The organism is Pseudomonas gingeri (assembly GCF_013386165.1).
In the GTDB taxonomy this organism is placed as follows: domain Bacteria; phylum Pseudomonadota; class Gammaproteobacteria; order Pseudomonadales; family Pseudomonadaceae; genus Aquipseudomonas; species Aquipseudomonas gingeri_C.
Genome location: NZ_JACAOS010000016.1, coordinates 452,599 through 510,269 on the forward strand (window position 1 = coordinate 452,599; position 57,671 = coordinate 510,269).

Annotated in this window: 47 protein-coding genes and 1 pseudogene (2 of these 48 only partly in view); 33 read left to right on the forward strand and 15 right to left on the reverse strand. The window is 62.2% G+C overall.

What is annotated here, in order from left to right:
* The 7 genes from murG to lpxC all read left to right on the forward strand — a co-directional run.
* Positions 1-1,030, forward strand: the 3' portion of a protein-coding gene (murG, locus tag HX866_RS18400) for an undecaprenyldiphospho-muramoylpentapeptide beta-N-acetylglucosaminyltransferase (protein ID WP_177140204.1). Its footprint begins 41 nt before the window's first position; only the last 1,030 of its 1,071 coding nucleotides appear in the window; its start codon lies off the left edge, out of view; its stop codon occupies positions 1,028-1,030.
* Positions 1,023-2,477 carry a UDP-N-acetylmuramate--L-alanine ligase gene (murC, locus tag HX866_RS18405; RefSeq protein WP_177096258.1) on the forward strand — a complete coding sequence of 485 codons (1,455 nt, stop codon included), beginning with the start codon at positions 1,023-1,025 and terminating at the stop codon, positions 2,475-2,477. The genes murG and murC overlap by 8 nt, the downstream gene beginning before the upstream one ends.
* Entirely contained in the window at positions 2,474-3,430 is a 957-nt protein-coding gene (locus HX866_RS18410; protein ID WP_177103599.1) for a D-alanine--D-alanine ligase, read from the forward strand. The genes murC and HX866_RS18410 overlap by 4 nt, the downstream gene beginning before the upstream one ends.
* 4 nt (positions 3,431-3,434) lie before the next feature.
* Complete coding sequence (locus HX866_RS18415) at positions 3,435-4,304, forward strand: cell division protein FtsQ/DivIB (RefSeq protein WP_177096262.1); 870 nt, start codon at positions 3,435-3,437, stop codon at positions 4,302-4,304.
* A gap of 14 nt (positions 4,305-4,318) precedes the next feature.
* Entirely contained in the window at positions 4,319-5,584 is a 1,266-nt protein-coding gene (ftsA, locus tag HX866_RS18420) for a cell division protein FtsA (RefSeq protein WP_017123612.1), read from the forward strand.
* Between the two features lie 55 nt (positions 5,585-5,639).
* A complete protein-coding gene (ftsZ, locus tag HX866_RS18425; protein WP_177096264.1) occupies positions 5,640-6,833 on the forward strand; it encodes a cell division protein FtsZ in 1,194 nt (397 codons plus the stop codon).
* 112 nt (positions 6,834-6,945) lie between these two features.
* Entirely contained in the window at positions 6,946-7,857 is a 912-nt protein-coding gene (gene lpxC / locus HX866_RS18430) for a UDP-3-O-acyl-N-acetylglucosamine deacetylase (RefSeq protein ID WP_040070738.1), read from the forward strand.
* A 177-nt stretch (positions 7,858-8,034) separates the two neighbouring features.
* Here the strand turns inward: lpxC and HX866_RS18435 are convergent, their stop codons facing one another.
* The 5 genes from HX866_RS18435 to HX866_RS18455 all read right to left on the reverse strand — a co-directional run bounded on the left by HX866_RS18435 (position 8,035) and on the right by HX866_RS18455 (position 16,000).
* A complete protein-coding gene (locus HX866_RS18435) occupies positions 8,035-9,474 on the reverse strand; it encodes a sensor domain-containing diguanylate cyclase (RefSeq protein ID WP_256261415.1) in 1,440 nt (479 codons plus the stop codon).
* A gap of 227 nt (positions 9,475-9,701) precedes the next feature.
* The gene (locus tag HX866_RS18440) at positions 9,702-11,066 is read right to left on the reverse strand and encodes a heavy metal sensor histidine kinase (RefSeq protein ID WP_177096268.1); all 1,365 of its coding nucleotides are present in this window, start codon (positions 11,064-11,066) and stop codon (positions 9,702-9,704) included.
* Complete coding sequence (locus HX866_RS18445) at positions 11,056-11,736, reverse strand: heavy metal response regulator transcription factor (protein WP_100941312.1); 681 nt, start codon at positions 11,734-11,736, stop codon at positions 11,056-11,058. Before HX866_RS18445 ends, HX866_RS18440 begins: the two co-directional genes overlap by 11 nt.
* An 8-nt stretch (positions 11,737-11,744) precedes the next feature.
* Positions 11,745-14,840, reverse strand: a complete 3,096-nt coding sequence (locus HX866_RS18450) for a multidrug efflux RND transporter permease subunit (protein WP_177096270.1) — start codon at positions 14,838-14,840, stop codon at positions 11,745-11,747.
* Entirely contained in the window at positions 14,837-16,000 is a 1,164-nt protein-coding gene (locus tag HX866_RS18455; protein ID WP_177140205.1) for an efflux RND transporter periplasmic adaptor subunit, read from the reverse strand. The genes HX866_RS18450 and HX866_RS18455 overlap by 4 nt, the downstream gene beginning before the upstream one ends.
* A gap of 264 nt (positions 16,001-16,264) precedes the next feature.
* Here HX866_RS18455 and HX866_RS18460 point away from each other — a divergent pair, with 264 nt between their 5' ends.
* The 9 genes and pseudogenes from HX866_RS18460 to HX866_RS18495 all read left to right on the forward strand — a co-directional run bounded on the left by HX866_RS18460 (position 16,265) and on the right by HX866_RS18495 (position 24,985).
* Positions 16,265-16,615: a hypothetical protein gene (locus tag HX866_RS18460; protein WP_177096274.1), complete on the forward strand. Its 351-nt coding sequence runs from the start codon at positions 16,265-16,267 to the stop codon at positions 16,613-16,615.
* A 415-nt stretch (positions 16,616-17,030) separates the two neighbouring features.
* Positions 17,031-17,588, forward strand: coding sequence for a fimbrial protein (locus HX866_RS18465; protein ID WP_177096276.1), 558 nt, complete (start codon positions 17,031-17,033; stop codon positions 17,586-17,588).
* A gap of 63 nt (positions 17,589-17,651) precedes the next feature.
* A complete protein-coding gene (locus HX866_RS18470; RefSeq protein WP_177140206.1) occupies positions 17,652-18,386 on the forward strand; it encodes a fimbrial biogenesis chaperone in 735 nt (244 codons plus the stop codon).
* 241 nt (positions 18,387-18,627) lie between these two features.
* Positions 18,628-21,087 carry a fimbria/pilus outer membrane usher protein gene (locus HX866_RS18475; RefSeq protein WP_256344954.1) on the forward strand — a complete coding sequence of 820 codons (2,460 nt, stop codon included), beginning with the start codon at positions 18,628-18,630 and terminating at the stop codon, positions 21,085-21,087.
* Positions 21,084-21,869, forward strand: a complete 786-nt coding sequence (locus HX866_RS18480; protein ID WP_177096282.1) for a fimbrial biogenesis chaperone — start codon at positions 21,084-21,086, stop codon at positions 21,867-21,869. Before HX866_RS18475 ends, HX866_RS18480 begins: the two co-directional genes overlap by 4 nt.
* Complete coding sequence (locus HX866_RS18485) at positions 21,862-22,842, forward strand: fimbrial protein (RefSeq protein ID WP_177096284.1); 981 nt, start codon at positions 21,862-21,864, stop codon at positions 22,840-22,842. Before HX866_RS18480 ends, HX866_RS18485 begins: the two co-directional genes overlap by 8 nt.
* 87 nt (positions 22,843-22,929) lie before the next feature.
* Positions 22,930-23,172, forward strand: a complete 243-nt coding sequence (locus tag HX866_RS18490; RefSeq protein ID WP_177096286.1) for a hypothetical protein — start codon at positions 22,930-22,932, stop codon at positions 23,170-23,172.
* Positions 23,173-23,401: 229 nt separating this feature from the next.
* Positions 23,402-23,683: pseudogene (locus tag HX866_RS34840) on the forward strand (PAS domain-containing protein); the annotation flags it as partial.
* A 270-nt stretch (positions 23,684-23,953) separates the two neighbouring features.
* Complete coding sequence (locus HX866_RS18495) at positions 23,954-24,985, forward strand: methyl-accepting chemotaxis protein (protein WP_371319269.1); 1,032 nt, start codon at positions 23,954-23,956, stop codon at positions 24,983-24,985.
* A 155-nt stretch (positions 24,986-25,140) separates the two neighbouring features.
* Here the strand turns inward: HX866_RS18495 and HX866_RS18500 are convergent, their stop codons facing one another.
* The 5 genes from HX866_RS18500 to norR all read right to left on the reverse strand — a co-directional run bounded on the left by HX866_RS18500 (position 25,141) and on the right by norR (position 29,418).
* Positions 25,141-25,893, reverse strand: a complete 753-nt coding sequence (locus HX866_RS18500; protein ID WP_177096290.1) for a YkgJ family cysteine cluster protein — start codon at positions 25,891-25,893, stop codon at positions 25,141-25,143.
* Positions 25,894-25,990: 97 nt separating this feature from the next.
* Complete coding sequence (locus tag HX866_RS18505) at positions 25,991-26,314, reverse strand: hypothetical protein (protein WP_177103613.1); 324 nt, start codon at positions 26,312-26,314, stop codon at positions 25,991-25,993.
* Between the two features lie 37 nt (positions 26,315-26,351).
* Positions 26,352-26,843 carry a GNAT family N-acetyltransferase gene (locus HX866_RS18510; RefSeq protein ID WP_177103614.1) on the reverse strand — a complete coding sequence of 164 codons (492 nt, stop codon included), beginning with the start codon at positions 26,841-26,843 and terminating at the stop codon, positions 26,352-26,354.
* Between the two features lies 1 nt (position 26,844).
* Positions 26,845-27,747, reverse strand: coding sequence for a chemotaxis protein CheV (locus HX866_RS18515; protein WP_103494552.1), 903 nt, complete (start codon positions 27,745-27,747; stop codon positions 26,845-26,847).
* A gap of 120 nt (positions 27,748-27,867) precedes the next feature.
* Positions 27,868-29,418, reverse strand: a complete 1,551-nt coding sequence (gene norR, locus HX866_RS18520) for a nitric oxide reductase transcriptional regulator NorR (RefSeq protein WP_177140208.1) — start codon at positions 29,416-29,418, stop codon at positions 27,868-27,870.
* Between the two features lie 154 nt (positions 29,419-29,572).
* On the opposite strand from norR, the gene hmpA reads away from it, so the two are divergent.
* The 7 genes from hmpA (at position 29,573) to cyoE (ending at position 37,208) form a co-directional block, all read left to right on the forward strand.
* Positions 29,573-30,754 (forward strand): NO-inducible flavohemoprotein, encoded by a 1,182-nt coding sequence (hmpA, locus tag HX866_RS18525; protein WP_177126859.1) that lies wholly within the window; start codon positions 29,573-29,575, stop codon positions 30,752-30,754.
* Positions 30,755-31,054: 300 nt separating this feature from the next.
* Complete coding sequence (locus HX866_RS18530; protein WP_177096299.1) at positions 31,055-31,564, forward strand: disulfide bond formation protein B; 510 nt, start codon at positions 31,055-31,057, stop codon at positions 31,562-31,564.
* A gap of 825 nt (positions 31,565-32,389) precedes the next feature.
* Positions 32,390-33,328: a ubiquinol oxidase subunit II gene (cyoA, locus tag HX866_RS18535; RefSeq protein ID WP_177096949.1), complete on the forward strand. Its 939-nt coding sequence runs from the start codon at positions 32,390-32,392 to the stop codon at positions 33,326-33,328.
* A gap of 3 nt (positions 33,329-33,331) precedes the next feature.
* Entirely contained in the window at positions 33,332-35,350 is a 2,019-nt protein-coding gene (gene cyoB, locus HX866_RS18540) for a cytochrome o ubiquinol oxidase subunit I (protein ID WP_177096301.1), read from the forward strand.
* A gap of 3 nt (positions 35,351-35,353) precedes the next feature.
* Positions 35,354-35,980 (forward strand): cytochrome o ubiquinol oxidase subunit III, encoded by a 627-nt coding sequence (cyoC, locus tag HX866_RS18545; protein WP_121134588.1) that lies wholly within the window; start codon positions 35,354-35,356, stop codon positions 35,978-35,980.
* Entirely contained in the window at positions 35,981-36,310 is a 330-nt protein-coding gene (cyoD, locus tag HX866_RS18550) for a cytochrome o ubiquinol oxidase subunit IV (protein ID WP_100941333.1), read from the forward strand.
* Between the two features lie 10 nt (positions 36,311-36,320).
* A complete protein-coding gene (gene cyoE, locus HX866_RS18555; RefSeq protein WP_177096303.1) occupies positions 36,321-37,208 on the forward strand; it encodes a heme o synthase in 888 nt (295 codons plus the stop codon).
* A gap of 56 nt (positions 37,209-37,264) precedes the next feature.
* Here the strand turns inward: cyoE and HX866_RS18560 are convergent, their stop codons facing one another.
* Positions 37,265-38,677 (reverse strand): aminotransferase-like domain-containing protein, encoded by a 1,413-nt coding sequence (locus HX866_RS18560; protein ID WP_177096305.1) that lies wholly within the window; start codon positions 38,675-38,677, stop codon positions 37,265-37,267.
* A gap of 198 nt (positions 38,678-38,875) precedes the next feature.
* Here HX866_RS18560 and HX866_RS18565 point away from each other — a divergent pair, with 198 nt between their 5' ends.
* The 3 genes from HX866_RS18565 to HX866_RS18575 all read left to right on the forward strand — a co-directional run bounded on the left by HX866_RS18565 (position 38,876) and on the right by HX866_RS18575 (position 41,894).
* Positions 38,876-39,568: a hypothetical protein gene (locus tag HX866_RS18565; protein ID WP_177096307.1), complete on the forward strand. Its 693-nt coding sequence runs from the start codon at positions 38,876-38,878 to the stop codon at positions 39,566-39,568.
* Positions 39,569-39,830: 262 nt separating this feature from the next.
* A complete protein-coding gene (locus tag HX866_RS18570; protein WP_177096309.1) occupies positions 39,831-40,136 on the forward strand; it encodes a DUF4124 domain-containing protein in 306 nt (101 codons plus the stop codon).
* Between the two features lie 132 nt (positions 40,137-40,268).
* Positions 40,269-41,894, forward strand: coding sequence for a methyl-accepting chemotaxis protein (locus HX866_RS18575; RefSeq protein WP_177096311.1), 1,626 nt, complete (start codon positions 40,269-40,271; stop codon positions 41,892-41,894).
* Positions 41,895-41,900: 6 nt separating this feature from the next.
* Here the strand turns inward: HX866_RS18575 and HX866_RS18580 are convergent, their stop codons facing one another.
* Both HX866_RS18580 and HX866_RS18585 read right to left on the reverse strand, forming a co-directional pair.
* On the reverse strand, positions 41,901-42,485 hold the full coding sequence (locus HX866_RS18580) for a DedA family protein (protein WP_177096951.1): 585 nt from the start codon (positions 42,483-42,485) through the stop codon (positions 41,901-41,903).
* A gap of 149 nt (positions 42,486-42,634) precedes the next feature.
* Positions 42,635-43,456 carry an AraC family transcriptional regulator gene (locus HX866_RS18585; protein ID WP_177096313.1) on the reverse strand — a complete coding sequence of 274 codons (822 nt, stop codon included), beginning with the start codon at positions 43,454-43,456 and terminating at the stop codon, positions 42,635-42,637.
* 160 nt (positions 43,457-43,616) lie between these two features.
* Here HX866_RS18585 and HX866_RS18590 point away from each other — a divergent pair, with 160 nt between their 5' ends.
* Positions 43,617-44,441 carry an alpha/beta fold hydrolase gene (locus HX866_RS18590; RefSeq protein WP_177096314.1) on the forward strand — a complete coding sequence of 275 codons (825 nt, stop codon included), beginning with the start codon at positions 43,617-43,619 and terminating at the stop codon, positions 44,439-44,441.
* A 20-nt stretch (positions 44,442-44,461) separates the two neighbouring features.
* On the opposite strand, the gene HX866_RS18595 is transcribed toward HX866_RS18590, so the two are convergent.
* Positions 44,462-45,367, reverse strand: a complete 906-nt coding sequence (locus HX866_RS18595) for a LysR family transcriptional regulator (protein WP_177140209.1) — start codon at positions 45,365-45,367, stop codon at positions 44,462-44,464.
* 101 nt (positions 45,368-45,468) lie between these two features.
* On the opposite strand from HX866_RS18595, the gene HX866_RS18600 reads away from it, so the two are divergent.
* The gene (locus HX866_RS18600; RefSeq protein WP_177103623.1) at positions 45,469-46,704 is read left to right on the forward strand and encodes an acetylornithine transaminase; all 1,236 of its coding nucleotides are present in this window, start codon (positions 45,469-45,471) and stop codon (positions 46,702-46,704) included.
* A gap of 236 nt (positions 46,705-46,940) precedes the next feature.
* On the opposite strand, the gene HX866_RS18605 is transcribed toward HX866_RS18600, so the two are convergent.
* Positions 46,941-47,645, reverse strand: a complete 705-nt coding sequence (locus HX866_RS18605) for a hypothetical protein (protein WP_177096319.1) — start codon at positions 47,643-47,645, stop codon at positions 46,941-46,943.
* A gap of 357 nt (positions 47,646-48,002) precedes the next feature.
* On the opposite strand from HX866_RS18605, the gene bcsQ reads away from it, so the two are divergent.
* The 5 genes in view from bcsQ to HX866_RS18630 are tightly spaced (each overlapping or abutting the next) and all read left to right on the forward strand, a layout consistent with a single transcriptional unit that may run on beyond the window.
* Entirely contained in the window at positions 48,003-49,088 is a 1,086-nt protein-coding gene (gene bcsQ, locus HX866_RS18610; protein ID WP_177140210.1) for a cellulose biosynthesis protein BcsQ, read from the forward strand.
* Complete coding sequence (gene bcsA, locus HX866_RS18615) at positions 49,085-51,346, forward strand: UDP-forming cellulose synthase catalytic subunit (protein WP_177096323.1); 2,262 nt, start codon at positions 49,085-49,087, stop codon at positions 51,344-51,346. The genes bcsQ and bcsA overlap by 4 nt, the downstream gene beginning before the upstream one ends.
* A complete protein-coding gene (gene bcsB / locus HX866_RS18620) occupies positions 51,343-53,640 on the forward strand; it encodes a cellulose biosynthesis cyclic di-GMP-binding regulatory protein BcsB (protein WP_177140211.1) in 2,298 nt (765 codons plus the stop codon). Before bcsA ends, bcsB begins: the two co-directional genes overlap by 4 nt.
* Positions 53,637-54,818, forward strand: coding sequence for a cellulose synthase complex periplasmic endoglucanase BcsZ (gene bcsZ / locus HX866_RS18625; protein ID WP_177096327.1), 1,182 nt, complete (start codon positions 53,637-53,639; stop codon positions 54,816-54,818). The genes bcsB and bcsZ overlap by 4 nt, the downstream gene beginning before the upstream one ends.
* Positions 54,800-57,671 carry the 5' portion of a cellulose biosynthesis protein BcsC gene (locus HX866_RS18630; RefSeq protein WP_177140212.1) on the forward strand. 1,022 nt of this gene lie beyond the right edge of the window, so the window shows 2,872 of its 3,894 coding nt (coding positions 1-2,872); the start codon lies at positions 54,800-54,802; its stop codon lies off the right edge, out of view. Before bcsZ ends, HX866_RS18630 begins: the two co-directional genes overlap by 19 nt.

The window sequence follows — 57,671 nt, forward strand, 5'->3', positions numbered from 1 at the left end:
GCACGTGTTCCCGGCGTTGGCCTGTGCGCGCGAGTTCCAGGCGCGCGGCTATGACGTGCACTGGTTGGGCACGCCCCGTGGCATCGAGAACGAGCTGGTGCCCGCTGCCGGTCTGCCGCTGCACCTGATCCAGGTCACGGGCCTGCGGGGCAAGGGCAAGCTGTCGCTGCTCAAGGCGCCGTTTGTCCTGCTCAAGGCGCTGTGGCAGGCGCGCAAGGTCATGCGTGAACTGAAACCGGTGTGTGTACTGGGCTTTGGCGGTTACGTAACCGGCCCCGGCGGTGTTGCTGCGCGGATGGCCGGTATTCCGGTGATCGTTCACGAACAGAACGCCGTGGCGGGTACCGCCAATCGGCTGCTGGTGCCCTTGGCGGCCCGGGTCTGCGAAGCTTTCCCGAATACCTTCGGCACCTCGGGCAAACGTCGGACCACCGGCAATCCGGTGCGTACCGAACTGTTCCTGGAAACCCCGCGCCAGGCCCTGGCCGGACGCCGCGCGCGCTTGCTGATCCTGGGTGGCAGCCTGGGTGCCGAGCCGTTGAACAAGCTGTTGCCCGAAGCCCTGGCGCAAGTGCCGGCCGAATACCGCCCGGAAGTGTTCCACCAGGCCGGGCGCAATCACGACGAAATTACCGCCGAACGCTACAAGGCGGCCGGCGTCGAGGCGCAAGTGGCGCCCTTTATCAAAGACATGGCCCAAGCCTACGGCTGGGCCGACCTGGTGGTCTGCCGCTCCGGCGCCTTGACCGTCAGTGAACTGGCCGCCGCCGGTCTGCCTTCGTTGCTGGTGCCCTTGCCCCATGCGATCGACGATCACCAGACCCGCAATGCCGAATATCTGGCCGGGGAGGGCGCTGCCTTCCTGCTGCCGCAAAGAACGACTGGCGCCGCCGACCTGGCGGCTCGCCTGACAGAGGTTTTGATGCAACCGGAACGACTGAACAGCATGGCGCTCACTGCTCGCCGCCTGGCCAAGCCAGATGCCACCCGCACCGTGGTCGAGATCTGCCTGGAGGTGGCCCATGGTTGAGAGTCAGAAAGCCATGCCGCAACCGGAAATGCGTCGTATCCGTCGTATCCACTTCGTCGGTATCGGTGGCGTGGGCATGTGCGGGATTGCCGAGGTGTTGCTGAACCTGGGTTATGAAGTCTCCGGTTCCGATCTCAAGACATCGCCAGTGACCGAGCGCCTGGAGTCTTTCGGCGCCCATATCTTTATCGGCCACCGTGCCGAGAACGCCGCCGAAGCCGATGTGCTGGTGGTGTCGAGCGCGGTGAACAAGTCCAACCCGGAAGTCGCCACCGCCCTGGAACGCCGTATTCCCGTGGTGCCTCGGGCCGAGATGCTGGCCGAGCTGATGCGCTATCGCCACGGCATTGCCGTTGCCGGTACCCACGGCAAGACCACCACCACCAGCCTGATCGCCTCGGTGTTCGCCGCCGGCGGCCTCGATCCGACTTTTGTCATCGGTGGTCGGCTGAATGCCGCGGGCACCAATGCCCAGCTTGGCACCAGCCGCTATCTGATCGCCGAAGCCGATGAAAGCGACGCCAGCTTCCTGCACTTGCAACCGTTGGTCGCGGTAGTCACCAACATCGACGCCGATCATATGGACACCTATGAAGGCGACTTCAACAAACTGAAGAAAACCTTCGTCGAGTTCCTCCATAACCTGCCGTTCTACGGTCTGGCCGTGGTCTGCCTGGACGATCCGGTGGTGCGTGAGATCCTGCCGCAGATCGCCCGTCCGACCGTGACCTACGGTGTCCATGAAGACGCCGACGTCCGTGCGATCAATATCCGCCAGGCCGGCATGCAGACCCATTTCACCGTACTGCGCCGCGACCGCGAGCCGCTGAACGTGTCGGTGAACATGCCGGGCAACCACAACGTGCTCAACTCCCTGGCAACCATCGCCATCGCCACCGACGAGGGCATCAGCGATGAAGCCATCGTCCAGGGCCTGTCGGGCTTCCAGGGCGTCGGGCGGCGTTTCCAGGTCTACGGCGAGCTGCCGGTGGACGGTGGCAGCGTGATGTTGGTCGACGACTACGGTCACCACCCGACCGAAGTCGCCGCGGTGATCAAGGCCGTCCGGGGTGGTTGGCCGGAGCGCCGCCTGGTGATGGTCTACCAGCCACACCGCTATACCCGCACCCGCGACCTGTACGACGATTTCGTCCAGGTGCTGGCAGACGCCAATGTCCTGCTGTTGATGGAAGTCTATCCGGCCGGTGAAGAACCGATTCCGGGCGCGGACAGCCGCCAGCTGTGCCGCAGCATTCGCCAGCGTGGCCAGCTCGACCCGATCTATATCGAGCGTGGCGTCGAGCTGGCGCCGTTGGTCAAGCCGTTGCTGCTGCCCGGTGACATCCTGCTCTGCCAGGGCGCCGGTGATATCGGTGGCCTTGCTCCGCAGTTGCTCAAGAGCCCGCTGTTCGCCAATGCCGTAGCCAGCGGGGGGAAATCGAAATGACCGCTGCCTACGCCAACCTGTTCTCGACTGTCGAGCCGCAAGCCTTTGGCCGCGTCGCCGTGCTGTTCGGCGGCAAGAGCGCCGAGCGCGAGGTGTCGCTGAAGTCCGGCAACGCGGTGCTCGAAGCGCTGCAAAGCGCCGGTGTCGATGCCTTCGGTATCGATGTGGGCGACGATTTCCTGCAGCGCCTGCTCAATGAAAAAATCGACCGCGCCTTTATCATCCTGCACGGTCGCGGCGGTGAAGACGGCAGCATGCAAGGTTTGCTCGAATGCCTGGGGATTCCCTATACCGGCAGCGGCATCCTCGCCTCGGCCCTGGCCATGGACAAGCTGCGGACCAAGCAGGTCTGGCACAGCCTGGGGATTCCGACACCGCGTCACGCCGTGTTGAGCTCCGCAGCCGACTGTATTTCAGCCGGCGCGGAACTGGGTTTCCCTTTGATCGTCAAACCTGCTCATGAAGGCTCCAGTATTGGGATGGCCAAAGTGACCTGTGCCGACGACTTGATCGCCGCCTGGAAAGCCGCCGCCGCCTACGATTCGCAAGTGTTGGTCGAACAGTGGATTCAAGGTCCGGAGTTCACCATCGCGACCCTGCGCGACCAGATCCTGCCGCCGATTGCCCTCGGCACGCCTCATTCTTTCTACGACTACGACGCCAAGTACCTGGCTTCCGATACTCAATATCGGATTCCCTGCGGCCTCGATAGCACCAAGGAAAAAGAATTGATGGACCTCACGGCCAAGGCCTGCGAGGCGCTCGGTATCGCCGGTTGGGGCCGGGCCGACGTGATGCAGGACGCCGACGGGCAGTTCTGGTTTCTGGAAGTCAACACCGCACCGGGCATGACCGACCACAGTCTGGTCCCCATGGCGGCGCGGGCAGCCGGTCTGGATTTCCAGCAATTGGTGCTGGCGATCCTGGCGGCAAGTGTCGAGGCACGAGGTTAAGACCATGCAAGGCGCATCGATTCGTCATCAGTCACCCGCTCCCGGCCGCAACAAGCCGGTGCCGCGGGGTGCCAGCCGGATGGTGGCTCAAGAGCCGATGTCGGTGCGCCTGCCGAAAGCCAATTTCAGCATCTTCAAGCGCCTGATGTGGCCGGTGCTGCTGGTGGCCCTGGGCTTCGGCACCTACGAGGGTGCCCAGCGCCTGTTGCCCTATGCGGATCGACCGATCAGCAAGATCAACGTGCAGGGCGACTTGAGTTACATCAGCCAGCAGGCGGTGCAGCAGCGGATCGCGCCGTACGTCGCGTCGAGCTTCTTCACCATCGACCTGGCGAGCATGCGCACGGAGCTGGAAACCATGCCGTGGATCGCCCACGCCGAGGTCCGGCGTGTGTGGCCGGACCAGGTGGTGATCCGCCTGGAAGAGCAATTGCCGGTGGCCCGTTGGGGCGACGGGGCGTTGTTGAACAACCAGGGCCAGGCGTTCGCGCCACGGGAGCTGGCGAACTACGAACATCTGCCGCAGTTGTTCGGTCCCCAGCGGGCCCAGCAACAGGTGATGCAGCAGTATCAGGTGTTGAGCCAGATGCTGCGCCCGCTGGGTTTCTCGATTGTCCGGCTGGAGCTGCGTGAACGTGGCAGCTGGTTCCTGACCACCGGCGCGGGTAGCGCGGGGCCGGGGATCGAGCTGTTGTTGGGCCGCGACCATCTGGTCGAGAAGATGCGCCGTTTTATTGCCATTTATGAAAAAACGCTGAAAGAACAGATTACGAACATTGCCAGCATCGATCTGCGTTATTCCAACGGCCTGGCCGTCGGATGGCGGGAACCTGTGGCGCCCGTGACGGCCAAACCCGCCGTTGCGAAGAATTAAGAAGAGGCAGGACCATGGCAAACGTGCAAAGCGGCAAAATGATCGTCGGACTGGATATCGGTACCTCCAAGGTGGTGGCGCTGGTGGGCGAGGTCGCGGCCGATGGCACGCTGGAAATCGTCGGTATCGGCACCCACCCTTCCCGCGGCCTGAAGAAGGGCGTGGTGGTGAATATCGAGTCCACCGTGCAGTCGATCCAGCGCGCGGTAGAGGAAGCGCAACTGATGGCCGGTTGCCGGATCCACTCGGCGTTCGTCGGCGTGGCGGGTAATCACATCCGCAGCCTGAACTCCCACGGGATTGTCGCGATCCGTGATCGCGAAGTCAGCTCGGCGGATCTGGAGCGCGTGCTCGATGCGGCCCAGGCCGTAGCGATCCCGGCCGACCAGCGGGTCCTGCACACCCTGCCGCAGGATTACGTGATCGACAACCAGGAAGGCGTTCGCGAGCCCCTGGGGATGTCCGGCGTACGTCTGGAAGCCAAGGTCCACGTGGTCACCTGCGCGGTGAACGCGGCACAGAACATCGAGAAGTGCGTGCGTCGCTGCGGTCTGGAAATCGACGACATCATCCTCGAACAACTGGCCTCCGCGTACTCGGTACTGACCGACGACGAGAAAGAGCTGGGCGTGTGCCTGGTGGACATCGGCGGCGGCACCACCGACATCGCGATCTTCACCGAAGGCGCGATCCGCCACACCGCGGTGATCCCGATTGCTGGCGATCAGGTGACCAACGACATCGCCATGGCGTTGCGCACCCCGACCCAGTACGCCGAAGAGATCAAGATCCGCTACGCCTGTGCCCTGGCGAAACTGGCCGGTGCCGGTGAAACCATCAAGGTGCCGAGCGTCGGCGACCGTCCACCGCGTGAACTGTCGCGCCAGGCCCTGGCCGAGGTGGTCGAGCCGCGTTACGACGAGCTGTTCACCCTGATCCAGGCCGAGCTGCGTCGCAGCGGCTACGAAGACCTGATTCCGGCCGGCATCGTGCTGACCGGCGGTACTTCGAAGATGGAAGGCGCGGTCGAACTGGCCGAAGAGATTTTCCACATGCCGGTGCGCCTGGGCGTCCCGCACACCGTCAAAGGGCTTTCGGACGTGGTCCGCAACCCGATCTATTCAACTGGGGTAGGGCTGTTGCTGTACGGGCTGCAAAAGCAGTCGGACGGCATTTCCCTGTCCGGCTACAACGGCGGCAACAGAAACGACTATCGCGATGAAGAACAGAAAGCACCTGTGCTGGAGCGCTTGAAGCGCTGGGTACAGGGCAACTTTTAAAGTTTCAAAGCAGTAGAAGTAGGCGAAAAAACTAGAGAATGAAAGGAGAGGGAACATGTTCGAACTCGTAGACAACGTCCCACAAAGTCCGGTAATCAAGGTTATCGGCGTAGGCGGCGGCGGCGGCAACGCCGTTAACCACATGGTCAAGAGCAACATTGAAGGCGTCGAGTTCATCTGCGCCAACACTGATGCCCAAGCGCTGAAGAACATTGGCGCGCGGACTATCCTGCAACTGGGTACCGGCGTGACCAAGGGCCTGGGTGCTGGCGCCAATCCGGAGGTCGGTCGTCAGGCCGCTCTGGAAGATCGCGAGCGCATCGCCGAAGTGCTGCAGGGCACCAACATGGTGTTCATCACCACCGGCATGGGCGGCGGTACCGGTACCGGTGCAGCCCCGATCATTGCCGAAGTGGCCAAGGAAATGGGCATCCTCACCGTTGCGGTGGTGACTCGTCCGTTCCCGTTCGAAGGTCGCAAACGCATGCAGATCGCCGATGAAGGCATCCGCGCGCTGAGCGAAAGCGTCGACTCGTTGATCACCATTCCCAACGAGAAGCTGCTGACCATCCTGGGTAAAGACGCCAGCCTGCTGTCGGCTTTTGCCAAGGCAGACGATGTACTGGCCGGTGCCGTTCGCGGTATCTCCGACATCATCAAGCGCCCGGGCATGATCAACGTCGACTTCGCCGACGTGCGTACCGTGATGAGCGAAATGGGCATGGCGATGATGGGCACTGGCTGCGCCAGCGGTCCTAACCGTGCACGTGAAGCCACCGAAGCGGCGATTCGCAACCCGCTGCTCGAAGACGTCAACCTGCAAGGTGCACGCGGCATCCTGGTGAACATCACCGCCGGTCCTGACCTGTCCCTGGGTGAGTACTCCGACGTGGGTAGCATCATCGAAGCCTTCGCGTCCGAGCACGCCATGGTCAAGGTCGGTACCGTTATCGATCCGGACATGCGCGACGAGCTGCACGTGACCGTGGTTGCCACCGGTCTGGGTGCGCGTATCGAGAAGCCTGTGAAGGTCATCGACAATACGCTGCAAACCAGCCAATCGGCTGTCACCCAGACGCAAGCACCCTCGCGTCAGGAACTGCCGTCGGTGAACTACCGTGACCTGGATCGTCCGACCGTCATGCGCAACCAGGCTCAGGCCGGTGCTGCGACTGCCGCGAAGATGAACCCGCAAGATGACCTGGACTATCTGGATATCCCGGCTTTCCTGCGTCGTCAGGCCGATTGATGGAATGTATCAGGAGTATTAGGGTGATTGGTGTTCAGCAAAGGCCTGGTCTGCTATCATCGCCAGCCTTTGTTGATACCTGTTCGCAATTTGCGCTGAAGCGGCCCATGCCATGATTAAACAACGCACCCTGAAAAATATTATCCGTGCTACAGGTGTCGGCCTGCACTCCGGTGAGAAGGTCTACCTGACCCTCAAGCCAGCGCCTGTGGACACCGGTATCGTGTTTTGTCGTGCCGACCTCGACCCTGTGGTGCAGATCCCTGCTCGCGCGGAAAATGTTGGCGAAACCACGATGTCGACCACGTTGGTCAACGGTGACGTCAAGGTGGACACGGTTGAGCACTTGCTCTCGGCCATGGCCGGCCTGGGCATCGATAACGCCTACGTCGAGCTCTCCGCGTCCGAAGTCCCGATCATGGATGGTAGCGCTGGACCCTTCGTATTCCTGATTCAATCTGCCGGCCTGGAAGAACAGGACGCAGCCAAGAAGTTCATCCGCATCCTGCGTGAAGTCACAGTGGAAGACGGCGACAAGCGCGCCACTTTCGTGCCTTTCGAAGGTTTCAAGGTGAGCTTTGAGATCGATTTCGATCACCCGGTGTTCCGTGACCGCATCCAGAGTGCCAGCGTGGATTTTTCCAGTACTTCGTTCGTAAAAGAAGTCAGCCGCGCCCGGACCTTTGGTTTCATGAGTGATATCGAGTACCTGCGCAAGCACAACCTCGCACTCGGCGGTAGCGTGGAAAACGCCATCGTGGTCGATTCGGACGGTGTACTGAACGAAGACGGCCTTCGTTACGAAGACGAATTCGTCAAACACAAGATCCTCGACGCTATTGGTGATCTCTACCTGCTGGGCAATAGCCTGATTGGTGAGTTCAAAGGCTTCAAGTCCGGTCACGCCCTGAACAACCAGCTTCTGCGTAAGCTCATCGAGCAGAAAGATGCCTGGGAAGTGGTGACCTTCGAAGACGCCAGCACCGCGCCGATCTCTTACATGCGTCCCGTTGCGGCCGTGTAACGACTCTCTCCTTTTGTTGTATTTGAAAGCCGCCCTCGGGCGGCTTTTTTTATCGCGGCGTTTTTATGCCAGGGTAAGCGCCGGTTTGCCGACAGGTTGCGGTGAGACGCCGATATTGTGGGAGCCGGCTTGCTGGCGATAGGGCACGCGAGGACGCCATCGCCAGCAAGCCGGCTCCTACAGGGCGGTGTGCACTTGGGTCTTGGTATGCACGACTTGGTCGCGGCCATTGTCCTTGGCCTGGTACAGCGCCTGGTCGGCTTCACGCAGCAGTTGCTCCACCGTGCCTTCTGCGGGCGGGGAGAGGGTGCTGGCACCGATGCTGACGGTGATCGCCAGGCGGTCGCCCTTGAAAGGTGCCTGTGCGGTCATGGCCGTCCTGATCTTCTGCGCGAGGACCCATGCACCTTGTGCGTCGGTCTCCGGCAACACCACGGCAAACTCTTCGCCGCCATAACGTGCCGCCATGTCGCCTGGGCGCCGGATGCTGGCGTCAATCACCTGGGCCAACTGTCGCAGGGCCTGATCACCGACCGGATGACCATGGCGGTCGTTGAAGGCCTTGAAGTGATCGGCATCGATCATCAGCAGTGACAGCGGCTTGCCGGAGCGCTGCGCCCGCGCCCACTCCTGTGCCAGGACCTGGTCCAGCGCCCGGCGATTGGCCAAGCCGGTCAACGAGTCGGTGGCGGCCAGTTGCGCCAGTTCCTGCTCGGCCCGTTGCCGCAGGCGCAGCTCCCGCGCCAACAGCCAAGTGAGCCAGAGCAGGCCGAGGCAGAGCACGCCGGTGGCCAGACCGATCAGGCGCGTGATGCGTTTCCAGGCGCCATAGACGTCGTCCGCGGACTGCGACACCACTACGATCAGGGGCAGTGTCCCCACCTGGGAAAAGGTATAGAGCCGTTCGCGGCCATCGATCCCGGAGGTCGAGGTGAAGCTGCCGTTGCCTTGTTTCAGGATCCGGATGAAGTTGGGGTAGTTGCTGAAGTCCTTGCCGATCAGTTCGCTGGGCAGTGGCGTTTGCCGGGACAGCAGGGTGCCGTCGGTGCTGACCAGGCTGATGGAGCCGCCTTTGCCGACACTCAGGTTCATGAACAGCTCGTCGAAGTAGTCCAGGCGCATCCCGGCGGCGGCCACGCCAAGAAATTCGCCTTCGGCGGAAGTCACCCGGCGGCTGAAACTGATCAGCCAGGGGTAAGGGGCCCGGCGGGACCTGAACGGGTGGCTGATCATCAGGCTCGGGTCTGGATCGCTCTCGTGGGACTGGAAATACTCGCGATCGGCAAAGTTTTCGGTCCTCGGGATGAGCGACTGAGAGTCGGCGAGCACATTGCCCAGTCGGTCCAGCAACAGGATGTTGCCCTGGTGCGAGGTGCTTGCGGAACGATCGAAGAACGCGAGGTGCCGGACTTCGACGGGCACCGCGAGCAGGTCCTGGCGTTGCGAGGCCTGGATCAGTCCCTGTAGCGCCAGGTCGTAGAGCTCGATGTTACGCAATACATCGGCGTCGATCAGTTGCACGATATTGCTTGCCGAGCGCGCGGCGGCTTCGGTGGCGCTGCCGCGCTCACGGATCAGCAGGAAGATCACGATGGCAAGAATGGCGACCACCGTCATCCCGCTGACCAGCATCAGCAGGATTTGCGGCTTGGTGGACTTGGCCAGGGGGTGAGAAATGGCTGCACACTCGATTGCATGGATTTATTGGCGCATGTATACGGTCCACGCAAGAAAAAGGCCAGTCTCAAGCGACGGGCAAACATTCAATCAAGGTCTTGATGGGTGGGAAAAGGCGCGGGTGGGGGTAATGACCGTTACCAATCCGGTAACAGTGGCCCCACAGTTCAGGCCGGCAGATAGATCCCGAAGGTATTGATCCCTTGCGCGCTGCGCACGAACACATCGCCGCCATGCATCAGTGCGATGGCCTTGACGATTGCCAGCCCCAGTCCATGGTTGGCGCCACTGTTGCTGCGCGAGGCGTCGACCCGGTAAAAACGTTCGAACAGCCGCGGAAGGTGTTCGGCGGCAATGGCGTCGCCAGGGTTGGACACGGCAATCGCCACCTGCTCGCCCTGGCGTTCGATGCGCACCATGATCGCCTGCCCCGGCGCGGTGTGCTGCACCGCATTGCTCAGCAGGTTGATCAGTGCGCGGCGCAGGTGGGCGATTTCGATGCAGACCTGGGCATCACCGCTGACCCGCACCTGGACCTGGGCGTCTTCGAGGATGAAATCCAGGTAGTCCAGGGTGGTCGCGACCTCACCGGCCAGCGATGTGCTGATCAGCTTGGTGGCCTTGCTGCCCTGGTCGGCACTGGCCAGGAACAGCATGTCGTTGATGATCGAACGCAGGCGTTCGAGCTCTTCGAGGTTCGATTGCAGGACCTCGAAATAATGCTCGGCCGAGCGACCGCGGGTCAAAGCCACCTGGGTCTGGCCGATCAGGTTGGTCAGCGGCGAACGCAATTCATGGGCGACGTCGGCGTTGAACGACTCCAGGCGCGAGTAGGCATGCTCGACGCGTTCCAGGGTCGAGTTGAAGGAGTTGACGAACTGACTCAGCTCCGGTGGCAGCGGTGATAACTGCAGGCGTCCGGAGAGCCTTGGCGGGGCCAGTTTCTGCGCCTCCTCGGAGAGCTTGATCAGGGGTTTCAGGCCGATCCGCGTCACCCAGTAACCCAGGGCGGAGGCCAGGGCGATGCCGATGATGGCCAGGCCGATAAGGGCGATCAGCAGGTGATGCTGGGTCTGTCGGAAGGTTTCCGTGTCGATGGCAATCAGAAATTGCAGCGGCGGCCGCGGTCCCTTGGCCGGCAGGGCATTGGCCAGCACCTTGAACGGGTAGGCGTGCCCCGGCAAGCGCAGGTCGCGCATGCCTTGCGGGCCTTCGGCGAAGGCGCGGATCAGGGCGTCGGGGGCGCCGTATTCGTAGTGGGCGTCGCCGCTGACCACCCAGAAACGAATGCGCTTGTCCTCTTCGCCCAACTGCTTGAGCTTGGCGCTGACCTTGGCCCAATGGTCCAGGGTGCTGTCGCGGTTGAGCGAGGACGACAGGACGCTGTAGCGTGCCTCCAGTTCGGCTTCCGGCAGCAGGCCGAGGCCTTCGCCTACCTGCTGGTAAAGGGCCCAGCCGATCAACAGGAATACCAGCAGCGCCACGCCGCTGAACAGGCCGCTCAGGCGCAGGGCGATGCTGTTAGTGGGCACCGCGGCTCTCCAGCACGTAACCCATGCCGCGAATGGTGTGCAGTAGTTTCTGTTCGAAGGGGCCGTCGAGTTTGGCTCGCAGGCGCTTGATCGCCACTTCGACGACGTTCGCGTCGCTGTCGAAATTGATGTCCCAGACCATCTCGGCAATCGAGGTCTTGGAGAGGATCTCGCCCTGGCGCCGGGCCAGCACGCTGAGCAACGAGAACTCCTTGGCGGTCAGGTCCAGGCGCACGCCGGCGCGGCTCGCCTTGCGGCTGATCAGGTCGACCCAGAGGTCGGCGACACTGATCTGTACCGGCTCGTGGCCGCCGCCGCTGCGTCGGGTCAGGGCTTGCAGGCGGGCCACCAGTTCGAGGAAGGAAAAAGGTTTGCCGAGGTAATCGTCGGCGCCCTCGCGCAGGCCGCGAATCCGGTCTTCGACGCGCTCGCGGGCGGTGAGCATGATCACCGGCGTCTGCTTGCGTGCGCGCAGCGCCTTGAGCACGCCGAAGCCATCCAGCTCCGGCAGCATCACATCGAGGATGATCACCGCATAGTCGCTTTCCAGCGCCAGGTGCAGGCCGCCGACGCCATCCCGGGCCAGGTCCACGGTGTAGCCCTGCTCGGTCAGGCCGCGGTGCAGGTAGTCGGCGGTTTTTTCTTCGTCTTCGATAATCAGGACACGCATGGGCCGCCTCAAAGAGTGATCGCCGGCGCTGGCGCCGGTGTCGGCCGATGGAAGAGCCGCTCAAGCCACAAGTATATGACGGGGGTGGTAAATAGCGTCAGTGCTTGACTCACCAGCAGGCCACCGACCACGGCGATCCCCAGGGGTTGGCGCAACTCGGCACCGGTGCCGTGGCCGAGCATCAGCGGCAGGGCGCCGAGCAGGGCGGCCAGGGTGGTCATGATGATCGGTCGGAACCGGGTGATACAGGCCTTGTAGATCGCTTCCTCCGGGGACAGCCCGCCACGCTGGGCCTCAAGGGCGAAGTCGATCATCAGGATGCCGTTCTTCTTCACGATGCCGATCAGCAGCACCAGGCCGATCAGCGCCATGATCGAGAAGTCCTGGCCCAGCAGCCAGAGCATGATCAGCGCACCGAGGCCGGCGGATGGCAGGGTCGAGATGATCGTCAGCGGGTGCACGAAACTTTCGTAGAGCACCCCGAGGATGATGTACACCGCCACCAGCGCCGCGAGGATCAGCCATGGCTGGCTGGCCAGGGAACTCTGGAAGGCCTGGGCCGCGCCCTGGAAGTAACCGTTCACCGAAGCCGGCATGCCGATCTCGTTCTTCGCCTGGTTGAGCAGCAGCACCGCGTCACCCAGGGCCACGCCGGGGGCCAGGTTGAATGACAGGTTGGCGGCCGGGAACATGCCGTCATGGCTGATGGACAACGGGCCGCTGGTGGGGACGTCGAAACGCGCCAGGGCCGAGAGCGGGACCATCTCGCCGGTGAGGGGTGAGCGCAGGTAGAAGTAGTTCAGGCTCTCGGCCTTGCCACGCTGGGCGGCATCCAGTTCGAGGATCACGTTGTACTGGTTGATCTCGGTCTGGTACTCGTTGATCTGTCGTTGGCCGAAGGCGTCGTAGAGGGCCTCGTCGACGTCACTGGTGGTCAGGCCGAAACGCGCGGCGGCGCTGCGGTCGATGTTGATATGGGTGATGCTGCCGCCCAGTTGCAGATCGTTGGACAGGTCACGAAACGCCGGGATAGTCCGCAGTTTTTCCGTCAGGCGCTGGGTCCAGGTGTTGAGGGTATCGCCGTCATTGCTCTTGAGCACGTACTGGTACTGGGCCCGGCTCGGGCCGGAACTGAGGTTGATGTCCTGGCCGGCGCGCAGGTAAAGCACGATGCCGGGAATTTTCATCAGTTGCGGGCGAATCCGGTCGATGAACGCGCTGGCCGAGACATCCCGCTGGTCCTGGGGCTTGAGGGCGATCCAGAAACGGCCGTTGGCGATGGTTTGGTTGCTGCCGGAAACGCCCACAGAATGGGAGAACGCCTGCACGGCCGGGTCGGCCGCGACGATCTCGGCCAGGGCCTTGTGCTTGGCCACCATATCGGCGAAGGATACGTCGGCGGCAGCCTCGGTGGTGCCGAGGACAAAGCCGGTGTCCTGGATCGGGAAGAAGCCCTTGGGAATGAACACGTAGCCGGCGATGGCCAGGCAGAGGGTCACGCAGAACAGCCCGAACATGGTTTTCTGGTGCGCCAGGGCACGACGCAGGTTTCGCTCATAGACCGCCAGCAGGCGTTCGCCGAAACCCGGTTTGGCGTTTTCGTGATGCACGGGCGCGCGCATGAACAAGGCGGCCAGGGTCGGTGCCAGGGTCAGCGAAACCACCACCGAAATCAGGATGGTCGAGGTGGCCGTCAGGGCGAATTCCTTGAACAACCGGCCGACCACGCCGCCCATGAACAGCAGCGGAATAAAGGCGGCAATCAGCGAGAAGCTGATGGAAACCACGGTAAAACCGATTTCCCCGGCCCCCTTGATCGCCGCTTCGCGCATGCCGTCGCCGGCCTCGAGATGGCGGTGGATGTTTTCCACCACGACAATCGCGTCGTCCACCACAAAACCCACGGCGATGACGATCGCCACCAGGGTCAGGTTGTTCAGGCTGAAGCCCATCACGTACATCAGGGCAAAGCTGGCCACCAGGGACACGCCGAGCACCGAGGAGACGATCAGGGTCGCCGACAACTGGCGCAGGAACAGCGCCATCACCGCCACCACCAGCAGGATGGCGATCAGCAGGGTCATTTCCACTTCATGCAGCGAGGCGCGGATGGTCTGGGTCCGGTCGATCAGCACCTTGACCTGCACCGAGGCCGGGAGCATGGCTTCCAGTCCCGGCAGGGCGGCCTGGATACGGTCCACGGTCTCGACGATGTTGGCCCCCGGCTGACGGGAAATCACCAGGTTGACCCCCGGTTCGTCACCGGACCAGGCCTGCACGTAGGCGTCCTCGGAGCCACGGATGACCCGGGCGACATCCTTGAGCTGGACCGGCGCGCCATCCTTGTAGGAAACGATCAACTGGTCGTATTCCTCGGGCTGGAACAACTGGTCGTTGGTCGACAGGGTGGAGATGCTCGACTTGCCGTACAGCGCGCCCTTGGCCAGGTTGAGGCTGGTTTGCTGGATCGCCTGGCGCACGTCCGCCAGGGTCAGGCCGATGGCCGCCAGCTTGTCCGCCGAGGCCTGGACCCGGATGGCCGGGCGCTGCTGGCCGGTGATGTTGATCTGGCCGACGCCATCGATCTGGCTGAGCTGGCGGGCCAACAGGGTTTCGGCGTAGTCACTGAGTTCGGTGCCGGGCATCTGGCTGGAGCTGACACTGAGGATCAGCACCGGACTATCGGCCGGGTTGACTTTGCGCCAGGTCGGCAGGGTCGGCATGTCCTTGGGCAGCTTGCCCGAGGCGGTGTTGATCGCCGCCTGGACTTCCTGGGCGGCGGTGTCGATGCTTTTGCTGAGGGTGAACTGCAACGTCAGGGTGGTGGTGCCCAGGGCGCTGCTGGAGGTCATCTGGGTCATGCCGGGGATGGCGCTGAATTGCACCTCCAACGGCGTGGCGACCGAAGACGCCATGGTTTGCGGGCTGGCGCCGGGGAGCTGGGCGGACACCTGGATGGTCGGGAACTCGGCTTCCGGCAGCGGCGCCAGGGGCAGGCGCGGGAAGGCGATCAAACCGAGCAGCACCAGGGCGAAGGTCAGCAGGATGGTCGCGACCGGATGGTCAATGCACCAGGCCGAAACGCCGCGACTTTCCTTGATCATGGCTTGGACTCCACGGCGGCCTGGCGATCAGCCATTTTCGGCTGGCCCTGCACTTCGATCCGCGAGGTCGGCTTGAGTCGCGACTGGCCGTCGCTGACCAGCACATCGCCGGCCTGTACACCGGTGATGATGTTCAGGTCGCTGTCCTGGTAGGCCATCTGCACCGGCACCACTTCCACGCCGCTGCCTTTGACCCGGTAGACGAAGTAGTTGTCCAGGCCGCGCTGGACTACCACGGGCGGCACCACCAGGGCACCGCGTTCGAGGGTGGTCTGGATCTTGATGTTCACCAGTTGGCCCGGCCAGAGTTTCTGGCCCTTGTTGCTGAATTCGGCCTTGGCCTTGATGGTCCCGGTGCCCGCCGCGACCTGGTTGTCGATCAGCGTCAGGTGACCTTCGCCGAGCAGCATGCCGCTATGTCCGTCGTCTCCGAGGAAGGCCCTGACCGGCGCCGACGGAGTGGTGTTGAGCAAGCCTTGCAGCGTTGGCAGCATTTGCTGGGGCAGGGAGAACTCCACGGCGATCGGGTCGATCTGGGTCACCGAGAACAGGCCCTGGGCATCGCTCATGCGCAGGAAGTTACCTTCGTCCACGGCACGAATACCGACTCGGCCGGTGACCGGTGAATGGATCTGGGTATAAGACAGTTGCACCTGCGCTGCGGCAATCGCCGCCTGGTTGCCTTGCGCGGTGGCCTTCAACTGATTGACCAGGGCCTGTTGCTGGTCATAGGTCTGCTTGGAAATGCCATCGTCAACGGTCAGCAACTTGTAGCGCTTGAGATCGACTTCCGCCACCTGCAACTGCGCCTGGCTTTGCGCCAGCTGGGCCTTGGCCTGCGCCAGGCTGGCCTGGATCGAACGGTCGTCGAGGGTCGCCAGCAGGTCGCCTTCCTTGACCAGTTGGCCCTCCTTGACCAGCAGCTTGGTGAGGATGCCGTCGATCTGCGGGCGGATCACCACGCTGTGCAACGACAGCACCGAACCGATACCGCTGACATAGCGTGGTACGTCCTGCTGGATCACGTTGACCACCGTAACCGGCACGGCGGGATTGGCGCTGGGCTTGGCCTTGGACGGTCGGGTCAGCGTCCAGGTCGCGGCAGCGGCCACGATGACCACCAGGCCAAGGATCAACGCGGTTTTCTTCGGGATACGCATGCTGTCAGGACGCCGGAACAAAGGGATAGGAAGGTGAATGCTGGCAGAACAGTAGCTCCTTTATAACCCCCCAACCGGGTCAGCAAGGTGACGGCTACCTGTCAGGGCTGTCAGAAAACCGTCCGTTTTATAACACGCCTGATTGTTAAAGCCGCTATCACCTTGGCCGATAAGGTTAAAGAGTCTCTGTTGCATAAAAACACCCATCCTATGTCCTACGGAAAGTTCTTTGGTTTCTGGTGCGCTGGCCTGCAGTGAACTTTAATGACTAATACCAGCCCGGTTTTGGGAGTGTTGGAAATGAACGGAAAGAGAGCAAGTCTTGGTGTGCTGTTGCTGATCGTGTGCAGTGTCAACGTGCAGGCGGCGAACAACGGCGGTCAGATCAGGTTTTCCGGACAGGTCGTCGAGGCTGCTTGTGATGTCGGCAGGCAGATTCCTGGCGATGTCGCGTCAGGTAGTCGACCGCTCAAAGTGTCCTCGGTAGTGAGTTTGAATGTTGATACCCAGGCCAATGCCTGCCGTGAGGGGCGGATGCCGTTCAGCACGAGCTATCAGCCCCTGGCGACCCGGCAGACGACGGCGCAAGGCACGGTCATCATCACGTACAACTGAGCTGTACGTGAGCTCAAGCACCAGCGGCTATCGGCTGCGTGTATAGACGGGCTGCCGGAAAGGTAAAAATCCGGCGGCCTGGTTGAGTCAGTCAGGCAGGTCTCCGGCGACCTCGAGCAAACACTGCCGTTGGCAACTCTTTGATAGGGTATCAACTCAATATCAATGGGGCCAATAGTTATGTTTTAACGATAAGGTGTTTCGTTGAAATAACTTGAATGTTAAACAGTTGTTGTTCTTTTTTCTTGAGGTTTTAAATGACGCCGGGCTCTGACAGTCCTGGCGTTCTTCTTTATAAGCGAGATCTTAGTGGGTCAGGCGGGAAGGGCTTACAGCGTATTGAATTCTTCGGGTCTATAGTGCTCGCCACCCAAGTGATGGGTGCAAACGAATTAACTCGAAGGATTGTGTTCGCATGAAAAATATCTCGAAGACCCTGGCTTTATTGGCGGCGACTCTGGGGGCAGTCACGACCACGCACGCAGCCAACAACGGCACACTGAACTTTACCGGTGCCTTGACCAATACCAGTTGTGAAGTCTCTTCCGGGGGCGGTTCGGCCGATAACATCCCGGTCGACCTGGGCCGTGTGTCCTTTGCCGATATCGGTAATCGCAGCGACTCGCGGCTGGGCACGGCGAAAGACATCGACCTGGTGGTGACCTGCCTGCAACCGGCGGCGGAGAACACTGTGCACATGTCATTCCGGCCTTCGCAAACCGACACCAACGATCCTTACCTGTTGACCACCGCCGGCGCCGCCAAGGGCGTCGGCATCGGCCTGGTACGCCGCGACAGCGACACCTTCCTCAATATCCAGGACCCCACCGACACCCTTGACGGTGTCCTTGAAGCCAGCGGCACCGGTTCGCGTGGCGAACTGGCCCTGAGGGCGGTGTTCGTCAAGAACGGGGTGGCGACGGTACCGGGTGCCGCGACTGGCACCGTGCCCTTTGTCCTGACTTATAACTAAGTGGTTTCTTGAACGGAGCTTTGCACGGCTCCGTTCTTTTTTTCATTGGAATGGGTAGTTCGCATGCGGAACGTTTTTGCTCCGGTGATCGGCATTGTCCTGGCAATGTCGATAGGGGCCGATGCGCGGGCGGGTATTGTGTTGAATACGACACGGGTGGTTTATCCGGCGCAAGACAAGGAAGCGGTACTCAGTGTACTGAACAATAATTCCACGAGCATATTGCTGCAGTCCTGGCTCGAAGCCGAGAACGAGGCTGGCCGGGAGTTGCCCTTCGTGGTGGTCCCGCCGCTGGTGCAATTGCCTTCGGGCGGGCGCCAGACGGTTCGCATCATCCACTCCGGGGCCGCGATGCCGGCGGACCGCGAGTCGCTGTTCTGGTTGAACGTGCAGGAAATCCCCCAGGCCAGCGAGCGGGAAAATGTCCTGCAGATCGGCATCCGCCAGCGCATCAAGCTGTTCTACCGGCCTGGCCGGCTCGATGGGGATGTCGAGCAGGCGCCGGGGAAACTGCGCTGGAGCCTGCCCCGTGGCGGCGTGCTGAATGTGCTCAACACCGGACCCTATTACGTGACGCTGGTGGACATTCAACTGCAGTCCGGCGGGCATCGGCTGCTGGCTCGGAAGAACTCGATGCTGGCTCCGGGGCAGTCCCTCGATTATGACCTGCACGGACATGTGCAGACGCAGAACACCCAGTTGAATTTCAGCGTCATCAATGACCACGGGGCGCTGGTGCCCTATCGCTTGTCCGCGGCTGACTGGAGCAAGGGCCAGGCGCAGCCGCTGGAGAGTTAGCGTCCTCGATCGTTAGCCGTTTTTTCGATGCCGGGCCCCGCGCGCAGGTCAGGGCGTAGTGCGGGCGGGAAAGGAGCCCGTCTGGAACACACTTCAAGCACTCGTATTGTGAAGGTTGCACATGGACTGGCTTTATCAGCGAACAAAGGAAGTTCTCGCGTTATCACATCATCGCCGCGTCGGCGGTTGGGTACGTTCCCTGCTTGAGAAAGCACGAGGCCCCTGGGGCTTCAAATGGTCATTGGGGGTGGCGCTGATTGCGCCGGGCACTGCCTTTTCCGAGCCGCCGGGTGATGAAAACGGGCAGGGCGCGCGCTTCAATACCGCGTTCATTCACGGCGGTGAACAACCGGCGGACCTGAAGGCGTTTCTCGAAGGCAACAGCGTACTGCCGGGCACCTACCGGGTAGATATCTACCTCAACCGCAACCTCAGTGCGCGCCGGGACCTGGTCTTTTCCCGCAACGCCGCGACCGGCCAGGTCGAGCCTTGCCTGACGTTGCCGGTGCTCGACGACCTCGGCCTGGATCTGCCGCGCCTGCGCAGCCTCGGGGTGTTGAGCGAGAGCGCGGCGCCCGACCAGTGCTTTGACTGGCGCCGCCTGGACCAGGCCCGCGTCGACTACCAACCCAACAGCCTGCAACTGAACATCAGCGTGCCGCAGATCGCCTTGCGCCGCAGCGCCCGTGGCTACATCTCGCCACAGTTGTGGGATCGCGGCGTGAACAGCGGCTTTATCGACTACAGCTTTATCGGTAACCGGCGCGAGGTGACGGGAATTCGTAACGACAGTTACTACCTGGGCCTGAACAATGGCTTGAACCTCGGCGACTGGCGCTTGCGCAACCAGTCCTCGCTGTTGCAGGGCACCGATCAATCGGCGAGTTGGAGCAGCAACAGCACCTTCGCCCAGCGCGACCTGACGGCCTGGAAGAGTCAATTGACACTGGGTGAGACCTACACCGACTCGCGGGTTTTCGACAGCGTGCGTTTTCGCGGCGTCCAGGTGGCCACCGACGACGGCATGTTGCCGGACAGCGAGCGAGTCTACGCCCCGACCATCCGTGGCGTCGCCGAGAGCAACGCGACGGTGGAAATTCGCCAGAACGGCTACCTGTTGTACAGCGCCAACGTGGCGCCCGGACCCTTCGAAATCCGCGACTTCTACCCCAGCGGCTCGAATGGCGATCTGCTGGTGACGGTGATCGAGGCCGACGGTCGGCGCCGCACCTTTACCCAGGCGTTCGCCTCCCTGCCGGTCATGGTGCCCGAGGGGACCTTCAGCTACAGCGTCGAAGCCGGGCAATACGACAGCAACAGCAGCGGTTACCAGACCCCCAGTTTTGCCAGCACCACCCTGATCTACGGCCTGACCGAACATCTGACCGGTTATGGTGGCCTGCAACTGTCCGGGGACTATCAGGCCAGCAACCTGGGGGCGGGGTTCAATACCGGGCTGGGGGCGATTTCGGCGGACCTGACGCATTCGGTCAGTCACCAGACCGCCGCCGACTTCGGCGGGCAGAGCGTGCGCTTGCGCTACGCGAATACCTTGAATACCACCAGCACCAGCTTTGCCATCGCCGGTTATCGTTATTCCAGCGAGCAATACCGCACCTTCGACCAGCATGTGCAGGAACGCAGCCAGCCCGGATTGATTCTGCCGGGACGGGCCAGGGACCGCCTCGACCTCAACCTCAGCCAACCGGTGGGTACCGGGACCCTCAGCGTTTCGGCCATGGAGCAGCGTTTCTGGGACCTGCCCGGTACTTCCCGGCAGTACAACGTGACCTACGGTGGCTATTGGCGCGACCTCAATTACAGCCTGTCGCTGGACCGCGCCGAAGTCACGGATATCAACGGCCAGGCCGGTACCGACCATCAATTGACCCTGAGCCTCTCGATGCCGTTCGGCAGTCGTGAGCGAGCGACCAGCGCCTCGTTTACCGGGGTACGCGACAGCGAGGGCGGTTCCAGCGCCCTGGCCGGTTTGACCGGGCGGTTGCCGGAGAGTCGCGATACCTTCTATTCGGTACTGGCCGGCAACGACGGCACCGGCGCCGGAGCAGGTTCGGCGAGTTTGAACAGCACCACGTCCATGGGGCGTTTCGAGGCCGGCTACAGTCACGGGCGCGATTACAACAGCTGGAACCTCGGGGCCCGGGGCTCGCTGGTGGCCCATGGCGGCGGGGTCAACCTCGGCCAGTCCCTGGGCGATACCTTTGTGCTGGCGCAGGTGCCAGGTGTCAGCGGTGCGCATTTCAACAACTTCAGCGGTGTCGAAACCGGCGCCAACGGTTATGCCGTGGTGCCTTATGCGCAACCTTACCGGGCCAACTGGATCAGCCTGGATACCCGCGACCTGGGGGCCGATGTCGAGGTGGATAACGCCATTGCGCAGGTGGTTCCACGGCGTGGTGCGGTGGTGCTGGCGACCTTCAAGGCCAATGCCGGGCGGCGTGTGCAGTTCGAGTTGAGCCAGGCCGATGGCAGCCCGATTCCCCTCGGTGCGAGCGTCCAGGACGGCGCCGGCCGGACATTGGCGGTGGTCGACCCGAGCAGTCGCGCGTTGGTCCTCAGTGAACAGGAGCAAGGCGTGCTGAGCGTCAATTGGTCGGACCGGCGCTGCCAGTTTTCCTTCACGCTGCCGCCCAAGGACCCGCAGCGGACCTACGAACGGATTCGTGGAGTGTGCCAGTGAAGGGACTGAAGGTGCTGGCGTTGCTGCTCGGCTTGCTCGCGGGCGGCCCGTTGCAGGCTGCGGTGTCCCTCAGTGGTACGCGGCTGGTGTTCGATGGGCGCTTTCGCGAGGTAAGCATCGAAGCCCGCAACCGTGGTTCGCAGGAGGTCCTGTTGCAGGCCTGGCTGAGCGACGGGGGCGAGGAGTCGTCGCCGTCGGCGAATCTGCCCTTTGTGCTGACGCCGCCGCTGTCGCGGTTGGCGTCGGAGGGGCGCCAGGTCTTGCGCCTGATGTATGAGGGGCTGGGCATGCCGACGGACCGTGAGTCGCTGCTGCACTTGTATGTGCTGGAGATTCCCCGCACCCGCGCGGGCGACGGGGTCCTGAATATCGCGATCCGCCAGCGGATCAATGTGCTGTTTCGCCCGCCGGGGTTGCCGGGCGATCCGGCGGCCACCCCGCAGCGCCTGAACTGGACGCTGGTGCGCGACGCCAGTGGCGTGCATCGGCTGCGGGTGGAGAACCCGACGGTGTTCCACGCCGCCCTGCTGAATATTCAAATCGAGGAGGCGCCACGTCAGCGCGGCCCCCAGCGCCAGGGGGACGACTTGCTGGTGCCGCCGGGAGAACGCCGGGAACTGATCCTCGCCAGTTCCCCGGCGCAGCACCTGCAATTCAAGGCGCTGACCGACTACGGCGGCCAGCGTGCCTATCACGCACGGCTGGCCTTCGGTACGCCGTTCAACGCGTCACTGAGTGACGACACCGCCCATTCCGAACAGAAGGTTTCATCCCATGACTAAGCTTGCCTGTCGTGCCTGGCTACGTCCGTTGTTGTGTCTCGGGCTCTTGAGTCCGGCCAGCGCATTTGCCCTGACCTGCACCGTGCAGGGCACTGGCGCCACCCTCGTCAACGCCGACCTGGGCAGCACGGTCGCGATACCGGCTTCGTCGCCCAATGGCAGCGTGATCTGGCGCTCGGAACCGCTCAACCTGGCGATCGATTGCGTCAGGGACAACCCCCAGGGCGGCGACGAAGATGTGTTTATCTACCTCAACCCGGCCGGCCAGGTCATTGGCCAGGGCATTCGTGCCGGCCTGACCCTTGACGGCGTCGATCATCGCCAGAGCAGCGGGCGCATCGCCACCGGGCGGAGGGTGCCGGGATGCCTCGCAGGGACATGTCCACCGCTGAGTTTCAATCTGGCCTTCTCGGTGTTTATCGAGAAATTCGGGCCGACGCCGCCTTCGGGAGTGGCCAGCAACCTGCTGGACTATCGCTTGTTCCAGTTGGACGGGAGCGCGGGTGCGGGGGCGGGTGGGCGCTCGCTCAACTATGTGATCAATAACCTGGCCGGCCTGCGCTTCGTCGCCTGTGACGCCGAGTTGCAGGTGATTCCCGAGACCGTCGATTTCGGCCGGGTCGCCATTGAGCGGGTGGTCATGGGCCAGGTCGCCGCGCGCCGGCCGTTTGCCCTGCACACCAGTCGCACCTGTGACACCGCGTTCAGCCTGGACGCGCGCTTGAAACCGGTGGCCGGCAGTGTCTCCGGGGATTTGCTGATTCCCCAGGGCAATGACGGTGTGGGCATCCGGGTTGTCCGGGCGGACGGTGGCATGGGCGTTCCCTACAACCGCTCCTTTCACCTGGCGGACCTGCTGGGTGAGACCCGGGCAGCCATGGCTCGTTTCGACGCCGAACTGGTGTGGAACAGTGACCGGCCCAAGGCCGGGCCGTTTTCGGCCGGGGTGGTGATCGATTTGTTTTATAAATGACGGTTGGCGGCGGCGCGGGCAGGGTGCTCGCAGGTATACTGCGATCTTTCGGTTCGACCTGATCCGTCCCGCCCTTTCGGAGCTTCCATGACTTCCCCTGAACAACCGTCCGTTTCCGCCAACCCGGGTGAAGAGCCTGTGGTCGAGGCTGAACTCGCGGTCGGCGAAAAGCCCGCCGTCCCGGCCTTCAGCTTTCCGTTCAAACCCGCTGAATTCGCCGCGGCGAAAAAGGCCGGCCAGACCTGGTACCAGAAAGGTGGCAAGGACGGGCATCACGAGAGACCGGGCCGCGCGCCGAATGGCACCCGTCGGTCGATGGGCAAGCGCTGAGCCAGGGAACCCTGTGGGAGTGCAGCTTGCCCGCGAAGGCTGGTGGCTGAGCCAGGCAAGACTCAGGGGTTGATTGTCGTCAAGTTGGCGTCAAAAAACAGGGGAATGTCTCTGAATTGTCAGGGTCATGGCTAAATGCCAAGATCATGAGCTGGATCAGTATTTTGCTTTTCCGTGCGCTTAGAGTCGACGCCCTGTCGACTCCTCCCACTCTCTGAGCGCGCTTTCCATGAAGATCAATCTCCCGATTACCGGGCGAAATCTAGACGTCGCCTTTGACGCCAATATCCTTTCGACCACCGATCTGGACAGCACGATTACCTACGCCAATCCTGATTTCATCAGGATCAGCGGCTACAGCCGCGAGGAGTTGCTGGGTTCGCCGCACAACCTGTTACGCCATCCGGACATGCCCGCGCAGGCGTTCGCGCACATGTGGCAAACCCTCAAGGCTGGGCGCTCGTGGATGGGGCTGGTGAAAAATCGCTGCAAGAATGGCGATCACTACTGGGTCAGTGCCTACGCCACACCGGTGACCCGCGACGGCCAGACGGTGGAGTATCAGTCGGTGCGGACCCGGCCCGACGCGGCGCAGGTCGAGGCCGCCGAGCGCTGGTACGGCTGGTTGCGCAGCGGGCGTTTGCCCTGGCGCCAGCGCCTGCCAAGCCTGGGTTTGCACAACCGACTCTGGGCTCAGGCCAGCGCGGCCTTTGCCATTGTCCTGGCGCTGGGGCATGGCTATGCCGGGTTGCCGCTGGCGGTGGAACTGGGGCTCTGGGCCCTGGGCAGCGTGCTGGTCGGTGCGTTGACCCACTGGGCGCTGCGGCCATTTGCCGAACTGACGGCGCGCGCCCGGAAGATCGCCGACAACCCCTTGAGCCAGGCGATCTACACCGGCCGTAGTGATGAGTTCGGCCAGATCGGTTTTGCCCTGAATATGCTGGAGGCCCAGGTCGGTGCGGTGGCAGGGCGTATTGGCGATGCTTCGTTGCGCTTGTCCGGACATGCCCAGGCGCTGGTCCGGCATATTCAAAGCAGCCATGGCAGCACCCTGGATCAACAGGCCGAAACCGACCAGGTGGCGGCGGCCATTCAGCAGATGAGTGCCAGCGTGGCCCAGGTTGCGAGCAATGCCCAGCAAGCCTCCGAAGTAGCCGAACAGGTGGGCAGCGAAACCCGCGAAGGCCATCAACTGGTGGGGGAAAGCCGCAGCGCGGTGTTGCGCCTGGCCAATGAGCTGACGCGAGCGACCGAGGTGATCCTGCACCTGGAAAGCCACAGCACCGAGATCTCCACGGTGTTGGAGGTGATCCGTGGGATCGCCGACCAGACCAACTTGCTGGCGCTCAATGCCGCCATCGAGGCCGCCCGTGCCGGGGAACAGGGCCGCGGTTTCGCGGTGGTGGCCGACGAAGTACGCGGGCTGGCCCAACGCACGCAGCAGTCGACCAACGAAATCCAGCGCATGATCAGCAATCTGCAGGACGGTGCGCGCAATGCGGTCGAGGTGATGCAGCACAGCAGCCAGCAGGCCGAGGACAGCGTGCAACAGGTCCAGCAGGCGGCCGATGCCCTGGCGGGGATCAGCCAGCGGGTCAGCCGGATTACCGCGATGAGCCAGCAGATCGCTTCGGCGGTGGAGGAGCAGAGCACGGTCAGCGAGGACATCAACCGCAATATTGTCAGCATCCGCAATGCCTGCGAAGCGCTGGTCACTGTCGGCCAGCAGAGTCATCACAGTTCGGGCGATGTGGCGGGGCTGGCGGACGACCTGCGCTCACTGGCCCAGGAGTTCTGGCGCAAGCGCTGTTGAAGGTAGATACCGTCATCCCCAACCACCCTGTAGGAGCGAGCTTGCTCGCGATGGACGTTAACGATAACGCGGGGCATCTGGAACACCGCGGCGCCCTTGCGTTTATCGCGAGCAAGCTCGCTCCTACAGGGGGCGGGGTTTGTTTCAGAGAGGGCTCAAGTCGGCTGCAAGGCGATAAAGGCATAGGTGGTCGCCGCTTCGCTCACCACTCGGGCCCCTTGCGCCTGCAACTGCCCGGCGATGGCCGGGCCCGAGACATGAAAGCTCCACTCGCTCGCCGCCGGCCAGTGCGTCAACGCCTGCACCTGGTCAATCGCCGTGGCGAATGCCGACATCAGCGGCAGGTAAGCGGTAAAACCATCACCCTTGAGCGCCGTGGTGTGAATCCCCAGGCGCGCGCAGATCACTTCCTTGGCCTGGATATCATCGCGGTCGGCCTGGCGCGAGGCTTCGATCAGCCGCACCAGTTCCGGGTCCTGCAATTGCTCGCCGACGATCAGCAACGGCTGGGTGTCCAACCAGGATTCCGGTGGGCAATCCTTGGCTTCGGGGCGTAGCGGAATATGCGGATTGATTTCCATCGGGTAGATCCGGCACACCAGTGGCCGCCGTTGGTAGATCCGGCAGAGCTGGTCCTCGTCAAGATTCCGGCAGGGCCCTACGTTGTAGGCGGCAAAGGTGATGGCGACGCGGGCTTCGGCGTGACCGCTGGGCACGCCCCAGGAACGGCGCAGCACATGATCGCGTTGCTGTTCCGGCTGGCCCAGGCCATCGGCCAGAAAAGCTTCGACCAGAACGATCACCTGGCCGCCGTCCGCCGCCCACTGCCGGGCCTCGGTCAGGGTCAGGGGAACATGGTGATCGGTACAGCATTTACCGCAACCGACGCAGGAAAAGTGGGTGCTCATGGGTGAATCGACCGAAGGACAAGGGCTGGGACGGTGACGTAATTCCGTTTTGTTTCGCCGTACGAGCTTGGGTCAAAGCAAGTTATGCGCCAGCCACTCAGTTGCTGCGGGCGGGCATGACCGAGTCCCATTCGGTGACGACGGCGGTCTTGGTCTTCTTGTTGTACAGGCACAATTCGGTACCCGGCTGATTCTTCATGTGCGCCTGTGGATAGCGTCCGTGCAGAAGCAGGGCGGTGTAGCCGACCTTGTCGTCGAATTGCGCGGGGTTGCCCACGGGTTTTACGCTTTTCAGTTTGCTGGCCTTGGTGCAGCTGGCAACCACGGCCTTGCGGTAACTCGCCCAGGCGTCGGGGCTGGCGGCCTGGGCCTGGCTGGCCAGGGTAATGAGGCTGATGAAGAGCAGGGTGGCGGCTTTCATGACAGGTCTCCTTCCAGGGGTGGCGGGCAAGGGACGATTATGCCTGAGCCGGGCTGACTTCATAACGTTCGATAAAACGCATGCCGGCACGCTCGTAGAGGCGCCGGGCAGTGGAATTGTTCTCCATGACCTTGAGGTCGACGAAGGCTTCGCCGCGGCTGGCGAATACCTTGAACGCCTGTTGCAGCAAGGCCTGGCCCAGGCCTTGGGCACGGCGCCGTGGATGCACCACGAGGTCCTTGATATAGGCGCTGGTCCAGCACAGGGCAACACCCGCCACGCCCTGCTCGTCGAGAGCGACCAGGCACAGTGAAGTGTCGAACTCGGCATCGCTGGTGAAGCGTTGGCACCACTCGGAGAACTCTTCGACACTGCCGCCGCCACCCCGGTAACCGCGCTTGAGCAAGGCATGCACCGGCTCCATCAGCTCTGCGCGCAATACGCCGACGCGAATACCGGCGGGCCAATGGGGAATGTCCAGCAAGTCGTCAAGGTCCTTGCGCAGCAACTGGCAGTGACGGTCGGGCATTTCAGATCCCTTGTTCCGCGACGGTCCGGGCGGCCTGGATCAGGCAGCGGGTCAGTTCCGGCGAGGAGAACTTGGTCAGCACCGCATTGGCCCCGGCCAGTCGTGCCTTTTCACTGTTCATCGCGCTGTCCAGCGAGGTGTGCAGGAGGATATAGAGGTCCTGGAAGTCCGGGGTCTCACGGACCGTGCGGGTGAAGGCGTAGCCGTCCATCTCGGACATCTCGATGTCGGAAACCACCACGTTGATCTGCTCGGCGGTGCCTTGCAGGTCGAGCAGGCAACCGATGGCATCCTTGGCGCTGCGGGCTGTGTGGCAGGTCAGGCCGAGGGTGCGCAGGGTGAGCACCGATTGCTGCAGGGCCACCTGGCTATCGTCGACCACCAGGATGCGTGCATGGCCGAGGATTTCCGCTTCCTCCATGGTCAGTTCGCTGGGCGTGACTTCAATTTGCGTCGGCGAGATGCCGTGGATGACCTTCTCGATATCCAGCACCTGGACCAGGGTCCCGTCGACCTGGGTCACTCCGGTGATAAAGGCCTTGGGCCCGCCGGAACCGTACGGCGGCGGGCGGATATCGGTGGTCAGGCAATGGACGATCTTGCTCACGGCCTGAACATGCAGGCCCTGTTTGGAGCGGCTGACATCGGTGACGATCAGGCAACCGCCGTCCGGGTCCACCAGCGGGCGTTCGCCGATGGCGCGGCTCAGGTCGATCACCGACAGCGAGGCGCCGCGCAGCGTGGCGATGCCTTTGACGTGGGGATGGGACTCCGGCAGCTTGGTCAGCGGCGGGCAGGGAATGATTTCACTGACTTTCAGCAGGTTGATCGCCATCAGCTTGCCGCTGCGCAAGGTAAAAAGCAGAAGGGACAGCGAGTCTGCGCGGGCTTTGTTGGAGGACATAAAAACCTTCTGTGGAAAAAGGTGGTTCAGGACAGATTAACCCTGAACGGCTATCGATGACGGGTTATCGACCCGATGGGGGCCGGCTTTAGGTGTAATACACAACTCCCCGTTAAGTGTTTACTTCAAGCCGAGGCGTTTGGCCATCCGTCCCAGGTTGGCCCGGTCCAGGCCCAGCTCCCGGGCAGCGCTCGCCCAATTGTGCTGGTGTCGCTCCAGGCATTCGCTGATCAGTTGCCGCTGGTAGTTTTCCGTGGCCTGGCGCAGATCGACGCCGCTCTCGAGCGGCGGCGGGGTCGGGGAGGGTATTTCCGGGGCCTCGGGGGGGGTCGTTGGCAAGTCGAGGTCGGCCGCGCTCAGGCTGAGGATCTTCGGCCGCTCGTGGTAATTGCCCAGGGCCTTCAAGGCGCTGCGCCCGATCAGGTGCTCCAGTTCGCGGACATTCCCCGGCCAGTGGTAAGCCAGCAACGCCGCCTGTGCATCCGGGCCCAGGCGCAAGCTGCCCAGGCCGAGGCGCGAGCGGTTCTGTTCCAGAAAAAAACCGCTCAGGAGCAAGACATCGCGGCCGCGCTCGCGCAGGGCCGGGACTTGCAGCGGATAGACACTCAGGCGGTGGTAGAAGTCGGCCCGATAGCGCCCGCTGCGCACTTCTTCGGCGAGGTCGCGGTTGGTGGCGGCGATCAGCCGCACATCCACCCGATGTTCGCGGTCCGAGCCGAGGCGCTGTAGCTGGCCGCTTTGCAGCACCCGGAGCAATTTGGCCTGGACGCTCAGCGACAGTTCGCCGACCTCATCGAGAAACAGCGTACCGCCGTTGGCCAGTTCGAACTTGCCGCGGCGATCGCTGACGGCTCCGGTGAAGGCGCCGCGCACATGGCCGAACAGTTCGCTTTCTACCAGGGTGTCCGGCAGGGCGGCGCAGTTGAGGCTGATGATGGGTTTTTCCGCACGCGGCGACGCGGCATGGATCGCCTGGGCCACCAGTTCCTTGCCGACCCCGGTTTCTCCGGTGATCAGTACCGTCAGGTCGCTGCCACCCACCAGCTTGATCTCTTCCACCAGGCGCTTGTGGGCTTTGCCCTGGCCAATCATTTCGCGATTCTGCGGGCCATTGGCCTGGCGATACAGCTCGGCGCGCTGGTGCTCGTCCTCCGCGCGCAAGGCCAGGCGTTCGATCCTTTCGGCGGCGTTCACCGTGGCCGCCGCCAGGCTGGCAAAGGCCTGCAGGGCATCGAGCTCGATCCGTTCGAAGCGCTGCGGGTCGAGGGCGTCGAGGGTCAACAGGCCCCAGGGGTGTTCGTCGATAAACAGTGGGCAACCCAGGCAGTCATGGACCTCCAGATGCTCGGTCAAGCCTTCCACCAGGCCGTCGTAAGGGTCCGGCAGGTCGGTGCCACTGTCGAAACGGGTCGGTCCGTGGCTGCCGAGCAGGATCTGGAAGCGCGGATGCTCGCTGACCTTGAAGCGCCGCCCGAGGGTGTCGGGGCTCAGGCCATCGACGGCCAAGGGCACCAGCCACTCGCCGTCCAGGCGCAGCAATGCGGCGGCATCACAGGGCAGCAGGGCGCGCATGGCTTCGAGCAGGCGCCGATAACGTTCGCTTTCGGGCAGCTCCCTTGAGAGATCCGAAACCAGTGGCAGCAGGGTGGTCAGCAGGAGTTTTGCAGTCATATTGACTCCGGTGGTGTCGAATTGACTATAAAGTGCTTGTTGTCTTTATGACTAATAATATTTTAAATAATTGATTTATAAGGATTTTAATCTTGGCATGAAGTGTGATGAGTAAAGGTTAATTCAGATAAGCCTCACCCTCAGGAGTTGACCCATGCTTAGTGTTCAAGACCGTGCCATCGTCAAATCGACTGTTCCGCTGCTGGAAAGCGGCGGCGAGGCGTTGATCACTCACTTCTATCGGATGATGTTGTCCGAGTATCCAGAGGTGCGCCCGCTGTTCAACCAGGCCCACCAGTCCAGCGGCGACCAGCCCCGGGCCCTGGCCAACGGTGTGCTGATGTACGCCCGGCATATCGACCAGCTCGACCAGTTGGGTGATCTGGTGGCCAAGATTATCAACAAGCATGTTGCCCTGCAGATCCTTCCGGAGCATTACCCGATTGTCGGCGCTTGCCTACTGCGGGCCATTCACGAAGTGCTCGGCGAGGAGATCGCCACGCCCGAGGTCATGAGTGCCTGGGGCGCGGCCTATAACCAGTTGGCCGATATCCTGATCGGTGCCGAAGCGGCGATTTACGACGAGAAGGCCCTGGCGCCCGGTGGCTGGCGCGGTGCCCGGTTGTTCAAGGTGGCGGCCAGGGTCGAGGAAAGCCTGGAAATCACCTCGTTCTACTTCGAACCGGTGGATGGCCAGCCGGTCCTGGCGTTCACTCCGGGGCAGTACATCGGCATGAAGCTGCTGATTGACGGCGAAGAAGTGCGGCGCAACTACTCGCTCTCGGCGCTGGCGAAGGCCGGGCAGTATCGGATCAGCGTCAAGCGTGAGGCCGGGGGCAAGGTTTCGAACTACCTGCATGACCAACTGGCTGTCGGCGCCACCCTGGAGCTGTTCCCGCCAGCGGGTGAGTTCACCCTGGCGGCCAGCGACAAACCCTTGGTTTTGATCAGCGGCGGGGTCGGGATCACGCCGACCTTGCCGATGCTCGAAGCGGCGTTGGCCGGCGAGCGTCCGGTGCACTTTATCCACTGCGCGCGCAACGGCCAGGTACATGCCTTCCGCGACTGGGTCGATGGCCTGGCCGAGCGTCATCCGCAACTCAAGCGCTTCTACTGTTATGCCGAGGACGACGGCATCAGCCCGGCGGCGGACAAGGTTGGCTGGCTGAGCCAGGAGCAGTTGGGCGAGTGGTTGCCGCAGGAACGGGACCTGGATGCTTACTTCCTTGGGCCCAAGGGGTTCATGGGCGCGATCAAGCGTCATTTGAAAGCCCTCGGGGTGCCGGAACAGCAGAGCCGCTATGAGTTCTTCGGGCCGGCTTCAGCCCTGGAATAACCTGCGATTGAGGGGGAATCCCTCGGTGCGTTAATCCCGGTTTAATCGGTTTGTCGTTAATTCGCCAATCATTGTCGGCGATCCTGTGGTGGTTCATCCGTACCTCCACAGGCACCGACCTCCCGTGTTCAATACGCTCAAAGGTCATGGTCAGCGTGTAGACTTCCGGGCAACACATGTTCACCGGGTTGAAACGAGCGGATTGCGACCTATGGGTCTATGGGATACAACCTCGGTTTGATGCCGCAGCACGCTGCGCGGCCCTCCGGCCGATCCAACAACGAGTCAAAGGGAAACAGGATGACTGACGAAATGATGCGGCTGGGACGGGAAAAACGCTTCCTGGTCCTGCTGGGAGTGATCTGCCTCGCCTTGATCGGCGGTGCGTTGTACATGCAGGTGGTGTTGGGTGAAATGCCTTGCCCGTTGTGCATCTTGCAGCGCTACGCCTTGCTGTTCATCGCGCTCTTCGCCTTTATCGGCGCGGGCATGCGCACCCGGCGCAGCCTCACGGTGCTGGAAGTGCTGGTGTGGTTGAGTGCTTTGGGCGGCATCATTGCGGCGGGCCGCCACGTCTATATCCAGGCCAACCCGGCGGTCAGCTGCGGCATCGACGTGCTGCAACCGATCGTCGACGGCCTGCCCCTGGCATCGATCTTCCCGTTGGGTTTCCAGGTCGAGGGTTTTTGCGAAACCCCGTACCCGCCGCTGTTGGGCTTATCCCTGGCGCAATGGGCGCTGGCAGCCTTTGTGCTGACGGTGTTGCTGGTGCCGCTGGGTATCGTGCGCAATCGTCGGAAAAACCGCTGATTCCCAGGGCTGGTCTTTGCGGCTGCCCTGCGTTTAATCTTTGGAAAGCGCCCCGATCTTTCATGTAAGATTGGGGCGTTTTTATGTCCGCTAACCGGGGTAATTCCCCCCTGATATCCGGCAATAAAAGGCGCGAAAAAACTGCGACATATTGTCACGTCGCAGCGGTCGCACTCGCTGTTTTTGACCGCGATGTCATCTTCCGATTGACAACCATTCTCGAAAAAGTTCCCTGACCCACCCTGGGTTTCATCTCCGTGCAGGCATCGTCCAGCACCCCCCTGGAGACCTGCTCAATGCCCCGTCATGCTTGGGCCAGAGCCTCTTTAAAGACCTGCGCGAGGGCGATTTCGGGGCGGATCAGTTGTCGGACAAAAGAGCGGTTCATGGCTTTTTATTGAGAATGGAAAGCGATACGATTCAGGATCGTTGCAAAATCGGTTAATGATTGTTGCGTGAATTGATAAAAAATATTTCAGGATGAGACGTGGTTTATAAAACGCGACCTCACTACAATCGCCGCACTGAATGTCCGGCGCCGCTCTGCCTGAGCGCAATAGGGCGGTCGAAGGGCGCAAGGGCGCTATGCGACCCCTGGTGCTGGCGACCTTTCCAAGTATCCGCACCAAATGGAATTGGTCTGTAACAAGGCCTATGACCTACGAAATCGAATAAGAACTCACGCCCGTTCCAGAGGTGCCGATCAGCGATCGGTGCGACGGACAGGCCCTTATTCAATCGGAAAAAATTGCCAACCCTTGGCAGGGTGAAGTGTTGGCTATCGAAACCCAACTGCATTGCGCAAGCTGCTTTAGAGGTCGTGAGATGAGTAAAACAAGGTATCCCAGATTCTTAGGCTTATTGCCACTGCTCGGCACGTTGTTGCTGGGAGGGTGCAACATGACCTTGCTCGACCCGAAGGGTCAGGTCGCCCTGGACGAACGTAACCTGATCATCACCGCTACGCTGCTGATGCTGTTGGTTGTGGTGCCGGTCATCCTGATGACCTTTGCCTTCGCCTGGAAATACCGTGCGTCGAACAAGGACGCCACCTACGCGCCGAAATGGAACCACTCCACCAAGATCGAAATCGTGATCTGGGCAGTGCCTGCCATCATCATCCTGTTCCTGGGCATCGTTACCTACAAGTCGACCCACGCCCTGGACCCGTATCGTCCGCTGGAATCCGACGTCAAGCCGATCACCGTTGAAGTGGTTGCCCTGGACTGGAAATGGCTGTTCATCTATCCGGAACAAGGCATCGCCACCGTCAACAAGCTGGTCTTCCCGGCCAAGACTCCGATCAACTTCAAGATCACTTCCGATAGCGTGATGAACTCGTTCTTCATCCCGGGGCTGGGCGGTCAGATCTACGCCATGGCCGGTATGCAGACCAAGCTGCACCTGATCTCCAACGAGAATCATGAGTACGAAGGGATTTCCGCCAACTACAGCGGCGCCGGCTTCACCGGTATGAAATTCAAAGCGACCGCAACCAGCCAGGCGGATTTCGATGCCTGGGTAGCTGAGGTCAAGAAGGCACCTAAACAGCTTGAACAAGCTGAATACGCGGACCTTGCCAAGCCAAGCCAGGACAATCCGGTCGCGCTTTATTCTTCCTTCACACCGAACCTGTTCCAGAACATCGTCGACAAGTACGAAGGGATGAAAGCAGGCAAGCCGGTCGAGCACGAGAAGAAAGAAGTGGCCGCATCGGAAGGAATGGACGTGAGTTCGCATTCAGCTGCCGGGGCAGAGGAGTAAACGATGTTTGGTAAATTAAGTTGGGAAGCGGTCCCGTTCCACGAGCCGATTGTCATGGTGACCATTGCCATGATCGCGCTCGGTGGTCTGGCGTTGTTCGCGGCGATCACTTACTTCAAGAAGTGGACCTACCTGTGGACCGAGTGGCTGACTTCGGTCGACCACAAGAAAATCGGTGTCATGTACATCGTCGTGGCCATGGTCATGCTGCTGCGCGGTTTCTCCGACGCCATCATGATGCGGACCCAGTTGGCCATGGCCACCGAGGGTTCCCCTGGCTACCTGCCGCCTCACCACTATGACCAGATCTTCACCGCCCACGGTGTGATCATGATCATCTTCATGGCGATGCCTTTCTTCACCGGCCTGATGAACATCGTCGTGCCGTTGCAGATCGGTGCGCGTGACGTTGCCTACCCGTTCCTGAACTCCCTGAGCTTCTGGCTGCTGGTTTCCGGCGTGGTGCTGATCAACGTTTCCCTGGGTGTCGGCGAATTCGCCAAGACCGGTTGGGTTGCCTATCCGCCGCTGTCGGGCCTGCAATACAGTCCGGGCGTGGGGGTGGATTACTACATCTGGGCGCTACAGCTATCAGGACTGGGTACAACGCTGACCGGGGTGAACTTCCTGGCCACCGTGCTGAAAATGCGTACCCCTGGCCTGAAGCTGATGGACATGCCGATCTTCACCTGGACCTGTACCTGGGCCAACGTGCTGATCGTCGCTTCGTTCCCGATCCTCACCGCTACACTGGCTTTGCTGACGCTTGACCGCTACATGGATTTCCACATTTTCACCAATGAACTGGGTGGAAATCCGATGATGTACGTCAACCTGTTCTGGGCCTGGGGTCACCCCGAGGTGTACATCCTGATCTTGCCGGCGTTCGGGGTTTTCTCCGAAGTCATCTCGACCTTCTCCGGCAAGCGCCTGTTCGGCCACCACTCGATGATCTACGCCTCGGGCGCGATCTCGGTGCTGGGCTTCATGGTTTGGCTGCACCACTTCTTCACCATGGGTTCGGGTGCCAACGTCAACGCCTTCTTCGGCCTGGCGACCATGCTGATCTCGATCCCGACGGGGGTGAAGCTATTCAACTGGCTATTCACCATCTACCGTGGCCGTCTGCGCATGACCAGCCAGGTTCTCTGGACCCTGGGCTTCATGGTGACCTTCGCCATCGGCGGCATGACCGGCGTACTGCTGGCCATCCCGGGTGCTGACTTCGTCCTGCACAACAGCCTGTTCGTGATCGCGCACTTCCACAACGTGATCATCGGCGGTGCGGTATTCGGTTACATCGCCGGCTTCAGCTTCTGGTTCCCGAAAGCGTTCGGCTTCAAGCTGCACGAAGGTTGGGGCAAGGCAGCGTTCTGGTTCTGGATCTCCGGCTTCTTCGTCGCGTTCATGCCGCTCTATGCACTGGGCTTCATGGGCATGACCCGTCGTTTGAACTCCAGCACCAACCCTGAGTGGGTGCCTTACCTGTACGTGGCCCTGTTCGGCGCGGTCCTGATCGCCTTCGGTATCGCTTCGCAGCTGATCCAGATCTACGTCAGTGTCCGTGATCGCAAGCAGAACATGGACGTGACCGGCGACCCATGGAATGGCCACACCCTGGAGTGGTCGACTTCTTCGCCTCCGCCGTTCTACAACTTCGCCGAATTGCCGAAAGCCGATGTGGTTGACGCCTTCACCGAAGCCAAGGAAGACGGTACCGCGTACTCGGTGCCCAAGCGCTACCAGCCGATCCACATGCCAAACAACACCGCGACCGGCCTGATCATGGGTGCTCTGCTGACCGTGTTCGGTTTCGCGATGATCTGGCATATCTGGTGGATGGCGATCGCTGGCCTGGCCGGTACCGTGATCTACTTCATCATCCACATCTCGCGTGATGATCAGGGTTACATGGTGCCAGTCGACGTCATCGAACGTATCGAAGCTGAGCAGCACAAGGTGCTGGCGGCAGCGAAAGTGACTCCTGCCACCCGTGTTGAATCTTCGCTGGAACAGGCTTAAACCATGTCGAACTTAGTGACCAATGCTGGACACGCCCATGGTCATGACCATGGGCACGATGACCACCACCACGATACGAGCGAGATGACCGTCTTCGGTTTCTGGCTCTACCTGATGACCGACTGCATCCTGTTTGCGTCGATCTTCGCAGCGTACGCGGTGCTGGTTAACAACGTAGCGGGTGGCCCGTCGGGCCACGACATCTTCGAACTGCCTTACGTGCTGGGTGAAACCGCCTGCCTGTTGCTCAGTTCGATCACCTACGGCTTCGCCATGCTGGCGTTGTTCAAGGGCAAGAAAAGTCAGGTACTGGTCTGGTTGGCAATCACCTTCCTGTTCGGCCTGGGCTTCATCGGCATGGAAATCAACGAATTCCACAAGCTGATCGAAGAAGGTTTCGGCCCTAACCGCAGCGGCTTCCTGTCCGGGTTCTTCACCCTGGTCGGGACTCACGGTGTGCACGTCACCAGCGGCCTGATCTGGATGGCCGTGATGATGTACCAGGTCTGGAAAAACGGCCTGACGCCAAGCAACATCACCCGCCTGAGCTGCCTGAGCCTGTTCTGGCACTTCCTGGACGTCGTGTGGATCTGCGTATTCACCGTTGTTTACCTGATGGGGACTCTGTAAATGGCTAATGCACAGCATTCCAGTGATGCCAACCACGGCAGCGTGAAGTCCTACATGGTCGGCTTTGTACTGTCGATCATCCTGACTATCATTCCGTTCGGCCTGGTGATGTACCCATCGCTGCCCAAGGCTGCCACCCTGTGGATCGTTCTGGTCTTCGCGGTGATCCAGGTGCTGGTGCACCTGGTGTACTTCCTGCACCTGGACCGTTCTGCGGCACAGCGTAACAACGTGGTGGCGTTTATCTTCGCGGCACTGGTGATTGTCCTGCTGGTGGGTCTGTCGCTGTGGATCATGTTCAGCATCCACACCGTCATGATGGCGAAGTGAGGTAAACCCGATGTCGCTCAAGCACTTTATCCAAATCACCAAACCGGGGATCATTTTCGGTAACGTGCTTTCTGTGGCGGGTGGTTTCTTCCTGGCCTCGAAGGGGCATGTCGATCTGGCCATCTTCCTGGCGGCCATGATCGGTACTTCGCTGGTGGTGGCGTCCGGTTGTGTGTTCAACAACTGCATCGACCGTGACATCGACCTGAAGATGGAGCGCACCAAGAACCGGGTGCTGGTCCAGGGGCTGATTTCCCTGAAACTGGCCCTGGTCTATGCCACTGTCCTCGGGATCGCCGGCGTGGCCCTGCTGTACCGCGTCGCCAACCCGTTGGCGGCGTTGTTCGCGGTGATCGGCTTTGTCATCTACGTCGGTTTCTACAGCCTGTACTTCAAGCGCAAGTCGGTTCACGGCACGCTGATCGGCAGTCTGTCGGGCGCGATGCCTCCGGTGATCGGCTACGTCGCGGTGAGCAACAGCTTCGACATGGCGGCCATGACGCTGCTGGTGATGTTCAGCCTGTGGCAGATGCCGCATTCCTATGCGATCGCGATCTTCCGCTTCAACGATTACCTGGCGGCATCGATTCCGGTGTTGCCGGTGAAGCGCGGGATCCTGGTGGCCAAGAAGCACATCCTGCTCTACATCCTGGCCTTCCTCGGTGCGACGTTGATGCTGACGTTCAGCGGTTATGCCGGCATGAGCTACCTCGCCGTGGCCGCAGCCATGGGCATGTACTGGTTGTACATGGCCTGGACCGGCTACAAGGCTGTGGATGACACGGTCTGGGCCCGCAAGCTGTTCGTGTTCTCGATCTTCACCATCACTGCCCTGAGCGTGATGATGTCGCTGGATTTCAAGGTGCCGAGTGAGTTGTTGCTGACTTACGCACACTGAGTCCACTGCGTGATGAAAAAGCCCCGCCTTCGGAAGAAGCGCGGGGCTTTTTTTGTCTAGCCCTCGAGCAAACGCAGAAACCGCTCGCGCACCCGTTCGTCGTCACTGTGGGCAACGTTGAAGCGCAGGAAGCTCGAGGCCTGCGCACCAGAGCTGAGCAAGGTGCCGGGGGCCAGCACGAGATCATTTTCCAGGCCCTTGCGGGCCAGGGTCTCGGCGTCGATCCCGGCCGGCAGGCGGGCCCAGATGAACAGGCCTTCGCCCGGGCAGGAGGCCACCGAACAACCGGCCTGGGCCAACCACAGGGCTACCCGGTTATTGGACTCATACAATCGATCGACCATGCGCCGGGCATGCCGGGTGTAGCTGCCGTCGCTGAGCATCCGATAGATGATCTGCTCCACCAGCTCCGAGGTCACGCTGCCGCTCGCCATCTTCAGATCGACCATCCGGGCTGCCAGCTCTGGCCGTAGGACCAGGTAGCTGACCCGGCTGTTGGCGCTCAGCATCTTGGTGAACCCCGAGACATAGCTGATGTTCTCCAGGCCACCGGCCGCGGCGAGGCGAGGCGTTTGCCTCTGCTGGATATCGCCATACAGGTCGTCTTCGATGATCTGGAGGCCGTAGCGATGGCTCAGTTCCAGCAGGCGATAGACCTGCGCCGGGGAAAAGGAATGGCCGGTGGGATTGTGCAGTGTGCTGTTGGTCAGGTAGAGCACCGGACGATGTTTGTCCAGCAGCTGTTCGAGGTGACTGAAGTCGATTCCATCGCAACTGCGGGGGATGCTGACGATCCGGGCACCGTGCAGCACCAGGTTCGCCCGCAGGTTGAAATAGCACGGATCGTCCAGCAGTACCGTGTCACCGGGCTTGATCAACAGGCGCATGAGCATGTCGATGCCCTGGAGGGTGTTGGCCGTGGTGATGATCTGGTCCACCGGGACGTCGATGTCCAGGGTCGACAGCTTCACCCGCAGTGCCTGGCGCAGCGGCGGGTAGCCGGCGGGCACGCCGACTTCGCCCATGCGCAGGGTGGTGTCGCGCAGGGTGCCGCGTGCAGCCTTGAGCAATTCCTCGCTGGGCAGCCAGGACGAAGGCAGGAAACCACAACCGGGGCGCAAGGCGCCGTTGTCCAGCAGCAGGCCGCGGCGCACCACGCTCAGGGTGTCTTGCGGCACCAGTTCACGCCCTATCCCGGCCTGCACCGCCGCGCTGAGGCGTGAGACGTAGTGCCCCGAGCCTTGTCGCGAGGTGATCAGACCCTTGGCCCGCAGCCGGTCCAGCGCTTCGACCACCGTCGATTTGCCCACCCCCATGAGCTCGGAGAGTTCGCGAATCGGCGGCAACTTGGCCCCGTGCTGCAAAGTGCCATGGTTGATGGCTGCCGAGAAGCGGTCGACGATCTGTTGTACCAGCGGCTCGCCCGGAAGGAACTCAATGGCGGCGATCACGGCTCTCTGGACCTGCATTTTACTGGTCGCTCGAGCAATAAAGTCCGGACGATTCTAGTCGAACTTGCCCTGATCAAGAAGGTGTCTGCTCGCTAGTATCAAGAGGCCATTTTCCCTGCATACCCTGCTGATTGAAGAGGTTCTGCCTACGTGTTGAAACTGCCCAATCGAAAAACCGATGTGCCTGCGCATGACTGAGTCCGCCAGGAGAATGATATGAACGCAGAACCCTGTGTAATCCTGGCCGCTGAGCCTGGCGAGCGAAAGGATGACATCCAGGCATTGGGCGAACTGTGCCGCGGGTTGTATCAGGCCTCACTGATCTTTCTGGTGGAGAAGGTCCAGCCCGGAGATGACGACGTGACGGGTCATCTCTGGGCGCCCTCCCTGGCGATTGAAAACGTCGACGCGGCACTGAAGGCCCTCTGCCTTTACCTGGCAAGCGGCGACTGGAAAGTGCTGGAGCTGCCGCTGTCCGCCACCTACTTGCGTTTGCAGGCACTGTGCGCCGAGCTTCACCATGGCTGGCAACGCGATCTGGCGACTGTCACCTTTGCGCTGGTGGCGCACATCAGCCTCGATGTTCATCTCAGCCCGCCTGCCGATGCTCTACAGAGCCAGCCCCGCCATCGCCATCGCCGTGGCGCGGCGTCGCCCAGCCGCGACGAGCGCACCCGGAGCAAGATGCTCGCCGAAGTGGCGAAGGTGATGTACCAGGGGCTGGATACCGATAAACAGCTGTTCTTCACGCGGATCCTGCCCAAGGCGCTCCACGGGTTTGCCGCTGAAGAGCGTTCCAGGTGGGAGGCCATTCTCATGCAACTGGGGATTCTGGAGGGCGATGCGCTGCTCAACGACATGCTTGAAGCCAGTCGTGGGCGGAAAATGGTGCGCCTCCTGAGATCCTGAGCGGCGTTGCGTCTGCTCCTGAGGATTGGATCCATCTATGGCGAAAGGCTTACATGCGGTGACACCTATCTCCTCTGTTGCTCGTTCATCGCCGGGCTTAATCTTTACCCATCGCTGCTACGCAAGGATGTGTGCAGGATCAAGGATGATCAAACAAGGCCATGGAGGCTGCCGACAGGATGTCGGAGTGCTTTGAAGAAAACCCGCTTCGGCGGGTTTTCTTTTATCTGTGGATGACCCTCACGTACAGGGATTTACACACATGGGCAGATGCCTGGTCCTGGTTCTCCTTTTCGGCGTCTCCTGCTCGGCCTTCAGTGCCGATGCCTACAAGTGCGTGGGCCATGATGGCAAGGTCAGTTTCGCCGCGCAGCCCTGCGCGCCGGACCAGGGTGTTTCCACCTGGGAAGCCCGCACCCAGCGCACGCAGTTGCACAGCGTCTCGGCCGATGAGGGCAAGGCCGACGCCATTAATCAGCGCGCCACGAAGATCCTCCAGGCGGGCTACCACACGCGCATCATCTACAAGGTCAATATTATTCCCAGCGCGGGACAGACCACGCCCTGAGTCATTTTTCTCGCGCGAGAAAATTGTCGGGCAATTCCTTCAAGTTGTCATACAACATGCCGATAGCCTGCCAACTCTGTAGCTAAGGGTTGGGGTCGCTGACCTCAGTCCATAACAAGAAAGGCGGTCGTCATGTTTCTTCGTCAACTGAATATCGCACCTCGCGCCGCGCTGGGTTTTGCCTTGATCGCCTTGCTGGTGGCCTGGCTCGGGGTGTTCGCCCTGGGCCAGATGTCGAACATCCGCGAAGGCGAAGTGGCGGTTGAAACCCAATGGTTACCGAGCATTCGCGGGGGCGACGAGATCCGCGAGATCATGTTGCGCATCCGCACCATTTCCCTGCGCATGGCCCTCGACCAGGACCCGAAGAACATTGCGGTGTACCGCGGCCAGATGGATGTCCGTGACAAGGAACTGAGCGAGCGGATCGTTGCCTACGACAAGCTGGTTACCACGCCAGAGACCCGGGTGTTGTATGACCAGTTCAAGACAACCTTCGCCGCCTACCGCGCCGGTATCGCCCAATCCTTCACCCTGGCCGAGCAGGGCCGCCGCGACGAGCTGATCAAACTGCTGCTGGTGGACATGAAGACCGTGGTGGACGGTTCCGGCAAGCAACTCACCGACCTGGCCGACCTCTTTACCAAACAGGTGGCGGCCGAGAGCCAGAAGTCCGAGGAGCATTACAGTCGCTCGCGGATGATCGTGATCCTGTTCATTGTCTTCGCGGCCCTGGCCACCGTGGGCCTGGCGATGTTGTTGACGCGCAGCATCGTCAAACCCCTGGGGCAAGCCCTGAGTGCGGCGCAGAATGTGGCGCGCGGCGACCTGACCCAGCGGATCGAAAGCCATGGCGACGATGAGGTCAGCCATCTGCTCGAAGCCCTGGCCACCATGCAGCAGACCTTGCGTGACACCTTGCAGGGCATCAGCGGCTCGGCGACCACCCTGGCCACGGCGGCGGACGAACTGAGTGCAGTGACCCAAGGCAGCACCGAAGGCCTGCAACAGCAGAATCATGAAATCGAACAGGCCGCCACGGCGGTCAACGAAATGACCACGGCGGTGGAAGAGGTGGCGCGCAATGCCGTGTCCACCTCCGACGCGACACGCCAATCCAGCGAATCGGCGCGACTCGGCCAGGAGCGGGTGAGCGAAACCGTCAGTGCCATCAGCGCCCTGTCCGGGGATGTCGAGCGCACCGGCGAACTGGTGCGCTCACTGGCCGATCAGTCACAAGGCATCGGCAAGGTGCTGGAAGTGATCCGGGCGATTGCCGAGCAGACCAATCTGCTGGCGCTCAATGCCGCCATCGAGGCGGCCCGGGCCGGGGAGAGCGGACGAGGGTTTGCCGTGGTCGCCGATGAAGTGCGGGCCCTGGCCCACCGCACGCAGCAGTCGACCCAGGAGATCGAACAGATGGTGTCCGGCATGCGCAGCGGCTCGACCCTGGCCCTGGAGTCGATGCACACCAGCACCGCCCGTGCCGCCAGCACCCTGGCGCTGGCCGAGCGGGCCGGTGAAGCGCTGCTGACCATCACCGCTTCGGTGCATGAAATCCACGAGCGCAACCTGGTGATCGCCAGCGCGGCGGAAGAACAGGCCCAGGTGGCCCGGGAAGTCGACCGCAACCTGGTGAACATCCGCGACCTGTCGATACGTTCGGCGACAGGGGCTGATCAGACCAGCGCCGCCAGCCACGAATTGTCGCGGCTGGCGAACTCGCTGCAGGGGATGGTCGGGCGCTTCCAGGTCTGAGTCCTTTCAGGCCTTTTGACGTTCCCGCGCCTTGGCCCGCAGATGGCGGACCAGGGCGATCCCGCCGACGACGATCACCACCCCGATGACGATGGGCAGGCGATAGGGTTTGAGATTGCCCAGCAGGCTTTCGAGAAACTCGCCGGCCCAGTAGCCGGCGCTGGCAAACAGCGTCGCCCAGACCGCAGCCCCGAGTAGGTTCATCAGGCTGAAGCGCAGCGGTGACAGGCGGCTGGCGCCGATCACCAGCGGGCCCATCAGGCGCATGCCGTAGAGGAAACGCACGGCAAAGATCGAGGTCAGCGGATGGCGTTGGATCAGCCCCGTGACCCGATCGATGGCGGCTTGCTGGCGGTGCAGGCGGGGCAGCAGGCGGGCGCCGAAGTAACGTCCGATCCAGAACAGCGCCTGGTCGCCGAGCATCCCGCCCAGGCTGGCCCAGAAGATCACCAGCGGCAGGTGCAGGATCTGCTGGTGCGCCGCTACCCCGCCGAGGATCAGGATGGTTTCCCCTTCCAGCAGACAGCCGATGAGGATGGCCCAATAGCCATAGGTGGCGAGCAGGTAATTGAAGTCGATGTGTTCGAACATAGCGGGGTACTGATCCTTGTATCGGTCCATGGACTGGATGGCCGGCGCACCCGGCAGCAGGCGACGGTGTTCTTGGGTCTGATCGACGGGCCGGGCGAAAGTGCCCTGGCGTATCGGGCTCAATACGGGTTGAGTGCGCTTGTTCGGGTTCAGGCCGACTGGCGCGCCAGCCACTCCCGCGGGCTTTCTCCTATCTTGCGGCGAAAGGCCCGCGCCAACGCCGACGGGCTTTCATAACCGACCTCATCGGCGATCAGCGCAATCGGCCGGCCCTCGCGCAAACGCTTCTGGGCCAGGCTGACGCGCCAACTGAGCACATAGTCTGCCGGAGTCTGGCCGACCACTTTGTGAAAGTGCGCAGCGAAACTGGCCCGGGACATATTCGACTCCTGTGCCAGATCGGCCACGGTCCAGGGCCGCTCGGGCTGATTGTGCATCATGGTCATGGCCCGGGCCAGGCGCAGGTCTGCCAAGCCCGACATCATCCCGGTGGTCATGCTGTGGTAGGCCATCATGTGCCGCAGGAACTGGATCACCATCAACTCGAACAGGCGGTTCATCACCGCTTCCCGGCCACAGTGTTCGGCGAAGGCTTCGGCGAACAGCCAGTCGAGGGTGTCTTCCAGCATGGGCACCGCGGCGAGGGGCATCACGATGGTGTCGGACAAGGCCACGGACAAGGGGTTGTCGATACCGCCATCGAAACGCAACGACGCGCAGACCAACTCGGCGGCGTCGGCCTTGCTGGCGATCAGGCGGTGGGGCAGGGGGCGGGGAATCAGGATCAGGCTCGGTTCTTCGATGCGCAGCACCTTGCCGGCGGTCTCCAGGTTCACCCGACCGCTTTTCAGCAGGTGCACATGCCCGCGTGGCTCCAGGCCGGTGACATCGGCCTTGCCGCGCATCAGGCCGCTGTGAAAGGTGTCGGCAGCAATACCGAAGTGAGTCAGCAAGGTCGACAGGCGATCCATTCTTTTCCTCTCGTTGGCGGCGGAATTAGACGATCTGGCGCATATCATCGACAAGAAGGCGCCATTCGTAAAGCTGTTTTGCCCATCATGGCACCACGTTCAGCGACCTGAACGCCGCCGCTTGTGGCGGGTCAGCCATTTCATGCGAGAGGAAATACCGATGCAAACGCCCCGTTTTTCTGGTGTATCCAAACTGTTCGCCGCGCTCGCCATCGCTGCTGGAGCCTTGTCGATCGGCTGGGCAGGTTCGGCCGTCGCGGCGGCGCAACCGGGCCAGAAAGCCACCGTGGTCCTGGTCCACGGCGCCTTTGCCGAGTCTGCCAGCTGGAATGGGGTGATTGCCCGCCTGCAGGCCAAGGGTTATCCGGTGATTGCCGTCGCCAACCCGCTGCACGGCGTGAAGAGTGATTCGGACTACGTGGCCGATATTATCGAGCACACACCGGGCCCGGTGATCCTGGTCGGGCATTCCTATGGTGGTTCGGTGATTTCCAACGCGGTCCATGGTCGTTCCAACGTCAAGGCTCTGGTCTACGTCGCGGCCTTCGCCCCGGAAAAAGGCGAGACCGCGCTTGAGCTCTCCGGTCGTTTTCCCGGCAGCACCCTGGGGCCGACCCTGGCGCCGCCGGTGCCGTTGAAAGATGGCACGGTGGACCTGTTTATCCAGCAGGATAAATTCGCCGCACAGTTCGCCGCCGATGTCGCGCCCAAGGACGCCGCGTTGATGGCCGCGACCCAGCGCCCGGTTGCCGAGGCCGCATTGAAGGAGGGTTCCGGTGATCCGGCCTGGAAAACCACGCCGTCCTGGTTCATCTACGGTTCGGCGGACAAGAACATCCCCGAGGCGGCCCTGAAGTTCATGGCCGAGCGTGCCGGTTCCAAGGAGACCGTGGATATCAAAGGGGCGTCCCATGTGGTGATGGTGTCCCATCCGGACAAGGTGGCGGCGATCATTGAAGACGCGGCCAAGGCCACGGCGAAATAGGCTTGATCCTGTGGCAAGCCCTAGGGCTTGCCCCACTTCTCCAGCGCGAACTCGACGAAGCTGCGCAGTTTCGGCAGTCGGTAGCGGTCTTGCGCATAAAGCAGGTTCATCGGCCGGCAGGGCAGTTTGTAGGTGCCCAGCAATGACACCAGTCGGCCTTCGCGCAAATCGTCGCGCAGCAACGCATCCGGCAGCATCACGATGCCCATCCCGGAGAGCCCCGCCTGATACAACGCCGCGGAACTGTTGATGGTGATCGGACCACTGACCGGCACCAGGATTTCCCCCTCCGACCCGCTCAGGCTCCATTGTTTTTCCACCGCCCGCCAATCGTCTCCCGCCGGGTAGGTGAAGGCCAGGCAATCGTGATGTTCGAGGTCCTGGGGAATACGCGGTGTGCCCCGACGTTTCAGATACGACGGCGCGGCACAGATGGTCAGCGCATAGTCCTCCAGCGGTCGGGCAATCAGTGCCGAAGGTTCGGGTGCACCGAGGCGGATTGCCACATCAAACCCGCTGTCGATCAGGTCTTCGCGCTGGTTGCTGAGCATCACCTCCAGCTTGATCTGGGGATAACGCAGTACGAATTCGCTCAGGGCCGGGGTCAGGCGCTCGGAGCCGAACGTCAGCGGCGCGGTGATCCGCAGGGTGCCGCTCGGCTCGCCCTGGGCCTGTTCTGCCAGGCGCTCGGAATCCGCCACCAGCCCCAACACCTCAAGGCAGCGCTGATAGTAGGTCGAACCGAATTCAGTCAGGCGCTGACGCCGGGTCGTACGGCTGAGCAGGCTCACCCCGAGTCGCTGTTCCAGTGCCCGCAGGTGGTTGCCGACCATGGTGGTGGACAGGCCGCACTCCAGGGCCGCCGCGGTCATGCTGCCGCTCTCCACGACCTTCACATACACCTGCATTGCCTGGAACAGGTCCATTATCAATCCCAGCTTTAAAATCATTGAAGTAACTTGGAGTTTATCCAGTTCAGGTGGCTAACGATACTGCGCGTACCCCCTCGTACCTGGAGCTCGACGCCATGACCGCCGCTAGCCTGATGACTACTTACCAACCGCTGGACCTGGGTTTCGTCAAAGGGCTGGGCACCCGCCTGTGGGACCGTGAAGGTCGCGAATACCTGGATGCCGTGGCCGGCGTGGCGGTGAGCAATATCGGGCATTCCCACCCGCGCCTGGTGGCGGCTATCCGCGAGCAGGCCGGTCTGCTGCTGCACACCTCCAACCTCTACAGCATCGACTGGCAGCAACGGTTGGCCGAGCGTTTGACCCGGCTGGCGGGCATGGACCGGGTGTTCTTCAACAACTCCGGCGCCGAGGCCAATGAAACGGCGCTGAAACTGGCGCGCCTGCATGCCTGGCACAAAGGTATCGAGAAACCCTTGGTGGTGGTCATGGAGAACGCCTTCCACGGCCGTACCCTGGGCACCTTGTCCGCCAGCGATGGCCCGGCGGTGCGTCTGGGGTTCCATGACTTGCCGGGGGATTTCATCAAGGTCCCCTACGGCGACCTGGCGCTGCTGCACAGCATCGCCCGCAGCCACGGCAAGCGGATCTGCGCCGTATTGATGGAACCGATCCAGGGCGAAAGTGGTGTGCAACTGCCACCACCGGGCTACCTGAAAGCAGTGCGCGACCTGTGCAAACGGCGCTCCTGGTTGTTGATGCTTGACGAAATCCAGACCGGCATCGGCCGCACCGGCCAGTGGTTTGCCTTCCAGCACGAGGGCATCGTCCCGGATGTGATGACCCTGGCCAAGGGCCTGGGCAATGGCATTCCCATCGGCGCTTGCCTGGCGCGGGGTCGGGCTGCCGAGCTGTTCACCCCGGGCAGCCACGGCAGTACCTTTGGCGGTAATCCGCTGGCCTGTCGGGCCGCTTGCACGGTGCTCGACATCATCGAGGAGCAGGGACTGGTCGCCAATGCCCGGCAGCAGGGCGAACTTTTGCTGGCCCGCTTGCACGCCGAACTGGGTGACTGCCCGCAGGTCCTGGCGATACGCGGGCAAGGCTTGATGATCGGCATCGAATTGCGCGAGCCGGTGCGTGACCTGATGCTGATCGCGGCCCGAGACCAGGGCTTGTTGATCAACGTGACGCGGGGCAGGACCATTCGCCTGCTGCCACCGCTGATTATCGATGAGCAGGAGGTCGAGATGATTGTGAAAGGGGTGTGTGGTGTATTGCGCTGGGAAAAAACCACGGCAATGGCGAAAGGCTTACACGCCGCGCCCGCAATCGCCTCTATGAGCGTTTGAGCGCCTGCCCTATTCTGGATCCATCACTGCTGCGCAAGGATGTGCACAGGATCAAGGAAGATCGACCATCGCCAGGACGGCAGCCGACAGGACGTTGGAATGGTCAAAAGAAAACCCCGCTTCGGCGGGGTTTTTTGTGTGGGCAGGAAAAGTGGGATTTGTACCCTCACCGCGATGGACCTCGAAATGCACCTGCCTCTTTTTATTCGCCGCCGTTCCCATTCAGCGGCGAATCGTCATTGCTGTACGACGCTATACCCGGCAAACGCCGTCTGCTGCTGAATCGCCGTGACGATGTTCTGGCGGGTGGCCGGCTGTTCGTTGCCCTCGTTGTCCACAAAGGTTTCGCTCAGCAATTCAGCCAGGTCGCCGTGGCCGGCAAAGGCAAAGCCGAGGAATTCGAAGGCTTCGCGGTCGGCATTGGCCTTGGTGCGCGGCGTACGCAATGGCAAGGTGACGCTGACGTCCTCCTTGCTGATGACGAACACCGGCGCTTCTTTTTTGACGCGTGCCGCTTTACCCTTGCCGGCGCCAGGGTTGCTGACCGCCTGGTGAGTCTGGTTCAGTACCTTGAGCGCCAAGCCATAGACCAGTTCCTGGAACGCCGGGTCGTCCTTGTAGCTGGAGAGGATCCGGCTGATCGGGAATTTCGTGCTCAGGTCTTCGAGGGCCGCGATATCGGCCGCTTCGGCGTCCTTGAGTTGCTTGAGCTGGCCCATGAGTTCGTAGGCTTTGTCGTCGTCGAAACGATCATGGGCCTGGCGGATCGCCAGGCGCAGTTGACGAATCTGGTCGCTCTCTTTCGAGGTGTGAAAGGCGTCGAGGACCATCTCGCTGATGCTCTTGGCCTGGGGCACATGCTGGGAAAGATGGATGGCGTTTTCGTATTCGCGTTTGGCGGACAAGGAGGTTACGGCTTCATCGGTATGGGAATCAGGCATCGAAATTTCGCTATTTCAGTGTCGTTTAACTGGGGTGAGGCTCGAAATGCCGGAGCATTTCAGGGCGCCTAATCTATTGGACCCACGCGCCATTGTCACGACTCAAGCGGTCGACGGTCGGGGATGGCGGAAATTTACCCGTTAAATGAAGGATTTGAATGTTTTCGTCAAATTATTGGCTGTCGTGGTTTTTTATTTGATAAAAATCTATTGGACATCAAAATAATGACACCATCAAAATGACATCGCTTGGGGAAGGAGCAATCCGGGAATAATGGTCAATGGAATGTGCAGCTAGGCGTGTGCTTGTCCCCCTTTACATTTGAGTTGAACCTATTTGTACCAAGGGATATCCGTATGCACCGTTCAGATGACATTGCGAATCTGTTCCATCGATTCGGGGGGAGTGTCGAGAGCTATCGGGAAATCGAACCCAGCTACGACTACACCGAAGAAGTGGCGCCGCCAGCGCCCGAAGTCCTGGTGTCTGAACCACTGGCGGCCAGCCTCGATCCCTTGCCAATTGAACCTGTGAGCGTCATCCCGTCGCCTTCCCAGGCACACGTCGGTTCCACGCCGCTGAGCCGGCTGCTGGTGGAGATTGAACAGCAGCGCGCGGGTATGTCTTTCGAAAGTTGCGCTGAACCGGCGACGCCAAGGCTCAAGGCCAAGGTGATTGTCGTGGTTTCGGCCAAGGGCGGGGTGGGCAAGAGCACCCTGGCCGCCGCCTTGGCCTGTGCAATCAAACGCTCCGGCGGACGCACGCTCGCGCTCGACCTGGACCCGCAAAACGCCTTGTGCCTGCACCTGGGGGGCAGCGAAGACTGGCCGGGTATCGCCCAGTCCGCCAGCACCGAGGAAAATTGGCAGCCACTGATCCGCACCGGTTTTTCCGCTAGCCGTTGCCTGACCTATGGCGTGGTCGGCGAACCGCTGCGCCGGGCCCTGGAACAGCGTCTGGAAGACGACCGGCTGTGGCTGGCCCGCCATCTGGCCCACCTGCACCTCGATGATCAGGATACGGTGATCATCGATACACCGCCGGGGGCAACGGTCTATCTGGCCCAGGCGCTGGAAATCGCCGATGTGGTGCTGGCGGTAACTCTGGCCGATGCGGCCGCCTACACCAGTCTCAACCAGTTGGACCGTCTGCTCGCGCCCTACCTGCAACGGGAAAACCCCGCGCAATACAAAGTTGTGATCAACCAGTTGGACACCTCCCGCCAGTTCAGCCTCGACCTTTGTGAAGTGCTGAAAAAAAGAACAGGACAGCAGTTGTTGGGCGTGATCCGTCAGGATCATTTCATCAGCGAAGCCTTGGCGTACGACCGTAATCCGCTGGCGCATACCCCAAGCACCCGAGGCTGTCAGGACGTCCTCGACCTCACAGGTTCGCTGTGCGAACTGCTCACGTACGGTACGCAAGAGTCCTCTTTGTCATGACCCGCGATCCCAACCTCACGCCCCGCCTTCCGGGGCGCTCGGAACTGCGTCTCAACGCTTGGCTGGAGCGCTTCAGCCAATGGCCGGGAGCGTTGCGCAAGGTGTTGATCCTGGGTATTTCGCTGCTTGGCGGGCTGCTGCTGATCAGCATCGTCAGCGCACCGCTGGACCTTTACAGCCAATGCCTGTTTGCCGCGCTGTGCTTCGGCCTGGCCTTGCTGGTCAAGCGCATGCCGGGGCGTTGGCCGATCCTGTTGCTGGTCGTGCTCTCCCTGGTCGCTTCGCTGCGCTACGTATACTGGCGCCTGACCGAAACCCTGGGTTTCGAAGGCTGGCTGGATAGCGCCTTCGGCTATGGCCTGGTGCTGGCGGAGATATACGCCCTGGTGGTGCTGGTCTTCGGTTATGTGCAGACCGCCTGGCCCCTGCGTCGGCGCCCTGTGCTGCTGACCGGCGACCCGAGCGAGTGGCCGACGGTGGATGTGTTCATCCCCACCTACAACGAATCCTTGAGCATCGTGAAGCTGAGCATCTTCGCCGCCCAGGCGATGGACTGGCCCAAGGAAAAGCTGCGGGTGCATGTGCTCGACGATGGTCGTCGCGACGACTTCCGGCGTTTTTGCCAGAGCATCGGCGTCAACTACATCACCCGTGACGATAACGCCCACGCCAAGGCCGGCAACCTCAATGCCGCCCTCAAGGTGACCGACGGTGAATACATCGCCATGTTCGACGCCGACCATGTGCCGACCCGTTCCTTCCTGCAGATCGGCATGGGCTGGTTCCTCAAGGACCCCAAGCTGGCGATGTTGCAGACACCGCACTTTTTCTTTTCCCCGGACCCGTTCGAGAAGAACCTCAAGACCTTCCGCGCCGTACCCAACGAAGGCGAGTTGTTCTACGGCCTGGTGCAGGATGGCAACGACCTGTGGAACGCCACGTTCTTCTGCGGCTCTTGCGCCATTCTGCGACGCAAGCCCCTGGAGGAGATCGGCGGCGTAGCGATTGAAACCGTCACCGAGGACGCCCACACCGCCCTCAAGCTCAACCGCGCCGGCTACAACACCGCCTACCTGGCCATTCCCCAGGCCGCGGGCCTGGCCACCGAAAGCCTGTCGCGGCATATCAGCCAGCGAATCCGCTGGGCCCGGGGCATGGCGCAGATCTTTCGCCTGGACAATCCGTTGATGGGCAAAGGGCTCTCGCTCGGTCAACGGGTTTGCTACGCCAACGCCATGCTGCACTTTTTCTATGGCCTGCCGCGCCTGGTGTTCCTCACGGCGCCCCTGGCCTACCTGATCTTCGGTGCACAGATCTTCCACGCCTCGGCGCTGATGATCACCGCCTACGTGCTGCCGCACCTGTTCCACTCGAACCTGACCAACTCCTGTATCCAGGGGCGTTTCCGGCATTCGTTCTGGAACGAGGTCTATGAGACGGTGCTGGCCTGGTACATCATGCCGCCGGTGTTGATGGCCCTGGTCAAACCCAGTTTCGGTGGTTTCAACGTCACCGATAAAGGCGGGATCATCGACCAGCAGTTCTTCGACTGGAAGCTGGCCCGTCCCTATATCGTCCTGCTGGTGCTGAACCTCACCGGCCTGGGGTTTGCCATCCACCAATGGATCTGGGGCGATCCCGACACGGCGATCACGGTGCTGATCAATGCCCTCTGGACCCTCTACAACCTGATCATCACCAGCGCCGCGGTGGCGGTGGCCAGTGAGTCGCGGCAGATTCGCGCCGAACCCCGGGTCAGCGCCGAGTTGCCGGTCAAGGTCGAACTGCCCGACGGCACCCCGGTGTATGGCATGACCCAGGACTTCTCCCAGCGCGGGCTCGGCATCAAGTTGCCGGCCGGCACCACGGTCGCGGCCGGTGAGCGGGTGCGGGTGACGCTGTTCCGCAGCTCCGTGACCTGCGAGTTCGACACCACGGTGGTGTTCAGCAAGGGCCAGTACCTGGGCGCGTTGTTCGATCCGTTGAGCTTGCGCCAGCAAAGCGAACTGGTACGCATGACCTTCTCCCGTGCCGACACCTGGGCCACCAGTTGGGGCAGCGGCAAGCTCGATACGCCGCTGTCGGCCCTTCGTGAGGTCAGTGCCATCGGCCTGATCGGCCTGGGCACGCTGGTCAGGGCGTTGTTGCTGCCGATGCGTCGACAGCCGGCCGATCAAGCGGCAGCCGGTCGCCCTGACGCACCCGCCAGAAACGATGCTCCTTTGAAACCGCTCGTACCTCTTATGGACAAGTCATGACCCCTACACTGTTGACCCACAGCGCCCCGCGCCGTATTCGTCGTCCGCTCATGCTCCTGGCTTCGTCCGCACTGTGCCTGGGGGGGCTGGTCCATAACGCCTGGGCGGAGACGGCAGCAGCGGTGCCGGCCAGTGTCGCACCACAGCCGTCGGCCGACAGTTACAGCCACAGCCTGACCCTCAAGCAACTGGGGCGGCTGGACACCATGAACCTGCAGGGCGTTGAAGCGTCCGACAGTGTCAGTTTCAACATCCGTGCCGACGAGGTGGTCAACAGCGCGCAATTGCTGTTGCACTACAGCTACTCGCCGGCGCTGCTGGCCGACCTGTCGCAGATCAACGTGCTGGTCAACGATGAAGTGGCCGCGAGCCTGGCGCTGCCCAAGGATGGCGCCGGCAAGCCGCAAGAGCAGGTGGTGAATATCCCGGCGCACCTGATCACCGAGTTCAACCGCCTGCGCCTGCAATTTATCGGGCACTACACCATGCAGTGCGAGGACCCGCAGAACAGCAGTCTGTGGGCCAAGATCAACACCAGTTCGCAGCTTGAGCTGAATGTCTCGCCGATTCCGCTCAAGGACGACTTGTCGATCCTGCCGCTGCCGTTTTTCGACCGTCGCGACTCGCTCCCACTGAAGCTGCCGTTCGTGTTTGCCAAGGCGCCGGATCACGCCGCCCTGGAAGGGGCCGGTGCGCTGTCGTCGTGGCTGGGTGCCCTGGCGGCTTATCGCGGGGCCAGTTTCAGCAGTCAAGTCGGGCAGTTGCCAGACAAGGGCAATGCCATTGTCCTGGTCGAGAGCAAGGACGCCGTGCAGCTGGGTAGCCTGGCTATCCCGGCGCCGAAAGGCCCGACGGTCACCCTCGTGACCCATCCCGGCGATCCCCACGGCAAGCTCCTGATTGTCGCCGGTCGCGACGCCGCCGAACTCAAGCTCGCGGCCTCGGCCGTGGCCCTGGGCAGCAAGGCCTTGGTAGGTAACAGTGTGCTGATCGAGCATCTGGATACGCTGAGCCCGCGCAAGCCTTACGATGCGCCCAACTGGCTGCCGTCCGATCGGCCGGTCAAGCTCGGTGAACTGCTCGATGCCAAGCAGCTCAGCGTGTCCGGCTATAACCCGGGCTCCATCAGCATACCGTTGCGTCTGCCGCCGGACATGTTCAACTGGCGTGAAGAAGGCGTGCTGCTGGACCTGAAATACCGCTACACCCCGCAGCAGGAGTCGACCAATTCCGCCTTGCTGGTGAGCCTGAACAACAGCTTCATGAAGTCGATGCCCCTGCCGTCGATGAAGAGCCTGGGCGGTGCTGAAAGCCTGCTGACCCTGTTGCAGAAAGATGAAAGCCTGCCCCGCGAAGCCACGGTGCACATTCCCCTGGGTTCGGCTGGTGCGCAATCGCTATTGCAACTGCGCTTCATGTTCGACTACGTCAAGCAGGGCGAATGTCGCGACATCATCATCGATAACATGCGCGGGCTGATCGATCCGGATTCGACCCTCGACCTGAGCGGCTACAACCACTACATCGCCTTGCCGAACCTGGGCGTGTTCAACGACAGCGGCTTCCCGTTCACCCGCCTGGCCGACCTCTCGCAAAGCGCCGTGGTCCTGCCCGACGGCAGCGGGCCGGCGGAGTGGAACGCCTACCTGACCGTGCTCGGTCGTTTCGGCAACTCCACCGGCTACCCGGCCACGGCGGTGCAGGTGGTGGATGCCGCGGATGTGCAGTCGGTCAGTGACAAGGACCTGCTGGTACTGGCTTCGGGTGACAACCAGCCGTTGCTCAAACAGTGGAGCGACCGTTTGCCGGCCGGTGTCTCGGGCGACAACCATCATTTCTCGTTGTCCGACCTGACCTTGCGCGTGCGCCAGTGGATCAGCACGGACCCGGCGGCCAACCAGCGCAAAGCGACCTTGAGCGTGAGCTATAGCGGCCCCCTGAGCAGCACCTACCTGGCCGGTTTCGAGTCGCCGCTCAAGTCGGGTCGCAGCGTGGTGGTGATTGCCAGCGGCAAGCCTGAAGGGCTGGCCGAGGCCACGGCCGCGATGATCGGCGGCGACGGCTACAAGGACAGCCTCCAGGGCAGCCTGGCAGTGGTGCAGGGCACGAAGATCACTTCGCTGGTGGCCGACGAACAGTATTACGTCGGTGAGTTGAACCTGTTCAAGCGCGTGCAATGGCTGCTGTCGCAGAACATGCACTGGATGCTGCTGGTGACCGTGGTGGGCCTGTTGCTGGTGGCCAGCTTGCTGTTCCTCGCCCTGCGTGCCCGTGCGAAGAAGCGCCTGTCATGATCCGCCGTCGACTGTGGTTGTCCCTGGCATTGCTGGTGCCGTTGGCCGCACAGGCCGAGTCCTGCTCGTTGCAGGACTGGCCGCTGTGGAAAGATTATGCCGAGCGTTTCGTGCAGAAGGACGGGCGCATGCTCGGCTCGAGCATGGACCCCAACCAGAGCAGTTCCGAAGGCCAGGCCTACGGGATGTTCTTCGCCCTGGTCGGCAACGATCCGCTGACCTTCGAGGAGCTCTGGCACTGGACCCGCGACAACATGGCCGGGGCCAATATCGCGCAGAACCTGCCCGGCTGGTTGTGGGGCCCGACGCCCACCGGCACCTGGGGTGTGCTCGACCGTAATTCCGCCAGCGATGCCGACCTCTGGATCGCCTATGCGCTGCTGGAGGCCGACCGCCTTTGGCACAAGCCCGAGTACCGCAGTGATGCCCAGCAGATCCTGAACAATCTGGACAAGACCCTGGTGCGCAACATTCCGGGCCTGGGCAAGATGTTGCTGCCGGGGCCGGTCGGTTACGAGCACCCGGACCAGCTCTGGCGTTTCAATGCCAGCTATACGCCGATCCCGCTGTTGCGCCGCTTCAGCCAGGAGAGCCCGTCCGGCGCCTGGAAGGAGATCGCCGAAAGCACCGCGAAGATGCTCGCCGACAAGAACATGAATCGCTTCGGCTTCGTACCCGACTGGGTCGGCTACCGCGGCACGGACGTCAACAAGGGCATGTTCGTGGTCGACAAGTTCACCTCGGCCCAGGGCAGCTACGATGCCATCCGCACCTACCTGTGGGCCGGCCTGACCTCGCCCGCCGACCCGTTGGCCAAGCCGATCCTCGACAACCTCGACGGCATGGCCCAGTCCGTTGCCTCCACCGGTGTGCCACCGGAAAAGGTCCAGGTCGTCACCGGGGTCACCGAGGGCGTCGGTCCTTACGGTTTCTCCGCGTCACTGGTGCCTTACCTGCGGGCCAAGGGCCTGCCGCTGCTGGCCGACCAGCAGCAGCGCATCGTCGACGCGGCCATCGCGCACTACAGCAATCCCGCCGATCCGGCCTACAGCCAGCACCAGTACTACCACGTGATGCTGAGCCTGTTCTCGCTGGGCTGGAGTGAAAAACGTTATCAGTTCAACAAGGACGGTACTTTGAAAGTGTCCTGGGAGACTCCATGCGCCAGCAAACCCTAGCCCTGGCGGTGTGTGCCGCGCTGGCGGCCATGCCTGGCCTGGCCGCCGAGACCGGCAACCCGCAGTCGTTGCTGATCCAGCAGGGTTACTACTGGCAGGCCAAGGAACATCCGGACCGGGCCGCCGAAGCCTGGAGCAAGTTGTTGAACCTGTCCCCGGAGCAACCCGACGCGCTCTATGGTCTGGGTCTGATCGACCTGCAACAAAAACGCCTGGACGGCGCCCGCCAGTACCTGGCGCGGTTGCAGGCGATCAAGCCGTTGCCACGCCTGGCCTTGCAGCTGGAGCAGGATATTGCCCTGAGCCCGGACGACAAACAGCAACTGCTGGAAAAGGCCCGGGAACTGAGCGATGCCGACGAGCGTGACAAGGCGGTGGCGGTGTACCGGCAGTTGCTCGACGGACATCAGCCGCAAGGCTTGATCGCCCGCGAGTACTACAACACCCTGGGCTTTGCCACGGGCGGCTGGCCCGAGGCGCGCCTGGGTCTGGAACGGCTGCGTCGGGAACGTCCTGACGACGCTATCCTCGACCTGTTCCTGGCCCTGCACCTGGCGCGCAACGCCGACAGTCGCCCGGAAGGTATTCAGGCCCTGGCGCGCCTGTCCCACAACCCGGATATCGGCGGCAACGCCGATGAAACCTGGCGGTTCGCCTTGCAGTGGTTGGGCCCGCCCTCCCGCGACCAGGTGTCGTTGTTCCAGCAGTATCTGCAAGCGCACCCGGACGATACCGAGATCCGCGCGTTGATGGACAAGGGCATCGCCCAAGGCAGCGGTGGTTCCGCCTGGAAGCGTGACCCGCAGGTGGCCCGCGGTCTCAAGGCCCTCGATGCCGGTGACATTGCTGGCGCCGAACAGGCCTTGCAGGCCCGTCTCAAGGAACGCCCCAACGACTACGATGCCCTCGGTGGCATGGGGATCGTGCGCCAACAGCAGAAGCGTCTGGCTGAAGCCGAAACCTACCTGGTACAGGCCTCCCGCCTGCCGGGTGGGGCGCAGTGGAGCGGGGCCCTCGACGACGTCCGCTACTGGATCCTGCTGGACAAGGCCGGCGAGGCCCAGCGCGGCGGTCGCCAGGCCCAGGCCCGCGATCTGATCGAACAGGCGATCGCCAAGAACCCCGCCGAACCGGCCGGCCCCACGGCCTTGGCCAATTGGCAGGCCCAGGCCGGGCAACTGGACGCCGCTGAAGCCGGCTATCGCCAAGTGTTGGCGCGCGCGAAGAATTACCCTGAGGCCCTTGCCGGGTTGATCAACGTGCTGTCGCGGGCCGGCAAGTCCGATGAGGCATTGCGCCTGATCGACGGATTGTCTCCGGCGGACCAGGCACGCCTGGCCTCCAGCGTGAAGATTCGCGCCTTGCGCGCGATCCAGGTGGCCAAGCTGGCCGAACATCGTGGTGATCTGCCGGGGGCGCAAAAAGCCTACAAGGAAGCCCTGGCCGACGACCCGAAAAATCCCTGGACGCGTTTTGCCCTGGCCCGCGTCTACCTGCGCGATGGCCAGACCCAGGTGGCCCGGGACCTGATCGATGAACTGCTCAAGCAGCAACCCGATCAGCCCGACGCGCTCTATACCAGCACCTTGCTCTCCGCCGAACTGGGCGAGTGGGTCAAGGCCCAGCGCACCTTGTCGCGGATTCCGGCAGCCAAGCGCAGCAGCGACATGAATGACATGGAGCTGGATATCCGTTTGCATATCCAGACTGAGCTGGCGGTAGATGTGGCCCGCCGTGGCCAGCGCCAGGAAGCCTGGGCGCTGTTGTCGCGCAGCGAGCCGTTGGCCGGGCAGAAACCCGAGCGTGTCGCGGTGCTGGCCTCCGCCTATGCCGAAGCCGGCAATCCGCAGCAGGCCGTGAGCCTGATGCGCCAGGTGCTCGACCATTCGCCGTCGACCCCGGATCTGCAATTGCTCTATGCCGGGGTGCTGCTCAAGGCCGACCAGGACGCCCAGGCCAGCGATATCCTGCGGGACTTGCAGGGCAAGCCGATGGGTGAGACCGCGAGCAAACGCTACGAAGACCTGCTGTTCCTCTACCGGATCAAACAGGCCGATGAGCTGCGCGAGAAGAACGATCTGGTGGCCGCCTTCGACATGCTCTCGCCGGCCCTCAAGCAGCGGCCCAACGACAGCCAAGCGGTGTCATCGCTGGCGCGCATGTATGCCGCCAGCGGCAATACGCAAAAGGCCCGGGAGCTCTATGCACCGCTGATCAAGGCCGATCCGGGGAATGCCAAGTTGCAGCTGGGCCTGGCCGATATCGCCCTGCAAGGACGTGACTTCGACCTGGCCGAGCAATCGGTGAAAAAGGCCCTTGAGCTGGAGCCCGGGGTACCGCAGACCCTGACCGCTTCGGCACGGATCTATCGCGGCATGGGCAAGACCGGTGAGGCCGGCAAGCTGTTGCGCAAGGCCATCGAGATCGAAGACAGCCAGCGTCAGGAGATCTATGTGGCGGCGGCTCCGCAAGCGCCGGCACAGTCGGCCAACCCTTTTGTCGGTTTGCCCGGCCAGCGCCGGGAGGCAACCGCCCTGGCGTCGTCTGACCTGGTTCCGCCGCCGATCAATGCCTCTGTCGTTGGCCTCGGTTCGGGCATCGGTACGGGTGATGGCGATGGCGTTCCGTCAGCGCTCGAGCGCAGGACGGGTGGGAATACCGCGCTCGGTCCGCTCGGTAATATCTACGCCCGCGAAAGCAACCCGCGCCCGGTGTTGAGCCCGGCGCAACAGGCGTTGAACGAGATCGTCGAAGACCGCACCGGCTATGCCGTCCAGGGCCTGACCGTGCGCAGCAACAATGGCGAGAAAGGCCTGAGCAAGCTGACTGACGTCGAAACCCCGTTCGAAGTCA

Coding starts and splice junctions, on each gene's coding strand:
- ftsZ (WP_177096264.1), top strand. CDS start 5,640: ATGTTCGAACTCGTAGACAACGTCCCACAAAGTCCGGTAATCAAGGTT.
- HX866_RS18565 (WP_177096307.1), top strand. CDS start 38,876: ATGAACGCAGAACCCTGTGTAATCCTGGCCGCTGAGCCTGGCGAGCGA.
- HX866_RS18585 (WP_177096313.1), bottom strand. CDS start 43,456: ATGGATCGCCTGTCGACCTTGCTGACTCACTTCGGTATTGCTGCCGAC.
- bcsB (WP_177140211.1), top strand. CDS start 51,343: ATGACCCCTACACTGTTGACCCACAGCGCCCCGCGCCGTATTCGTCGT.
- HX866_RS18460 (WP_177096274.1), top strand. CDS start 16,265: ATGACTAATACCAGCCCGGTTTTGGGAGTGTTGGAAATGAACGGAAAG.
- cyoE (WP_177096303.1), top strand. CDS start 36,321: ATGTCGCTCAAGCACTTTATCCAAATCACCAAACCGGGGATCATTTTC.
- HX866_RS18505 (WP_177103613.1), bottom strand. CDS start 26,314: ATGAAAGCCGCCACCCTGCTCTTCATCAGCCTCATTACCCTGGCCAGC.
- HX866_RS18415 (WP_177096262.1), top strand. CDS start 3,435: ATGCAAGGCGCATCGATTCGTCATCAGTCACCCGCTCCCGGCCGCAAC.
- HX866_RS18600 (WP_177103623.1), top strand. CDS start 45,469: ATGACCGCCGCTAGCCTGATGACTACTTACCAACCGCTGGACCTGGGT.
- HX866_RS18530 (WP_177096299.1), top strand. CDS start 31,055: ATGACTGACGAAATGATGCGGCTGGGACGGGAAAAACGCTTCCTGGTC.
- HX866_RS18470 (WP_177140206.1), top strand. CDS start 17,652: ATGCGGAACGTTTTTGCTCCGGTGATCGGCATTGTCCTGGCAATGTCG.
- HX866_RS18605 (WP_177096319.1), bottom strand. CDS start 47,645: ATGCCTGATTCCCATACCGATGAAGCCGTAACCTCCTTGTCCGCCAAA.
- HX866_RS18590 (WP_177096314.1), top strand. CDS start 43,617: ATGCAAACGCCCCGTTTTTCTGGTGTATCCAAACTGTTCGCCGCGCTC.
- murC (WP_177096258.1), top strand. CDS start 1,023: ATGGTTGAGAGTCAGAAAGCCATGCCGCAACCGGAAATGCGTCGTATC.
- bcsA (WP_177096323.1), top strand. CDS start 49,085: ATGACCCGCGATCCCAACCTCACGCCCCGCCTTCCGGGGCGCTCGGAA.
- HX866_RS18455 (WP_177140205.1), bottom strand. CDS start 16,000: ATGCGTATCCCGAAGAAAACCGCGTTGATCCTTGGCCTGGTGGTCATC.
- HX866_RS18515 (WP_103494552.1), bottom strand. CDS start 27,747: ATGTCCTCCAACAAAGCCCGCGCAGACTCGCTGTCCCTTCTGCTTTTT.
- bcsZ (WP_177096327.1), top strand. CDS start 53,637: ATGATCCGCCGTCGACTGTGGTTGTCCCTGGCATTGCTGGTGCCGTTG.
- HX866_RS18450 (WP_177096270.1), bottom strand. CDS start 14,840: ATGATCAAGGAAAGTCGCGGCGTTTCGGCCTGGTGCATTGACCATCCG.
- HX866_RS18575 (WP_177096311.1), top strand. CDS start 40,269: ATGTTTCTTCGTCAACTGAATATCGCACCTCGCGCCGCGCTGGGTTTT.
- HX866_RS18500 (WP_177096290.1), bottom strand. CDS start 25,893: ATGAGCACCCACTTTTCCTGCGTCGGTTGCGGTAAATGCTGTACCGAT.
- cyoA (WP_177096949.1), top strand. CDS start 32,390: ATGAGTAAAACAAGGTATCCCAGATTCTTAGGCTTATTGCCACTGCTC.
- hmpA (WP_177126859.1), top strand. CDS start 29,573: ATGCTTAGTGTTCAAGACCGTGCCATCGTCAAATCGACTGTTCCGCTG.
- HX866_RS18410 (WP_177103599.1), top strand. CDS start 2,474: ATGACCGCTGCCTACGCCAACCTGTTCTCGACTGTCGAGCCGCAAGCC.
- HX866_RS18560 (WP_177096305.1), bottom strand. CDS start 38,677: ATGCAGGTCCAGAGAGCCGTGATCGCCGCCATTGAGTTCCTTCCGGGC.
- cyoC (WP_121134588.1), top strand. CDS start 35,354: ATGTCGAACTTAGTGACCAATGCTGGACACGCCCATGGTCATGACCAT.
- bcsQ (WP_177140210.1), top strand. CDS start 48,003: ATGCACCGTTCAGATGACATTGCGAATCTGTTCCATCGATTCGGGGGG.
- HX866_RS18485 (WP_177096284.1), top strand. CDS start 21,862: ATGACTAAGCTTGCCTGTCGTGCCTGGCTACGTCCGTTGTTGTGTCTC.
- HX866_RS18490 (WP_177096286.1), top strand. CDS start 22,930: ATGACTTCCCCTGAACAACCGTCCGTTTCCGCCAACCCGGGTGAAGAG.
- HX866_RS18580 (WP_177096951.1), bottom strand. CDS start 42,485: ATGTTCGAACACATCGACTTCAATTACCTGCTCGCCACCTATGGCTAT.
- HX866_RS18570 (WP_177096309.1), top strand. CDS start 39,831: ATGGGCAGATGCCTGGTCCTGGTTCTCCTTTTCGGCGTCTCCTGCTCG.
- HX866_RS18465 (WP_177096276.1), top strand. CDS start 17,031: ATGAAAAATATCTCGAAGACCCTGGCTTTATTGGCGGCGACTCTGGGG.
- HX866_RS18445 (WP_100941312.1), bottom strand. CDS start 11,736: ATGCGTGTCCTGATTATCGAAGACGAAGAAAAAACCGCCGACTACCTG.
- lpxC (WP_040070738.1), top strand. CDS start 6,946: ATGATTAAACAACGCACCCTGAAAAATATTATCCGTGCTACAGGTGTC.
- cyoB (WP_177096301.1), top strand. CDS start 33,332: ATGTTTGGTAAATTAAGTTGGGAAGCGGTCCCGTTCCACGAGCCGATT.
- HX866_RS18595 (WP_177140209.1), bottom strand. CDS start 45,367: ATGGACCTGTTCCAGGCAATGCAGGTGTATGTGAAGGTCGTGGAGAGC.
- cyoD (WP_100941333.1), top strand. CDS start 35,981: ATGGCTAATGCACAGCATTCCAGTGATGCCAACCACGGCAGCGTGAAG.
- HX866_RS18510 (WP_177103614.1), bottom strand. CDS start 26,843: ATGCCCGACCGTCACTGCCAGTTGCTGCGCAAGGACCTTGACGACTTG.
- norR (WP_177140208.1), bottom strand. CDS start 29,418: ATGACTGCAAAACTCCTGCTGACCACCCTGCTGCCACTGGTTTCGGAT.
- ftsA (WP_017123612.1), top strand. CDS start 4,319: ATGGCAAACGTGCAAAGCGGCAAAATGATCGTCGGACTGGATATCGGT.
- HX866_RS18435 (WP_256261415.1), bottom strand. CDS start 9,474: ATGACGGTGGTCGCCATTCTTGCCATCGTGATCTTCCTGCTGATCCGT.